This is a genomic window from Streptomyces sp. NPDC001027, from assembly GCF_040299045.1.
Taxonomy (GTDB): domain Bacteria; phylum Actinomycetota; class Actinomycetes; order Streptomycetales; family Streptomycetaceae; genus Streptomyces.
Genome location: NZ_JBEPBI010000027.1, coordinates 1 through 57,671 on the forward strand (window position 1 = coordinate 1; position 57,671 = coordinate 57,671).

The 57,671-nt window shown below is 72.1% G+C and carries 43 protein-coding genes, 8 tRNA genes and 1 riboswitch; of the genes, 24 read left to right on the plus strand and 27 right to left on the minus strand.

What is annotated here, in order from left to right; translation table 11 throughout:
• Positions 1-468: 468 nt before the first annotated feature.
• A complete protein-coding gene (locus ABT300_RS11045) occupies positions 469-1,035 on the minus strand; it encodes a MarR family winged helix-turn-helix transcriptional regulator (RefSeq protein WP_351673995.1) in 567 nt (188 codons plus the stop codon).
• A 137-nt stretch (positions 1,036-1,172) separates the two neighbouring features.
• Between ABT300_RS11045 and ABT300_RS11050 the strand changes: the two genes are divergently transcribed.
• Positions 1,173-2,444, plus strand: a complete 1,272-nt coding sequence (locus ABT300_RS11050; protein WP_351674039.1) for an MFS transporter — start codon at positions 1,173-1,175, stop codon at positions 2,442-2,444.
• A 96-nt stretch (positions 2,445-2,540) separates the two neighbouring features.
• Here the strand turns inward: ABT300_RS11050 and ABT300_RS11055 are convergent, their stop codons facing one another.
• The 3 genes from ABT300_RS11055 to ABT300_RS11065 form a co-directional block, all read right to left on the minus strand.
• Positions 2,541-3,338, minus strand: coding sequence for a class I SAM-dependent methyltransferase (locus ABT300_RS11055; protein ID WP_351673996.1), 798 nt, complete (start codon positions 3,336-3,338; stop codon positions 2,541-2,543).
• Between the two features lie 127 nt (positions 3,339-3,465).
• Entirely contained in the window at positions 3,466-5,115 is a 1,650-nt protein-coding gene (locus tag ABT300_RS11060) for an ATP-binding SpoIIE family protein phosphatase (protein ID WP_351673997.1), read from the minus strand.
• A gap of 388 nt (positions 5,116-5,503) precedes the next feature.
• Positions 5,504-6,883: an NAD(P)/FAD-dependent oxidoreductase gene (locus tag ABT300_RS11065; protein WP_351673998.1), complete on the minus strand. Its 1,380-nt coding sequence runs from the start codon at positions 6,881-6,883 to the stop codon at positions 5,504-5,506.
• 381 nt (positions 6,884-7,264) lie between these two features.
• Here ABT300_RS11065 and ABT300_RS11070 point away from each other — a divergent pair, with 381 nt between their 5' ends.
• Both ABT300_RS11070 and ABT300_RS11075 read left to right on the plus strand, forming a co-directional pair.
• A complete protein-coding gene (locus ABT300_RS11070) occupies positions 7,265-8,038 on the plus strand; it encodes a TetR/AcrR family transcriptional regulator (RefSeq protein WP_351673999.1) in 774 nt (257 codons plus the stop codon).
• Positions 8,039-8,311: 273 nt separating this feature from the next.
• Complete coding sequence (locus tag ABT300_RS11075; protein WP_351674000.1) at positions 8,312-10,231, plus strand: sigma-70 family RNA polymerase sigma factor; 1,920 nt, start codon at positions 8,312-8,314, stop codon at positions 10,229-10,231.
• Here the strand turns inward: ABT300_RS11075 and ABT300_RS11080 are convergent.
• Both ABT300_RS11080 and ABT300_RS11085 read right to left on the minus strand, forming a co-directional pair.
• Positions 10,218-14,270 (minus strand): BTAD domain-containing putative transcriptional regulator, encoded by a 4,053-nt coding sequence (locus tag ABT300_RS11080; RefSeq protein ID WP_351674001.1) that lies wholly within the window; start codon positions 14,268-14,270, stop codon positions 10,218-10,220. The two genes, ABT300_RS11075 and ABT300_RS11080, sit on opposite strands and share 14 nt — an antisense overlap.
• Before the next feature lie 334 nt (positions 14,271-14,604).
• Positions 14,605-16,728, minus strand: a complete 2,124-nt coding sequence (locus ABT300_RS11085) for an asparagine synthase-related protein (RefSeq protein ID WP_351674002.1) — start codon at positions 16,726-16,728, stop codon at positions 14,605-14,607.
• A 704-nt stretch (positions 16,729-17,432) separates the two neighbouring features.
• Here ABT300_RS11085 and ABT300_RS11090 point away from each other — a divergent pair.
• From ABT300_RS11090 to ABT300_RS11105, 4 genes are all read left to right on the plus strand, one after another.
• Entirely contained in the window at positions 17,433-18,857 is a 1,425-nt protein-coding gene (locus ABT300_RS11090; protein ID WP_107443239.1) for an NsdA family TPR-like regulatory protein, read from the plus strand.
• Positions 18,858-19,037: 180 nt separating this feature from the next.
• Positions 19,038-20,255 carry an L-2-hydroxyglutarate dehydrogenase gene (gene lhgD / locus ABT300_RS11095; RefSeq protein ID WP_351674041.1) on the plus strand — a complete coding sequence of 406 codons (1,218 nt, stop codon included), beginning with the start codon at positions 19,038-19,040 and terminating at the stop codon, positions 20,253-20,255.
• An 820-nt stretch (positions 20,256-21,075) separates the two neighbouring features.
• Positions 21,076-21,921 carry a tRNA (guanosine(46)-N7)-methyltransferase TrmB gene (gene trmB, locus ABT300_RS11100; RefSeq protein ID WP_502977917.1) on the plus strand — a complete coding sequence of 282 codons (846 nt, stop codon included), beginning with the start codon at positions 21,076-21,078 and terminating at the stop codon, positions 21,919-21,921.
• Positions 21,922-21,970: 49 nt separating this feature from the next.
• Positions 21,971-23,509 (plus strand): PrsW family intramembrane metalloprotease, encoded by a 1,539-nt coding sequence (locus ABT300_RS11105; protein WP_502977918.1) that lies wholly within the window; start codon positions 21,971-21,973, stop codon positions 23,507-23,509.
• Between the two features lie 42 nt (positions 23,510-23,551).
• Here the strand turns inward: ABT300_RS11105 and ABT300_RS11110 are convergent, their stop codons facing one another.
• From ABT300_RS11110 to ABT300_RS11125, 4 genes are all read right to left on the minus strand, one after another.
• A complete protein-coding gene (locus tag ABT300_RS11110; RefSeq protein WP_351674004.1) occupies positions 23,552-24,496 on the minus strand; it encodes an aldo/keto reductase in 945 nt (314 codons plus the stop codon).
• A gap of 162 nt (positions 24,497-24,658) precedes the next feature.
• Positions 24,659-25,699, minus strand: a complete 1,041-nt coding sequence (locus ABT300_RS11115; protein ID WP_351674005.1) for a M23 family metallopeptidase — start codon at positions 25,697-25,699, stop codon at positions 24,659-24,661.
• A gap of 9 nt (positions 25,700-25,708) precedes the next feature.
• Positions 25,709-25,875: riboswitch (cyclic di-AMP (ydaO/yuaA leader) on the minus strand.
• Between the two features lie 306 nt (positions 25,876-26,181).
• Positions 26,182-26,255, minus strand: a tRNA-Met gene (locus ABT300_RS11120).
• Between the two features lie 71 nt (positions 26,256-26,326).
• Positions 26,327-27,454, minus strand: coding sequence for a dihydrofolate reductase family protein (locus ABT300_RS11125; protein WP_351674006.1), 1,128 nt, complete (start codon positions 27,452-27,454; stop codon positions 26,327-26,329).
• An 82-nt stretch (positions 27,455-27,536) separates the two neighbouring features.
• Here ABT300_RS11125 and ABT300_RS11130 point away from each other — a divergent pair, with 82 nt between their 5' ends.
• Both ABT300_RS11130 and ABT300_RS11135 read left to right on the plus strand, forming a co-directional pair.
• Entirely contained in the window at positions 27,537-28,079 is a 543-nt protein-coding gene (locus ABT300_RS11130; protein ID WP_351674007.1) for a MarR family winged helix-turn-helix transcriptional regulator, read from the plus strand.
• Positions 28,080-28,212: 133 nt separating this feature from the next.
• Positions 28,213-28,854, plus strand: a complete 642-nt coding sequence (locus ABT300_RS11135; RefSeq protein ID WP_351674008.1) for a GTP cyclohydrolase II — start codon at positions 28,213-28,215, stop codon at positions 28,852-28,854.
• Here ABT300_RS11135 and ABT300_RS11140 read toward each other — a convergent pair.
• Positions 28,841-29,161 carry a hypothetical protein gene (locus ABT300_RS11140; RefSeq protein ID WP_351674009.1) on the minus strand — a complete coding sequence of 107 codons (321 nt, stop codon included), beginning with the start codon at positions 29,159-29,161 and terminating at the stop codon, positions 28,841-28,843. The genes ABT300_RS11135 and ABT300_RS11140 overlap by 14 nt on opposite strands.
• Positions 29,158-29,505: a hypothetical protein gene (locus ABT300_RS11145; protein ID WP_351674010.1), complete on the minus strand. Its 348-nt coding sequence runs from the start codon at positions 29,503-29,505 to the stop codon at positions 29,158-29,160. Before ABT300_RS11145 ends, ABT300_RS11140 begins: the two co-directional genes overlap by 4 nt.
• Positions 29,506-29,687: 182 nt before the next feature.
• Between ABT300_RS11145 and ABT300_RS11150 the strand changes: the two genes are divergently transcribed.
• A complete protein-coding gene (locus ABT300_RS11150) occupies positions 29,688-29,948 on the plus strand; it encodes a GntR family transcriptional regulator (RefSeq protein WP_351674011.1) in 261 nt (86 codons plus the stop codon).
• A gap of 48 nt (positions 29,949-29,996) precedes the next feature.
• Here the strand turns inward: ABT300_RS11150 and ABT300_RS11155 are convergent, their stop codons facing one another.
• From ABT300_RS11155 to ABT300_RS11180, 6 genes are all read right to left on the minus strand, one after another.
• A complete protein-coding gene (locus ABT300_RS11155; protein ID WP_351674012.1) occupies positions 29,997-30,446 on the minus strand; it encodes an HIT family protein in 450 nt (149 codons plus the stop codon).
• 139 nt (positions 30,447-30,585) lie between these two features.
• Positions 30,586-30,658 (minus strand) — tRNA-Lys (locus ABT300_RS11160).
• Between the two features lie 100 nt (positions 30,659-30,758).
• Positions 30,759-32,312, minus strand: coding sequence for an amino acid permease (locus ABT300_RS11165; RefSeq protein ID WP_351674013.1), 1,554 nt, complete (start codon positions 32,310-32,312; stop codon positions 30,759-30,761).
• A gap of 212 nt (positions 32,313-32,524) precedes the next feature.
• A complete protein-coding gene (locus tag ABT300_RS11170) occupies positions 32,525-34,786 on the minus strand; it encodes a DEAD/DEAH box helicase (RefSeq protein ID WP_351674014.1) in 2,262 nt (753 codons plus the stop codon).
• 324 nt (positions 34,787-35,110) lie between these two features.
• Positions 35,111-35,650, minus strand: coding sequence for a hypothetical protein (locus tag ABT300_RS11175; RefSeq protein WP_351674015.1), 540 nt, complete (start codon positions 35,648-35,650; stop codon positions 35,111-35,113).
• 96 nt (positions 35,651-35,746) lie between these two features.
• Positions 35,747-36,097 carry a metallopeptidase family protein gene (locus ABT300_RS11180; RefSeq protein ID WP_180292518.1) on the minus strand — a complete coding sequence of 117 codons (351 nt, stop codon included), beginning with the start codon at positions 36,095-36,097 and terminating at the stop codon, positions 35,747-35,749.
• Positions 36,098-36,181: 84 nt separating this feature from the next.
• Here ABT300_RS11180 and ABT300_RS11185 point away from each other — a divergent pair, with 84 nt between their 5' ends.
• From ABT300_RS11185 to ABT300_RS11215, 7 genes are all read left to right on the plus strand, one after another.
• Positions 36,182-37,789, plus strand: a complete 1,608-nt coding sequence (locus tag ABT300_RS11185) for a metallophosphoesterase family protein (protein ID WP_351674016.1) — start codon at positions 36,182-36,184, stop codon at positions 37,787-37,789.
• 80 nt (positions 37,790-37,869) lie between these two features.
• Positions 37,870-37,942: transfer RNA gene (locus tag ABT300_RS11190), tRNA-Glu, on the plus strand.
• A gap of 38 nt (positions 37,943-37,980) precedes the next feature.
• Positions 37,981-38,055, plus strand: a tRNA-Asp gene (locus ABT300_RS11195).
• A 23-nt stretch (positions 38,056-38,078) separates the two neighbouring features.
• Positions 38,079-38,155 (plus strand) — tRNA-Phe (locus tag ABT300_RS11200).
• A 135-nt stretch (positions 38,156-38,290) separates the two neighbouring features.
• Positions 38,291-42,301 (plus strand): ATP-dependent RNA helicase HrpA, encoded by a 4,011-nt coding sequence (hrpA, locus tag ABT300_RS11205; RefSeq protein WP_351674017.1) that lies wholly within the window; start codon positions 38,291-38,293, stop codon positions 42,299-42,301.
• Positions 42,302-42,396: 95 nt separating this feature from the next.
• Positions 42,397-42,471 (plus strand) — tRNA-Asp (locus tag ABT300_RS11210).
• Positions 42,472-42,638: 167 nt separating this feature from the next.
• Positions 42,639-42,926, plus strand: a complete 288-nt coding sequence (locus ABT300_RS11215) for a DUF6274 family protein (protein WP_351674018.1) — start codon at positions 42,639-42,641, stop codon at positions 42,924-42,926.
• A 459-nt stretch (positions 42,927-43,385) separates the two neighbouring features.
• Here the strand turns inward: ABT300_RS11215 and bldC are convergent, their stop codons facing one another.
• A complete protein-coding gene (gene bldC / locus ABT300_RS11220) occupies positions 43,386-43,592 on the minus strand; it encodes a developmental transcriptional regulator BldC (RefSeq protein WP_003949541.1) in 207 nt (68 codons plus the stop codon).
• 581 nt (positions 43,593-44,173) lie between these two features.
• Positions 44,174-45,016 carry a DUF8083 family protein gene (locus tag ABT300_RS11225; protein WP_351674019.1) on the minus strand — a complete coding sequence of 281 codons (843 nt, stop codon included), beginning with the start codon at positions 45,014-45,016 and terminating at the stop codon, positions 44,174-44,176.
• 189 nt (positions 45,017-45,205) lie between these two features.
• Here ABT300_RS11225 and ABT300_RS11230 point away from each other — a divergent pair, with 189 nt between their 5' ends.
• Together ABT300_RS11230 and ABT300_RS11235 are read left to right on the plus strand one after the other, a co-directional pair.
• Positions 45,206-46,309, plus strand: a complete 1,104-nt coding sequence (locus ABT300_RS11230; protein WP_319281326.1) for a Leu/Phe/Val dehydrogenase — start codon at positions 45,206-45,208, stop codon at positions 46,307-46,309.
• Positions 46,310-46,619: 310 nt separating this feature from the next.
• Positions 46,620-46,874, plus strand: a complete 255-nt coding sequence (locus tag ABT300_RS11235) for a DUF3073 domain-containing protein (protein ID WP_057576334.1) — start codon at positions 46,620-46,622, stop codon at positions 46,872-46,874.
• Between the two features lie 87 nt (positions 46,875-46,961).
• On the opposite strand, the gene purM is transcribed toward ABT300_RS11235, so the two are convergent.
• The 4 genes from purM to ABT300_RS11255 all read right to left on the minus strand — a co-directional run bounded on the left by purM (position 46,962) and on the right by ABT300_RS11255 (position 51,253).
• Positions 46,962-48,029, minus strand: a complete 1,068-nt coding sequence (gene purM, locus ABT300_RS11240; RefSeq protein ID WP_351674020.1) for a phosphoribosylformylglycinamidine cyclo-ligase — start codon at positions 48,027-48,029, stop codon at positions 46,962-46,964.
• 53 nt (positions 48,030-48,082) lie between these two features.
• A complete protein-coding gene (gene purF, locus ABT300_RS11245; protein ID WP_351674022.1) occupies positions 48,083-49,609 on the minus strand; it encodes an amidophosphoribosyltransferase in 1,527 nt (508 codons plus the stop codon).
• A 254-nt stretch (positions 49,610-49,863) separates the two neighbouring features.
• Complete coding sequence (locus ABT300_RS11250; RefSeq protein ID WP_351674024.1) at positions 49,864-50,412, minus strand: META domain-containing protein; 549 nt, start codon at positions 50,410-50,412, stop codon at positions 49,864-49,866.
• A 43-nt stretch (positions 50,413-50,455) separates the two neighbouring features.
• On the minus strand, positions 50,456-51,253 hold the full coding sequence (locus tag ABT300_RS11255; protein WP_351674025.1) for a maleylpyruvate isomerase family mycothiol-dependent enzyme: 798 nt from the start codon (positions 51,251-51,253) through the stop codon (positions 50,456-50,458).
• 159 nt (positions 51,254-51,412) lie between these two features.
• On the opposite strand from ABT300_RS11255, the gene ABT300_RS11260 reads away from it, so the two are divergent.
• The gene (locus ABT300_RS11260; protein ID WP_351674027.1) at positions 51,413-51,997 is read left to right on the plus strand and encodes a Uma2 family endonuclease; all 585 of its coding nucleotides are present in this window, start codon (positions 51,413-51,415) and stop codon (positions 51,995-51,997) included.
• Positions 51,998-52,069: 72 nt separating this feature from the next.
• Here ABT300_RS11260 and purL read toward each other — a convergent pair whose 3' ends face one another.
• From purL to purS, 3 genes are read right to left on the minus strand one after another with little or no spacing between them, the layout of a single operon-like run.
• Positions 52,070-54,328 carry a phosphoribosylformylglycinamidine synthase subunit PurL gene (purL, locus tag ABT300_RS11265; protein WP_351674028.1) on the minus strand — a complete coding sequence of 753 codons (2,259 nt, stop codon included), beginning with the start codon at positions 54,326-54,328 and terminating at the stop codon, positions 52,070-52,072.
• Positions 54,325-55,005 (minus strand): phosphoribosylformylglycinamidine synthase subunit PurQ, encoded by a 681-nt coding sequence (purQ, locus tag ABT300_RS11270; RefSeq protein ID WP_351674030.1) that lies wholly within the window; start codon positions 55,003-55,005, stop codon positions 54,325-54,327. The genes purL and purQ overlap by 4 nt, the downstream gene beginning before the upstream one ends.
• Entirely contained in the window at positions 55,002-55,274 is a 273-nt protein-coding gene (gene purS / locus ABT300_RS11275; protein ID WP_057576348.1) for a phosphoribosylformylglycinamidine synthase subunit PurS, read from the minus strand. Before purS ends, purQ begins: the two co-directional genes overlap by 4 nt.
• Before the next feature lie 363 nt (positions 55,275-55,637).
• Here purS and ABT300_RS11280 point away from each other — a divergent pair, with 363 nt between their 5' ends.
• From ABT300_RS11280 to ABT300_RS11295, 4 genes are all read left to right on the plus strand, one after another.
• The gene (locus ABT300_RS11280) at positions 55,638-55,955 is read left to right on the plus strand and encodes a histone-like nucleoid-structuring protein Lsr2 (RefSeq protein ID WP_057576350.1); all 318 of its coding nucleotides are present in this window, start codon (positions 55,638-55,640) and stop codon (positions 55,953-55,955) included.
• Positions 55,956-56,091: 136 nt separating this feature from the next.
• A tRNA-Gly gene (locus tag ABT300_RS11285) sits at positions 56,092-56,163 on the plus strand.
• A gap of 80 nt (positions 56,164-56,243) precedes the next feature.
• Positions 56,244-56,319, plus strand: a tRNA-Gly gene (locus ABT300_RS11290).
• A gap of 274 nt (positions 56,320-56,593) precedes the next feature.
• A complete protein-coding gene (locus ABT300_RS11295) occupies positions 56,594-57,628 on the plus strand; it encodes an ABC transporter ATP-binding protein (RefSeq protein ID WP_351674032.1) in 1,035 nt (344 codons plus the stop codon).
• The last annotated feature ends 43 nt before the right edge of the window (positions 57,629-57,671 follow it).

A 57,671-nucleotide genomic window follows, 5' to 3' on the forward strand; every position in this document is an offset into this window, starting at 1 on the left:
TTCGTACTCACCCTCTCGGGCTTTCCTCCGGGCAGTTTCCCTTCGGTCTTGCGTTTCCGACTCTATCAGACCGTTTCCCGATCCGATTTCCTCGGCGCTTTCCAGGTCCCCCGCTTATCTCGCGGTTTCCCTTTCCGGCGGTTCCGACTCTACCAGACCCTTTCGGCTCTGATTCCCAGTCAGCGGGAGCCGTCTTCCCGGCTGTTGGGCCGTTCCGACGTCTCAAACCTTAGCGGATCCGTTCGGCAGTTGCTAATCGAGCTGCCGGCCCCCAGTCGAATTGAATTCGGGCGCGCCGAATTCAACCCCGGGGGAGATCGTGCTGGTGGTTTGTGTGCCGCTACTGCGGCGGAGGCGCTGCCGGAGAACCGTTACGGCTCCGTGGCAACCCGAAGAACTCTACGGATCCCCAGTGGGGCTGTCAACCGTCCCTGTCAAGATCTTTTAGGCCGAACGGGCGCGGGCCGTTCAGTCGAGGTCGCTGAGCCGACCGCCCGCGTCCGGCTGGGCGTGCTCCACCCGGCGCAGGAGCCTGGTCAGGACGTCGCCGAGGGTGGTGCGCTCCGCCGCGGAGAGGTCCTGGAGGAGGTCCTCCTCGAAGACCATCGCCATGCGCATGGCCCTCAGCCACTTCTCCCGGCCCTCGGGTGTCAGCTCCACGATCACCCGGACCCGGTTGGTCTCGTCCCGCTCACGGGTCACCAGGCCCTCGGCGACCATGCGGTCGATCCGGTGCGTCATCGCGGCCGGCGTCAGGCCGAGCCGCTTCGCCAGGTCGCTCGGCCCCAGGCGATAGGGGGCGCCGGAGAGGACGAGGGCCTTGAGGACCTCCCACTCGGCGTTGCTGATGCCGAGGTCGGCGGTCTGGCGGCCATAGGCGACGTTCATCCGGCGGTGCAGGCGGGAGAGCGCCGAGACGATCTTCTCGACCTGCGGATCGAGATCCTGGAACTCGCGCTGATAGGCGGCGATCTGCTCTTCGAGGGTCGGCTCGCTGCCGAGGCCGGTGTCGACCGTGCCGGGGTTGTCGCCCATGGAAATAAGTATCGCACGAGGCGCGTTCGTGTTGAAGTCCTTCGATGTGTACAGTTTAGCTTCGAACTTTAGCTTCTAAGTCTTCGGTGCTAAGCACTGACGACTCCTACCTGATTGAGGTGAACGTGACCAGGGCGATGGGCGCAGCGATGCGCCGGATCCACGTGGGCAATGCACTCAGCGCGTTCGGGCTCGGCTTCACCGTCCCCTACCTGTACGTCTATGTGGCGCAGGTGCGGGGGCTGGGGGCCATGACGGCGGGGCTGGTGCTCGCCGTCTTCGCCGTCGCCGCGCTGATCGTGCTGCCGTTCGCCGGACGGGCGATCGTGCGGCGCGGTCCACTGCCGGTCCTGCTCGCCGCCCTGGTGACCGCTGCGCTCGGCGCACTGGGCCTCGGGCTGGCCGGCACCTCCTCCGCCGTACTCGCCGCCGCTGCCGCGCTCGGGGCCGGGCAGGCCGTGATGCAGCCCGCGCTGGCGACGATGATCGTGGACAGCTCGACCGCGGAGACGCGTTCGCGGGCGTTCGCGACGCAGTTCTTCCTGCAGAACCTCGGGCTCGGCGTGGGCGGTCTGATCGGCGGGCACCTCGTCGACACGACGCGGGTCTCGTCCTTCACCGTGCTGTTCGCCATCGAGGCGGCGATGTTCCTGCTGCTGGCCGTGGTGATGGCGACGGTGCGGCTGCCTCGGGCTCCTCGCGTGGAGGGCGCTCCGCAGTCCGCGCGGGGCAGCTGGAAGCAGCTGCTCGGCAACCGGGCCATGGTGCAGCTGTGCGTGCTGGGCTTCGTGCTGTTCTTCGCCTGTTACGGGCAGTTCGAGTCCGGGCTGAGCGCGTACGGGGTCGAGGCCGTGGGCATCTCGACGTCCGCGCTGGGGACGGCGCTGGCCGCCAACACGGCGATGATCGTGGTGGCGCAGTTCGCCGTGCTGAAGTTCGTGGAGCGGCAGAAGCGGTCGCGGGTGATCGCGGCGGTGGGGCTGCTCTGGGCCGTGGCGTGGGCCGTGGCGGGGTACGCCGGGCTCGGGCACGGGAGCCGGGAGATGGCGACGGCCGTGTTCGTGTCGACGTACGCGCTGTTCGGGCTGGGCGAGGCGATGCTGTCGCCGACGCTCGCGCCGCTGGTGGCCGATCTGGCTCCGGCCGGGATGGCCGGGCAGTACAACTCCGCGTTCGCCCTGGTGAAGCAGCTCGCGCTGGCCGTGGGGCCGGCGGTGGGCGGGCCGATGGGGGCTTCGCTGCACGCGCCGTACATCGTGACGTTCCTGCTGTTCTCGCTGGGGATCACCTACCTCGCGCTGCGGTTGGGGCGGCAGCTGACCGCCGTCCAGGACCAGCCGTGGTTGGTGCGCAAGCGGGTGGTGGCCCGGGGTGGGGCCGCCGTGCAGCCGGTGGCCGCGGAGGCCTGAGGCACTGCGGGCGGATCGCGTGTTCCGCACGGGAGAGGGGCCGTCGTTCTCGGGACGACGGCCCCTCTCCTTTCTCCTTCTCTCCTTCCCGTGGGTTCAGCGGACTGCGGTCACCAGGGTCGCCGTGAAGGGGAAGGTGGTCGTGGATGCGGGGAGCCGGGCGCGGATGGTCTCGGCGGCCCGGGTGAGGGCCTCGTCGCCCGCGGTGTCGACGAGGTTCTGGCCCCAGGGGATCGAGGAGAGGTGGCCGGCGATGTAGTCGTCCAGTGGGGGCAGGTCGATGGCGAAGGTGAGGTCGCGGCGGGCCGTGGAGCGGAAGCCGGCGCGGTCGAGGGCGGCGGTCACGCGGTCCGCTGCGTCGAAGGCGGACCGGAAGCCCGCGGCGGCTTCGGGGCCGTCGTACTGCTCGAGCGTCCGGTACTGGGCCACGAAGTACGGGGAGTCGTCCAGCCGGGCCCAGAGCGTGGCGGCGAAGCGGCCTCCGGGGCGGGTGACCCGGGCTGTCTCCGTCAGGGCGGCGTCGAGGTCGGGGAAGAACTGGGCTCCCTGCTGGCAGAGGACGGCGTCGAAGGCCGCGTCGGGGTAGGGCAGGTCGTCGGCGGGGGCGGCGGTGAAATCGATGTCCGGGTAGAGGCGCGGGTGGCACGCCTGGGCGATCTTGAGCATGGCCTCGTTGAGGTCCGCGCCGGCGACCCGGCCGGTGGGGCCGGCCTGTGCGGCGGCGGCGCGGGCCGCGAAACCGGTGCCGCAGGCGAGGTCGAGGACGGATGCGCCGGGGAAGAGGTCCGCGGCGTCCACGAGTGCGGTGACGAAGGGCGCCATGAGGGGCGCGACGTAGTGTTCGTAGCGCTCGGGGGCGCTTCCCTTGAGGTGAAAGCCCGTTGCGTCTGCCATGCAGAGCTAGTAGCACCAGGGGGCGTGCTCGCCTAGGCGCCGCGCGCGCGGGAATGCGTGTTCGGCTTGTTTCCGCGCGCTGTCATCGGCGTCATCCACGCGTGACCGTGCCGCGCCCCGCGCGTGGTCATTCCGTCTGTTTCGGCAGGACGAACTCGCACCAGACCGCTTTTCCGCCGCCCGGGGTGCGTCTGCTGCCCCAGTGGGAGGCGATGGTGGCGACGATCGCGATGCCGCGGCCGGACTCGTCGCCCGGTTCCGCGCGGCGGCGGCGCGGCAGGTGGTCGTCGCCGTCGGTGACCTCGATGATCAGGCGGCGGTCGGTGCGGCGCAGCCGTAGCCGCATGGGCGGGATGCCGTGCTGGAGCGAGTTGGCGACCAGTTCGCTGGTGGCGAGGACGCCGAGGTCGTGCAGGTCGGCGGGGAAGCGCCAGCTGGTGAGGACGCCCGAGGCGAAGGCACGCGCGCGTGGGGCCGCTTCGACTCCGCCGAGGAGCTCCAGGGCCGCGTTGCGGAACAGTTCTCCGTCCGGGCCGGTGCGGGCGGGGTGCTGGAGGACGAGAACGGCGACGTCGTCGTCGTGGTCGGCGGTGACGCCGGCCGAGCGGACGAGGCGGTCGCAGACGACCTGGGGCGTGCCGGTGGCGCCGGCCAGGGCGCGCTCCAGGGCGGCGATGCCTTCGTCCAGGTCCTCGTTGCGACGCTCCACCAGGCCGTCGGTGTAGAGGACGGCCGTGGAGCCGGGGCCGAGCGGGATCGAGCCGGAGGCGTGCATCCAGCCGCCGGTGCCGAGGGGCGGGCCGGTGGGCTCGTCGGCGCGCAGCACGGTGCCGCTGTCGTCGCGGACGAGGATGGGCAGGTGGCCCGCGGAGGCGTACACCAGCCGGCCCTCGTTGGGGTCGTGGATGGCGTAGACGCAGGTGGCGATCTGGTTGGCGTCGATCTCCATGGCGAGGCCGTCGAGGAGCTGGAGCACCTCGTGCGGGGGCAGGTCGAGTCGGGCGTACGCCCGGACGGCCGTCCGGAGCTGGCCCATGACGGCGGCAGCGCGGACGCCGCGGCCCATGACGTCGCCGATGACGAGGGCGGTGCGGCCGCCGCCGAGGGTGATGACGTCGTACCAGTCGCCGCCGACCGCGGCCTCGGTGCCGCCGGGCTGGTAGGTGGCGGCGATGCGCAGGTCGTCGGGCTCTTCGAGCTCCTGGGGGAGGAGGGAGCGCTGGAGCGTGACGGCGGTCTCGCGCTGGCGGCGCTCGCTGGTCCTGAGGCGCTCGGCGGCCTCCGCGTGGTCGGTGACGTCGGTCGCGAAGATCAGGACCGCTCCTTCGCCGTTGTGCTCGGCGGCGGGGGTGCAGGTGAAGGTGTAGTGGCGGCCGTCGGGGGCCTTGCGCGACTTCAGGGTGCGGGGCTTGCCGCTGCGCAGGGCCTGGTCCAGCAGGGGCATCAGGCCGAGGTCGCGGAGCTCGGGCAGGGCCTCGGCGGCCGGTTCGCCGCAGGGGCGTGCGCCGAAGGCCGCCGTGTAGGCGTCGTTGACGTAGGCGAGGCGGTGGCTCGGGCCGTGGACGAGGGCCACGAGGGCCGGGACGCGGTCCAGGACCTCACGCACCGGGAGTTCGTCGACCGCGGGCACGGGGGGCGCGTCGGTGAGCTGTTCGGCGCGGGCCGCGGGCACGGAGCCCTCGCTGCGCCGGTCCGTGGTGGTGACCGGGTGCTCGGCCCGCGCGGCGGCGCGGCGCTGTGTTCCGGGGAGCCGGGCGCTCCAGCGCGTGAAGTTCACGAATCCTTGCCTCGTGTAGTCGTCGTCGGCCGGCTCCGGGCCCGGCCTGCTCCGGGGGCGCACGGCGGTGGCCGCACATTGTCGCAGCACCCGGGGTGTGGCGCTGGTGGGGACGGCCTGGCGGGTTCGGCGGGAGCCTGCGCCGGCCCGCCGGGGCTCTGGAAGGGGTGGGGAACGTGCTCGGAAGGACTCGGAAGGAATCGGAGGGACTCGGTCAGCGGGGATACGACAGGGATGGGGAGGGGGGTGCGGAAGGGGGTCGGGGCGGTTCGGGAGCGGCTCGGGCGCTCGGCGTCGGGCTATGAGCAGGGAGCAGTCTGGCAGTGTGGCCGCCGTCCGGGCCGACATTCGTCAGACGTGGGGGCGGCCGGTGGAGTTCCTGTTTCGGTCAGGACGACCCCTTCGGGTCGCCGGAAGACTCGTCAGAAGGCTTTCCACCGGCAGCGAGTTCGAACTCCGCGCGAGGATGTTCGAGTGATCCGAGCGAGACGATCTCCCGTTTGAAGAGTCCGGAGAGGGTCCATTCGGCGAGGACGCGCATCTTGCGGTTGACGGTGGGAACGCGGCTGAGGTGGTACGCGCGGTGCATGAACCAGGCCGGGTACCCCTTGAGCTTGCGTCCGTAGACGTGGGCGACGCCCTTGTGGAGCCCCAGTGAGGCGACCGAGCCGACGTACGCGTGCGCGTACGTCTGCAGGGGTTCGCCGCGCAGGGAGCGCACGATGTTGTCGGCGAGGACCTTGGCCTGACGGACGGCGTGCTGGGCGTTGGGCGCGGTCTCTTTGCCGGGCTCGTCGACGGTGACGTCGGGGACGGCCGCGGTGTCTCCGGCCGCCCACGCGTGCGTGACGCCGTCGACGGTCAGCTCGGGGGTGCACCTGAGCCGGCCCCGTTCGTTGAGCGGGAGGTCGGTGGCGGCGAGGAGCGGGTGGGGTTTGACGCCGGCGGTCCACACGACCGTGCGGGTGGGGAAGCGGGCGCCGTCGCTGAGGACGGCGACGCGGTCGGCGCAGGAGTCCAGGCGGGTGTTCAGGCGTACGTCGATGTTGCGGCGGCGCAGCTCACTGACCGTGTAGCGGCCGAGGTCCGCGCCGACCTCGGGCAGGATGCGGTCGGACGCCTCGACCAGGATCCACTTCATGTCCTCGGGCTGGACGTTGTGGTAGTAGCGCGTCGTGTAGCGGGCCATGTCCTCCAGCTCGCCGAGCGCCTCCACGCCCGCGTAGCCGCCGCCGACGAAGACGAAGGTGAGGGCCGCGTCACGGATGGCGGGGTCGCGGGTGGAGGAGGCGATGTCCATCTGTTCGATCACGTGGTTGCGCAGCCCGATGGCCTCTTCGACGGTCTTGAAGCCGATGGCGTAGTCGGCGAGCCCGGGGATGGGCAGGGTGCGGGAGACGGAGCCGGGCGCGAGGACGAGTTCGTCGTACGTCAGCTGCTGGGGGCCGGCGCCCTCCTCCTCGGTGGCGAGGGTGGTGAGGGTGGCGGTGCGCTTGGCGTGGTCGACGGCGGTGACCTCGCCGACCACGATCCGGCAGTGGGGCAGGACGCGACGCAGCGGCACGACGACGTGCCGGGGGGAGATGGACCCGGCGGCCGCCTCGGGAAGGAAGGGCTGGTAGGTCATGTACGGGTCGGGCGTGACGACCGTGATCTCGGCCTCGCCGCGGCCCAGTTCCTGTTTCAGCCTCCGCTGGAGCCGCAGGGCCGTGTACATCCCGACGTAGCCGCCGCCGACAACGAGAATGCGCGCACGTTCCTTCACCATCCCATGACGCACCCGGCGCTTGCGTTTGTCCACAGCCTCGACAAATTGTGTGACCGCGAGTCGGGTGGCCGAGGGGTTGGCCGAAACACCTGAGCACCGGGCGTAAGCGCAGGTCAGATGGCATGTACCGGGGTGCGGGAGGGGGCGCAATCGGGACGAATGCCGCCCGTACTCCGATCGGGGGTCGCTCCGTGCGGAACGTGCCCCTTCTGAATTGACTCTCTCTCAACTATGTTCGTGTGACGACGGGGTGTCAGGGGGAAGCGCTCTGCGGGTCTGCGACGGGCGGGCCCGGGGCGGCCGTCCCCTGTGTTCCACGCCCCGGCTTTTCGATGGCGGGGAAAGTCTCCGGGGGGAGACGTCATTACCGGGGGATTATTCATGCACATGCAGAGTTCGCATTGGTCGTCGACGGCGTCCGCGTCGGCCCTCGCGCCGGGCGGCGCGGTCGGGACGGCACTGGGCGGCGGACGTGCAGAGGGCGCGCGGACAGCGCCGCTGCGCGTGGATGCACAGCGCAATCTGGAACACGTACTGCGTGCGGCACGTGAGGTGTTCGGCGAGCTGGGCTACGGCGCGCCGATGGAGGACGTGGCGCGGCGCGCGCGGGTCGGCGTCGGCACGGTGTACCGGCGCTTCCCCAGCAAGGACGTGCTGGTCCGGCGGATAGCCGAGGAGGAGACCTCCCGGCTGACGGACCAGGCGCGTGCGGCGCTCGGGCAGGAGGACGAACCGTGGTCGGCGCTGTCGCGCTTCCTGCGGACGTCCGTGGCGTCCGGCGCGGGGCGGCTGCTGCCGCCGCGGGTGCTGCGGGTCGGCGTCGCGGAGGACGAGGCGGAGGGCGTGCCGGTCGAGGCGGCGCGGGTGCCGCAGCAGCGGACCCAGCCGGGCTCCGGTGAGCTGCGGCTCGTCCCGGAGGACGGCACGACGGCGGCTGTCGACGACAACGGGGCGACGGCGCTGCTGGAGGTCGTGGGCCGGCTCGTGGATCGGGCGCGGGAGGCGGGCGAACTGCGCGCCGACGTGTCCGTGTCGGACGTGCTGCTGGTCATCGCGACGGCGGCGCCCTCGCTGCCGGATCCGGCGCAGCAGGCGGCGGCCTCGGCGCGACTGCTGGACATCCTGCTGGAGGGTCTGCGCTCGCGGCCTTCCTGACTCGTGCGGGTGACGGTGGGCGGGGGTCCCGAGCGGCCCCCGCACCCCGTCCCCCACGGCCGGCAGCCCGGGCGCGGCGGACGGCCGCCATAACTCCCGCCCACGGCCCGGAAGTTGTGCCGCTCCCCGAAAAGGGTGAGGCCCGGTGACGGATTGCGACAGTTCCCCACGGACGAGTGGAAGGACCGTCCGAGGGGGTCCTGACCGAAAGCCAATATGGCACTCTGACCCGGTGGTCGGGACGGGTGGGGCAGGCGGCGGGAGTCTTCCGCGATGAACGTTGACGGTCGGGACGAACAGGTGCCGAGCCAGGGCGGGCGCGCGAGCGGGCCGTCGGGCGGCCCGGCCGGCGAGCCCGCGGCGTCCCCGCGCGGCCACGCTCTCGAGGGCACGGTCCCGGCCCAGCGGGAATGGCGGGCCGACGGCGGCGTCCTGCCGCCGCCGCGGGATCTGCCGCCCGCCGACACCGACCTGATCGGCCGGATGCGCTCGGGCGACGACACGGCCTATGAGGAGCTCTACCGGCGTCACGCCGACGCGGTGCGCCGCTACGCCCGCACCTGCTGCCGGGACGCGCACACCGCCGACGATCTCACCGCCGAGGTGTTCGCCCGCATGCTCCAGGCGGTGCGCGGCGGCTCCGGGCCCGAGTACGCCGTCCGCGCCTACCTCCTCACCTCCGTACGGCGGGTGGCCGCGGACTGGACGCGGTCGGCGAAGCGGGAACAACTCGTCGACGACTTCGCGGTGTTCGCCGCGCGGTCCGCCCGTGCCGCGGAGATGTCCGACGACGACGCACTCGACCTGGGCGCCGACGTCCGCGCGATGCACGAGGCCGAGCAGTCCATGGCGATGCGGGCCTTCCGCTCCCTTCCCGAGCGCTGGCAGGCCGTGCTGTGGCACACCGAGGTCGAGGACGAGTCGCCGAGCGAGGTCGCCATGCTCTTCGGCCTCGACGCCAACGGCACCCGGGTGCTCGCCAGCCGCGCCCGGGAGGGCCTCAAGCAGGCCTACCTCCAAGCCCACGTCAGCGCCACGCTCACCAGCGACGAGGAGTGCGCCGGCTACGCCGACCAGCTCGGCACCTACGCCCGTCGCCGGCTGCGCACCCGCGCCGAACGAGGGCTGCGCAAGCACCTGGAGGAGTGCTCCCGGTGCCGGCTGGCGGCGCTGCAGATCGAGGAAGTGGCCGGCAGCATCCCCGCCGTGGTGCCGGTCGCGGTCATCGGCTGGTTCGGCGCGGCCGGCTACGCCAAGGCCCTCGCGCTCCTCGGCGGCGCCGGAGCGGGGGCGGCGGGCGCGGCCGCGGGCGTCACGGGCGCCGCGGGCGGCTCCTCGGGCGGAGCGGGCGCCGGGAGCGCCGGCGGGGGTGCGCTGGCCTCGGAGGGGCTGGGCGCGCCGGTGAAGGCCGGTGTCGCGGCAGGCGTGGTCGCGGTGGCGGCCGCCGCGGTGGCTCTCGCGCTCGTCGGCCATGACGCCCCCGCCCGGCAGCCCGAGGCACGGCCTCCGGCCTCCGCCCCCGCGCCGGTCGCGCGGCCGGAGCAGCCGACGCCTGCACCGACGCGTGTGCGGCGGCCCGAGCCGCGACCGGCGGTGATCGTGCCCGCGACCGCCCCGACGCCGACGTCCGCCTCCGCGGCTCCGGCCTCCCCGGCCCCCGCGCCCACGCCCAGCCCGGCTCCCCCGACCGCCCCGCGGACCAGCCCGCCGCCTGCTCCGACGCCCACCCCGACGCCCCCGCCCGCTCCTCCGCCCGCCCCGACCGTCTATCCGCTGGGCGAGCTGCCCTTCGACGTGGCCGGCGACGGGACCGGGCCCGAGATCCGGCTCCGCGGCAGCAGTTGGGTGTGGCAGCGGTCCGCGCTGTACGTCGCGGAGCGGCGGTACGCGGGCGGGGTGACCGTGCACGGCGGCTCCTCCGTCACCGTCGATCTCCACCGCGCGTGCACCGCGTACGACGCGCTGGTCGGCCTCGACGACCTGACGCTCAGGCTCGGCCGGGTCGCCTTCTCCGTCTACGGCGACGGGACCCGGCTCTGGTCCTCCGGGATGGTCAGGGGCGGCGATCCGGCCGTCCCCGTCCATGTGGACCTCAGCGGCCTGACGACCGTGCGCCTGGTCGTCGAGCCGCGCGACGCCCTCGGCTCGGTGGCCCTCGCGGACTGGGCCGAGTCCCGCTTCACCTGCTCGTAGGCCCCTGGGCCCGGCCGCTGTCATCACCGGCATCCACCGGATCACCGGGCACGTCGGCAGCCGGGTCGGCGGACGGGGCGCCGGATGCGTCGGCGGACCGGGTCTCCGGCGAGGCGGCGGGCACATCGACGTACGGGGCGTCCAGCACGTCAGCAGACGGATCGGCGGCCCGAGGGGCCGGCGAGGCGGCGGACGGGGAGGCGGCGAGGGCGTCCGGTGGCGCGGCAGACGGGGTGCAGGGCACGTCGGCGGACCGGGTCTCCGGCGGAGCGGCGGGCACATCGACGTACGGGGCGTCCGGCACGTCAGCAGACGGATCGGCGGCCCGAGGGGCCGGCGAGGCGGCGGACGGGGTGGCGGGTGCGTCGGCGGGCGGGGTGTCTGGGGAGGCAGCCGGGGGGATCGGGTGGTCCTGGGCGGCTGCGGTGATCTCGTGCAGGGCGTCTTCGGACGTCATGTGCGACGCGCGGGCGCGCTCGGCCGCATGGCGCTCGGCGCCCAGGGCCTCACGGATCCCGGCCTCGGCGCGCTCGACGCGGGCGTCCTGCGGCGTGGGCCGCGGATGAGGGTGGCGCAGACCGTCGGCGGCCGCCAGGAGCCGCACTGCACGCGGGAAGTCGCCGAGTCGGACCAGCAGGACCGCCGCGTCGTCCACGATCGACGCCGTGACCGTCTCGGCGCACTGGTCGGCCATCGCCTGCCGCAGCGTGTCGGCGAGCATCGGCAGGGCGTAGCGCGGCCCGGACTCGACGGCCGTGAGTTCCGCGACGAGCATGTTCAGCGCCGCCGCGAACTGGGGCGGCGGCGTCCCCGCGCCGGCCGCGGCCCTCCCCTCGGTCAGGAGCACGCGCGCGTGGGCCGCGTCGCCTTCCACGTACAACGCGATGTGGGCGCGCAGCAGCAGGACGAACGCACGGACGTCCGGCACGCCGTAACGGTCGGCGGCGCTGTTCGCCTCGTCCAGGGTGGCCAGCGCGCCTTCCGCGTCCCCCGACCGGTAGGAGATCTCCGCGAGCCGGGCGATGAGGAACGGGGTCTCGGCGTACGCCCCCACCTCGTAGGCGAGCCGCAGCGCCTCGCGGTACTCCTGCTCCGCCTCCGGGAAGCGGCTGCGCGCCATCTCCGCCTCGGCGGCCGCGCCGCACACCTGGGCCCGCATCCAGCGGTCGCCGACGCGCAGGCTCAGCACGCGCAGCTCCGCCAGGTCGTCGTCGACGCCGTGCAGCCCGCCGGGCGAGTCGACGACCATGTGCGTGCGGAACATCAGGGCGCAGCCGAGCTCCCAGTCGCCGCCGTACCGACGGCAGTTGTCGACCGCCCGGTCGAGGATTCCGCGGACGTCCACCGTGTCCCGGATCTGGAAGGCCGTGACGGGCCAGATGAGGCCGGGCATGCGCGCCGCCTGCGGGCCGCCCGGCTCGTAGCGGGCGCGCAGACGGGCCAGGTACTCCGGGTAGCGCGGGTCCTTCGAGGTGTCGGTCGGCTCGGATTCGGACAGCAGGAACAGGTGCAGCATCCGCAGGTTCGTCCGCTGCTCCGACTGCGGGTGGGCGCCGCTGCCGGCGTCGGCACCACTCCCGCCCCCGCCCCCGCTCCCGGTCTCGGGCTCAGCGAGGAAGATCCCGACGGGGTCGGCGGCGGCCATCCGGGCCGCAAGGTCGGCGGGCAGGCCCGGGGCGACGGCCGAGGCTTCCTGAGCGGCGGGGGCCTCCGTCCGGGGCGGCGGCCGGAGGGAGTCCAGGACCGCGCCGAGACGCAGGGTGCGGTCGGTCCACTCCGCGCCCTCGTGGCGGTAGTTGCGCAGCCACCAGAACCAGCCCGCGGCGAGGCAGACGGCGCCGGCCTCCTCCTCGTCGCCCGCCGTGAGCGAACGCTCGAGGCCCACACGGATGTTGTCGAGCTCGGTCTCCAGACGGGCGATCCAGGAGAGCTGTTCGGCGGAACGGAGCAACGGGTCGGCGCGCTCGACCAGCGCACGCACCCACGCGCGGTGGCGTCGCTCCGTCGCGGCGCGGGAGCGCGGCTGCTGGGCCGCGCGCTCCAGGGCGTACTCGTGGATCGTCTCCAGCATCCGGTAGCGCATGCCGCTGTCTGCCCCCACGGCGTGCGGGGCGGCCACGACCAGGGACTTGTCCACGAGGGATCCGACGAGCTCCGCGACCGGGCCGGTGCACACGGCCTCGGCGGCCTCCAGGTCCCAGCCGCCCGCGAACACGGACAGTTCGCGCAGCAGGGTGCGCTCGGGTTCGTCGAGCAGGTCCCAGGACCAGTCGACGACCGCCCGCAGGGTCTGCTGGCGGGGCAGGACCGTGCGGCTGCCGGAGGTGAGCAGCCTGAAGCGGTCGTCGAGGCGGTCGGCGATCTGTCGCGGGGTGAGCAACCGCAGGCGGGCGGCGGCCAGTTCGATGGCGAGCGGCAGGCCGTCCAGCCGTCGGCAGATCTCGGTGATCGCCGCCTCGTCGCGCAGGGCGGTCGCCGCGTCCGGGCGGACGGCGGCCGCGCGCTCGGTGAAGAGGCGGTGCGCGTGGTCGGGGAGCAGGGGCTCGACCGGGCGGACCGACTCGCCGGGCACTCCCAGAGGTTCACGGCTGGTGGCGAGGATCGTGAGCCCGGGGCAGCGGGTGAGGAGGGTCTCGGCGAGGTCGGCGGCCGCGCCGATGACGTGCTCGCAGTTGTCAAGGATCAGGAGCTGGCTGCGCGGGGCGCAGTACTCGACGAGCAGGGCGACCGGGTCGTCCTGCGCCGGCGCCAGGTCGGTGGTCATCAGCACGGTCTCGCGCAGGCCGAGTGCGCTGACCACCGCGCCCGGCACCGCCTCCGGCCGGTCGAGCGGCGCCAGCTCGGCCAGCCACGCCTGCGGAAGCCCGGCGGCGGCTTCTTCGGCGAGACGGGTCTTTCCAGAGCCGCCCGGTCCGGTGAGCGTCACGAGACGGGCCCTGTGCAATTCGGAACGGATGGCGGCGATCTCGGGTTCCCGGCCCACGAAAGAGGTAAGCCGCGGACGGATGTTGCCGGTGCGTTCGGGAAGTCCGGGCGGGAGCGGGGAAGGGGGCGCTTGCGGCCGGCCTCGCCCGACACCGACGGCACCGGCACCGGCACCGGCACCGGCACCGGATCCCGGGGCTCCCTCAGGGTGCCCGGGAAGCGAGGACCGAGAGGGCTGTGGGGGCTGCGGGGGCTGTGAAAAGGACGCTGGTCCTGTGCGGGAGGCGCGGGGCGCCGGTTGCCGCCCGTGGCTCGGCTCCGGATCCCGCCCGGGCTCCGGACCGCGACCGTGCTCCGCTCCGCCGCCCGGCTTCGGGCCGTGGGCGCGCTCCCGGTCGTCCAGGTTCAGGAGTTCGGCGTGCAGGGCGCGCAGTTGGGGTCCGGGGTCGGCGCCGAGGCCGTCGGCGAGAGTACGGCGGGCGATCTCGTACGCGGCGAGGGCGTCGGCGGCGCGGCCGGAGTCGCGCAGGGCCCGGATGAGGAGCGCGTGCAGCGGTTCGTCGTAGGGGTGCGCGGCGGTCAGTTCCGTCAGGCGGGGCACGGCCTCGCGGGCGCGGCCGAGGAGCAGGTCCGCTTCGAGGCGGGCGCGGGAGGCTTCCCGGCGGAGTGCTTCCGGACGGGCGGCGGGCGTGCGGTCGGGCAGGTCGGCGAGCGCGCGCCCGCGCCACAGGGCGAGGGCGTCGTCGAGCGAGCGGGCGGCGGCGCAGGCGTCGCCCTGCCGCAGGGCTTCGACGCCGTGCTGGAAGAGTCGCTCGAAGACGAAGAGGTCGACGTCGTCCTCCGTCGCGGCGAGCCGGTATCCGCCCGGAGCGGAGGTCACGGCGTCCCTGCCGACCGCGCGGCGCAGCCGGCCGATCAGGGCTTGGAGCGCCGCGGAGGCGTCCTGGGGCGGCGCCTCGGGCCAGACCTCGTCGATCAGGGTCTCCGGGGCGGTGAGCCGGCCGGGGCGGAGGGCCAGGGCGGTGAGGAGGGCGCGGAGGCGGGCCCCGGGCACGGGTACGGCGACGCCCTGGTCGTCCTCGGTCTGGGTGACGCCCAGGATTCTGTACCGCACCGGGTCATTGTCGTCCGGGGCGAGGCGTGCGGCACGCGATTTCGCGACCCGAGGACGAGGACCGGCCCGCTCCTCACGGCTCCGCCCCAGGCGAGGGCCCCGACGACCAGCGGGAGCCGACGGCGGTCGTCATCCCCCCGACAGAACCGTCCCCCGGCAGAACCCGCCCATCACCCCCGAGGAGACCACCCTCCGCCCGCCCTATAGAGGAGCCCGTCCGTCACCCCCGAAGAGACCGCCCGCCCTTTGGAGGAGCTCGCCCGTCATCCCGAAGAGACCGCCCGCCGCGCCCCGAGGAGACCACCCTCAGCCACTGAGGGAAGGGAGTCACCCCTCAACCCCCGGAGGAGACCGCCCGTCTCTGGGGTGCGATGCCCGCGGGGACCGCACGCGCGCGTGCCGGGGTGCCGGTCCAGCAGGTGCCCCGGCGGGAGAGCAGGCGGCGGAGCCAGATCTCCAGGGAGATCAGGTCGGCGAGGCCGTCCAGGGGAAGGGGCTCGCCCGCCGCCGCCGCGCGCAGGGCCCTGCGGACGACCCGGGCCTCGATCAGCCCCGCTTCCGCGAGCAGCGGGGCCTCGAAGAGGCTGAGGAGAGGGTCGATGGCCATGCGCAGGCCCGCCCGGGCGGCGGCGGAGGCGGAGGCCTGCGAGGGCGCGCCCCAGCCTGGCGGCAGGTCGGTGACGCCCGCGCCCTTCAGGACGGAGCGCAGGATCGCGGCACGCGCCCCGGGCTGCACGCGCAGGGTCTCCGGGAGCGCCCGGCAGGCCCGTACGACCTGGTTGTCGAGGAACGGCGCGTGCAGTCGCTGGGAGCGGATCTCCGCGGCCTGTTCCAGGACGCGCAGGTCCATGGCGTGCCGGGTGAGGGCCGCACGCGCGCGGTAGTCGCCCGGACGCTGACCCGGTCCCACGCCGGTGCGGTGCGCGGCGCTCTGCAGGCGAACCGATACTTCAGCGAGCGCCTCACCGGTCAGCCAGCGTGCGGCGGGGCCTGCTCCGCCCCACGTCAGGGCGGCCAGGGACGCCTCCAGGGCGCCCCCGGAGGCGTCTGATGGGAACCTGCGGTGCAGCAGCCGTTCGGCGAGACCCTCGACGCCCGCGCGGTACGGCGTGCGGGCCAGTCGGCGGGCCGCGCCGTACACGCGCGCGGGGACGAGCACGGACCCGTCGGCCTTGGTGAGCGCGGCCATGGGCCGCACGAGGTGCCGGCGTTTGCGGTCCATCAGCAGGTCCGCCAGGCGGGCCGGGTGGGCGTCCAGGACCTGGCGGGCGCCGTAGCCCGTGAAGTGGTCCGCGCTGCCGGCCGCGAGCCGTGCGCGGTGCCGGGCGACCGTGACCAGGCTCGGGCCGGGTTCGTCCGTCAGCGGGCCGTCCATGTCGGCGTACGGCAGGGTCTCCTCGGCGCCCGCCGCCACGACGTGGTGCAGGCGGGGGCCGGCCGCGAGGGCGCCGGCCCGCTGCAGTTCGTCCTCGCCTCCACCGACGGCCAGGTCGTTGAAGGTGACGGCCAGCAGCCGCTCGCCCGCGCCCGTGCCGTGACCGAGCAGGGTGCCCGGCATGCCGGGCAGACCCGCCGCGAGGAGCGCCAGCGTGCCGGAGGCCGGTCCGCCGGAGAGGTCGGCGCCGATGCCGGGCATCGGCATCCCGCGCGCGGCACGCCGTTCGGCGGGGCCCATGCCGGGCACCGGGCCGGGGTCGATGTCGGGGACGTGCCGGGGCGCGGACAGACGCGCGCGTACCGCTTCGACGAGCGCGTCGCGCACGGCGTCGACCGCGCTGTCGGGGTCGGCGGGCGGCGCCGCCACGGCGAGCGAGGCCACCGGCTCGTACCCGGCGATCTCGCGTGCCCCGGCGCGCAGGATCAGCGCGTGCCCCGGCGGCACGCGGCGCACGCCGTCGTACGGAGTGGAGTCGTGCAGGGCCGCCGGCACGTCGGGAGCGGCGAGCAGGGCCGCGAGGTGGCCGAAGTCGAGGTTGGCCTCGACGAGGTCGGCCAGCGGCAGCGCGGCGGTGGCGTACGCGGTGCCGCCTTCCCAGGGGGTGTGGAACACCGGGCGCGCGCCCGCCAGATCGCCGCAGACGGTGAGCCGGCGGCCGACCCGCACGACCGCCGTGTAGCTGCCCGGCCAGGCCGTCAGATGGCGAAGTGCCCCTCCGCGCGCGGCGGACAGCCCGACGCGCAACTGCTCGTCGGTCGCACCGCACGTGCCGAGCACGGCGATCCGGTTCTGCGCGTCGACCGACACCACCCGCACCTCGTCGGGGCGCCAGTCGCCGACCGCCCACAGCGGATCCGGGTCGCCCCACAGGAGATGGGAGCCGACCGGCTGCAACGTCTCGCCCTCGTAGCCGACTTGACCCCCGTAGGCCGCCGCGTCGACGTCGTGCCGACCGTCGTAGCCGACGGACCCGCCCGACGCGCCCGCGGCGGTGCTGCTCCATCCCACCAACCACCGCATCGACGCCTCCACAGGCTGTGGACAACCGAGTGCACCGTAAGAACGGTTCACATGCTGCCACGAAGAACGCGCCACGGACGGGGGCGACGCCGCTCGCGATCCGTGGAATGCGCCAGTGTGAAGACGTCGGCGCCGACGGGCGCCGTGATGGGCGCCCCGATGCCTGCGACGTGAATGCGCCCCCGGTACGCTCCCCCAGAACGCCTTGCGCGCCCTCGATTTCCGTGGTGAGAGGCGTTGTCCCGCACGGAACACAGGGTCGATTTTCGGCCAAATCCGGCGGGCGCGCCCGGCGTTGAAGCCGTTCCGCGCAGGCTCCCGCAACGCTCCGTGCACGCGCGTGCCCTTGCAAACCCGCGCCGGCCCGGGAGACGGAAGGCGCCTCCCGGACCGCTCCGCCGCCCGCGGGGATGAAGGCGGCGGTGTCCCCCAGCCCACTGGATCCAGTACAGCGGGCCGACCCACGCACGACCCATGGAACCGCTCCCCCGATGGCCGGAGAAGAGCGCACGGCCGGGCGCACGGCCACACGGGCGGGAGCACGCCGCGACGGTCCGTACCTGCCCCCGCACTTCCGTACGGACCACAATCCCGCCAACCGGAAGAATGCCCCTTAACGCTTGGGATGCGGCGAACTACGCTGGGTTTACGAATGCCGCATGGTTATGCCAGCGCGGCAGCCGTCTGTGTCGAGGGGTGGCGCAATGTCCAGGGAGCAACGCGGGCCGAACGAAAAACTCGGCGCCGTTCTCGCCCTCGCGGGAATCAGCAACGCAGGACTCGCGCGACGCGTCAACGACCTTGGCGCCCAACGCGGGTTGACTCTTCGCTACGACAAGACGTCCGTGGCGCGCTGGGTGTCGAAGGGCATGGTGCCCCAGGGCGCCGCACCGCACCTCATCGCGGCCGCCATCGGGCAGAAGCTCGGCCGTCCGGTGCCGCTCCACGAGATCGGCCTGGCGGACGCGGATCCCGCTCCCGAGGTGGGCCTCGCCTTCCCCAGGGACGTCGGCCAGGCCGTGCGCTCGGCCACCGACCTCTACCGCCTGGATCTCGCGGGGCGCCGGGCCGGCTCGGGAGGCATCTGGCAGTCGCTGGCCGGATCGTTCGCAGTAAGCGCGTACGCAACGCCTGCCTCACGATGGCTGATAACCCCGGCCGACAGTTCGGTCGCCCGCGACGTACACCTGCTGGAAGGGTCGGGCGCACCGCTCAAAGTCGGCCACAGCGACGTGCAGAAGCTGCGGGAGGCCGCCGAGGACGCCAGACGCTGGGACTCCAAGTACGGCGGCGGCGACTGGCGTTCGTCGATGGTCCCGGAGTGCCTGCGGGTGGAGGCGGCGCCGCTGCTGCTCGGCTCGTACTCCGACGAGGTCGGCCGGGCGCTGTTCGGCGCGAGCGCCGAACTGACCCGGCTGGCGGGCTGGATGGCCTTCGACACCGGTCAGCAGGAGGCCGCGCAGCGGTACTACATCCAGGCTCTGCGGCTGGCCCGCGCGGCGGCCGACGTACCCCTCGGGGGCTACGTCCTGGCCTCCATGTCCCTCCAGGCGACCTACCGCGGTTTCGGCGACGAGGGCGTCGACCTCGCGCAGGCGGCCCTGGAGCGCAACCGGGGGCTGGCCACGGCCCGCACCATGAGCTTCTTCCGGCTCGTGGAGGCACGCGCGCACGCACGCGCGGGGGACGCGCATGCCGCCGGAGCGGCGCTGAAGGCGTCCGAGGGCTGGCTGGAGCGGTCCCGCGACGGCGACCACGATCCGTCCTGGCTCGGTTTCTACTCCTACGACCGGTTCGCCGCCGACGCCGCCGAGTGCTACCGCGACCTGAAGGCGCCGCGCCAGGTGCGCCGGTTCACCGAGCAGGCGCTGTCGCAGCCGACGGAGGAGTTCGTGCGCTCGCACGGACTGCGGCTCGTCGTCTCGGCGGTCGCCGAGCTGGAGTCGGGCAACCTCGACGCGGCCTGCGAGCAGGGCGTGCGGGCGGTGGAGGTGGCCGGCCGCATCTCGTCCGCCCGCACCACGGAGTACGTCAAGGACCTGCTGCACCGGCTGGAGCCCTACGGCGACGAGCCGCGGGTGGTGGAGCTGCGGGAGAGGGCGCGGCCGTTACTCATGACCCCCGCGTGAGCGCTCCGCGCGGACTCCGATTCCGGCTTGCCGTTTCCGTCTTTTCCACCGTTTCGTACGATGTTGCGGAGGTTGACGCGACGGGTCCGGCCGCGCGGGTTCGGGCTCTGCGGAGGAGTGCCGTGCCGAGTCGGGTTTGAAGAGATTGTCAGTGGCGCAGTGCACTATCGAAGCCGGGAGGTGGTGCACGTGCCGAAGATCGCTTACGACTGTGACGTGCTCGTGGTGGGCGGCGGCATCGTGGGTCTGGCCACGGCGTATGCGATCACGCGGGCCGCGCCGGGCACGCGGGTCACGGTGCTGGAGAAGGAGCCGGGGGCAGCCCGCCATCAGACCGGCCGCAACAGCGGGGTCATCCACAGCGGGATCTACTACCGGCCGGGCACCCTGAAGGCGCGGTACGCGGTGCGCGGCGCCGCCGAGATGACGAAGTTCTGCGCGGAGTACGGCATCGCCCACGCCGTCACCGGCAAGCTGATCGTCGCCACGGAGCGGTCCGAGCTGCCCCGGCTGCACGGCCTGGTCCAGCGCGGCCGGGAGAACGGCATCACGGTGCGGGAGCTGGGCGCCGCCCAGATCGCGGAGTACGAGCCCGAGGTGGAGGGGCTCGCCGCCATACACGTGCGGACGACCGGCGTCTGCGACTACACGGCCGTCGCCCAGCGGTTGGGCGAGGCGTCCGGGGCGGAGATCCGTTACGGCGCGCGCGTGGTGCGGATCGACCGGCGGCCGGAGCGCGGGGTGGCCGTGCTCACCGCCCGGGGTGACGTCGTCCGGGCACGGGTGCTGGTGAACTGCGCCGGGCTGTACTGCGACGAGATCGCCCGGCTGACCGGCGACGAGCCGGAGGTGCGGATCGTCCCGTTCCGCGGCGAGTACTACGAGCTGGCGCGGCCGGAGCTGGTGCGCGGGCTGGTCTATCCCGTGCCCGATCCCGCCTTCCCGTTCCTCGGCGTGCATCTGACCCGGGGCATCGACGGAGGCGTGCACGTCGGCCCCAACGCGGTGCCGGCGCTGGCCCGGGAGGGGTATGGCTGGGGCGTCGTGAATCCCCGGGAGGCGGCGGCGACGGCGGCATGGCCGGGCGTGTGGCGGATGGGCCGCCGGCACTGGCGCTACGGCCTCGGCGAACTGCGGCGGTCGGTCTCGAAGGGCGCCTTCGTGGACGCCGTGCGCAGAATGCTTCCGGCGGTGGAGGAGAGCGACCTGGTGCCGACGGCGGCCGGCGTCCGCGCGCAGGCGGTCCTGCGGGACGGCGGCCTGGTGGACGACTTCCTGATCCGGGAGGGCCCCCGGACGGTCCACGTCCTGAACGCGCCCTCACCGGCGGCGACGGCCTCTCTGCCGATCGGCCGTGAGGTGGCCCGCAGAGCCTTGGGCGCACTGGCCGACGCATGAGCGAGCCGCACCTCGTGCGGAACGGCAGCCGGGACACCCACCCGACCGGGGACACCCACCCGACCGCGGGCGACGGGCCGACCCCGGGTGCCGGGCCGACCGCGGGTGACCGGAACCGGCGGACCGGACGCAACCGGCCGGGAGCGACGGACGGGCCCGGGTTGATCGGCCGGGGGCGACCGGTGCCGGGAGCCACGGGCCGAAGGTGATCGACCCGCCGGCGGCGACGGGCCGACCGGCGGTGACCAGTCGGGAACCGGCAGACCGGGCGCAACCGGCCGGAAGCGACGGGCGGGCCCGGGGCGACCGGGCGGCGGCGACGGGCCGACCGGGGGGCGAGGGCCGACCGGCAGTGACCGGCAGACCGGGCGCAACCGGCCGGGAGCCACGGACGGGCCCGGGGCGACCGGGCGGCGGCGACGGGCCGGCCGGGGGGCGACGGCCGACCGGGGGTGACCAGTCGGCAACCAGCAGACCGGACGCAACCGGCCGGCGGCGACGGGCCGACCGGCGGTGACCGGGCGGGCCCGGGGCGACCGGGCGGCGGCGACCGGCCGGCGGCGACGGGCCGACCGGGGGGCGACGGCAGACCGGCAGTGACCGGCAGACCGGGCGCAACCGGCCGGAAGCCACGGGCGGGCCCGGGGCGACCGGTCGGCGGCGACCGGGCGGGAGCCACGGGCCGAAGGTGATCGACCGGCCGGCGGCGACGGGCCGACCGGCGGTGACCGGTCGGGAACCTGCGGGGGCGTCCGTGGGGAGCGGGGTGGGTCACACAGGCCCCGTGCGCCCGCGCGGGCCCCGTAAAATCGACCCCACTGTGTCTGATTCCGTGAGTGTTCCCGATGTCCCCCCGTCCTCCCCGCGTGGTGAGCACCACCCGGGGGAGCCCGTTCGGCATACCCGGGCCAAAGGGGAGCCGCGGTTCCCCGACGGGCCGCAGGCCGATCCCGCCGGTTCGCACTTCGAGCGGCGGATCCGCAGCTTCCAGCCCCGCCGCAGCAGAGTGACGGCCGGGCAGGCGGACGCACTGCAGCGGCTGTGGGCCAAGTGGGGGCTGGACATCGACGGGCGTCGGGTGGACCTCGCCGAGCTGTTCGGCGCGGCAGACCGCCCCGTCGTGCTGGAGATCGGTTTCGGCATGGGCGAGGCGACCGCGCAGATGGCCGCCGCCGACCCCGGCACCGACATCCTCGCGGTGGACGTGCACACGCCGGGCCAGGGCAATCTGCTCGGCCTCGCCGACCGCAACGCGCTGAGCAACGTCCGGGTCGCCAACGGCGACGCGATCATCCTGTTGCGCGAGATGCTGCCGGCGGACTCGCTCGACGGGCTGCGCGTCTACTTCCCCGACCCCTGGCCCAAGAAGCGCCACCACAAGCGGCGGCTGATCCAGCCGGAGTTCCTCGACCTGGCCGCGACACGGCTGAAGCCGGGCGCGCTCGTGCACTGCGCGACCGACTGGGAGCCGTACGCGGAGCAGATGCTCGAGGTGCTGACCGCGCACCCCGACTTCGAGAACACCCAGGCCGACGGCGGGTACGCCCCCCGTCCCGACTTCCGGCCGCTGACCCGTTTCGAGGGCCAGGGGCTGGACAAGGGTCACGTGGTGAACGATCTGCTCTTCCGGCGCGTACAGCATCGCGTCCAGCCCGGGGATCACTGACCGAACAATTCCGTCCACCACAGTCCCCTCCCTCGTTAGGGTCGATGCCGTGGCCATCAGTCCCCCGTCTCCGCCCGTTCCGCCGCAGCCGCCACACCCCGGCGGCGGGCCCGAGGGCGGTGTGCTCCGGCACGCTCACTGGTGGCAGCACAGGTGGGTCCGGTACGGCGCGCTGGTCACCCTGCTCGCCCTGTCCGGGCTGGTCATCCTCGCCCTGGTCCGCGAACAGACCGGCACCGAGGGCCTCCTCGTGGGGCTCGGGCTCGCCGTGCTGCCCGTGCCGCTGCTCGTCGCCGCCTTCCGGTGGCTCGACCGGGTCGAGCCCGGCCCGTGGCGGAACCTGCTCTTCGCCTTCGCCTGGGGCGCGTGCGCGGCGGCGCTGATCGCCATCATCGCCAACAGTTTCGCGACCCGCTGGATAGCCACCGCGACCGCGGACCCGTCCGGCGCGGACACCCTGGGCGCGACCGTCATAGCGCCGGTCGTCGAGGAGTCCGCCAAGGCCGCGGCCGTCCTGCTCGTCTTCCTCTTCCGCCGACGGGACTTCACCGGGATCGTCGACGGCGTGGTCATAGCCGGGATCACCGCCACCGGCTTCGCGTTCACCGAGAACATCCTCTACCTCGGCACCGCCTTCGGCACCGACCAGCTCACCGGCGACAGCGGCATCGCCTCCGTCACCGCCGCGACCTTCTTCGTGCGCGTCGTCATGTCGCCGTTCGCGCACCCCCTGTTCACCGTCCTGACCGGCATAGGCTTCGGCGTCGCCGCGCTCTCCGGGGAGCGCCAGCACGTGCGGCGCGTGCTGCTTCCGCTGTCCGGGCTGCTCCTCGCGATGGGCATGCACGCCCTGTGGAACGGCTCCTCGTCGTTCGGCGAGCTCGGGTTCTTCGCGGTGTACGCGGCGATCATGGTGCCCGCGTTCGGGCTGCTGACCTGGCTGGTGGTGTGGACGCGCCAGCGCGAGCTGCGCACGGTCCGCGAGGAGCTGCCCGCCTATGTGGCCGCCGGCTGGCTCACCCCGGCCGAACCGTTCGCGCTGGGCTCGATGCGGGCCCGGCGGCTGGCCCGGGTGCACGCCGGGCGTCACCTCGGCAGGCCTGCGGCCCGTGCGGTGGCCCAGTACGAGGCGTACGCGACATCGCTCGCGTTCCTGCGCCACCGCGGCCGGCAGGGACGGGCCGGCGCCGATTTCCTCGTCCGCGAACGGGAGTTGCTGAACGAGCTGTGGCGACGCAAGGACGTCGCCCGTCCCGCGCTGGACCACGCGGCCCGCATGACGGCACCACCGGTACGGATGCCCCCGCCACCCTGGCCTGCGTACGGGACGCACGGGACGTACGGGACGCACGGGTACGGCCAGGGCCAGGGGTACGGAGCCCCGGGTCAGGCGTACAGCCCGGCGCCGGGATACGGGCAGGGCCCGGCGTACGGCCAGAGCCCGGCGTACGGTGGTCGGCCCCACTCCCCCGGAACCGACCACCGGAACGGCCACACCCCCTCGTACGGGTACGGCTACGGGTATCCACCGGGCCCCGGCCCCGGTCCCGGTCCGGGCACCCGCCCCGCGGCCGACCCCCGCCAGTAGAGCCGTAGCGCCGTAGAGCCGTGGCACCGCGAGTCGATCAGGTCACGCCGACGCCTGGGTCAGGCGGGCGACCTCCGCTTCCGTGAGTTCCAGGTCCGCCACCCCGAGCAGCGCCGGGAGCTGCTCGACCGTGCGGGCCGAGGCGATGGGCGCGGCCACCGTCGGCTGCGCGGCGAGCCAGGCCAGGGCGACGGTGGCGACCTGGGTGTCGTGGGCGCGGGCGATCTCGTCCAGCGCGGTGAGGACGCTGCGGCCCCGCGTCGTGTCGAGGTGTTTGGCGGCGCCGCCGGCGCGGGCGCTCTCGACGGTCGTGCCGGGCCGGTACTTGCCGGTGAGGAAACCGGCGGCGAGCGCGAAGTACGGGACGGCGGCGAGGCCGAAGCGGGCGGCGAGGTTCTGGAGGCCGCCCTCGTAGGTGTCGCGGGAGACCAGGTTGTAGTGCGGCTGCAGTGCGACGTACCGGGCGAGGCCCTCGCGGTCGGAGAACTCCAGGGACTCCTGGAGGCGTTCGGGCGAGATGTTGGAGGCGGCGATGTGCCGCACCTTGCCCGCCTTCACCAACTCGTCGAGGGCGCCGACGATCTCCTCCACGGGCACCTCGGGCTTGTCGAAGTGCGTGTAGTAGAGGTCGATGTGATCGGTGTCCAGGCGGCGGAGCGAGGCGTCGGCGGCGGCCTTGATGTTGTCGGCGGACAGACCGGGGAAGTCGGGGTGCTGGCTGACCTTGGTGGCGATCACGACGTCCTCCCGGTTGCCGCGGGCCTTCAGCCACCTGCCGACGATGGTCTCGGACTCACCGCCGCTGTTGCCGTCGACCCACGCCGAATAGGAGTCGGCGGTGTCGACGAAGTTGCCGCCCGCGGCCGCGTAGGCGTCGAGGACGGCGAAGGAGGCCGCCTCGTCCGCGGTCCAGCCGAAGACGTTGCCGCCGAGGGCGAGCGGGAAGACCTCGAGGTCGGAGGAGCCGATGGTGCGCAGAGAAGTCATGCTTCGTCTCAACGGACGCGGCAGTCACGCCATTCCGCTCGGGACACGAAGAACAGGTGAACAAGCGGCAGCCCTGACGTCGGGGGTGGCCGTCAGGGCTGCCGTTGCTCGATGGTCCTGAAAGCTCCTCGAGAGACGACTCAGGCGTCCTCGAGGGAGGGCTCAGGGGTTGAGGCCCTTGCTGCGCAGCCAGGCCGCCGGGTCGATGCCGTCGGCGTTGCCGTCCGGGTGGACCTCGAGGTGCAGGTGCGCCCCGGTGACGTTCCCGGTGGCGCCCACGCGGCCGATCACGTCACCGGTGGCGACCTTCTGGCCGACGCTGACGCTGATCGACGACTGGTGGCAGAACCAGATCTCGGTGCCGTCGTCCAGGGTCATGATGGTGCGGTAGCCGTAGGCGCCGGCCCAGCCCGCCTCGGTGATGGTCCCGGTGTGGATGGCCTTGATGAGCGTGCCGGTGGGCGCGGCGAAGTCGAGTCCGGTGTGGTAGCCGGAGGACCACAGGGAGCCGGCCTGACCGAACGTCGAGGTGATGGTGTACGAGGAGGTGGGCAGCGTGTACTGCTTGGCCAGCTCGGCCAGGCGCGCGGCCTCGACCTTGGCGGCGGCCTCCTCGGCGGCCTTCTTCTTCGCGGCGTCGGCCTTGGCCTGCGCCTCCTTCTCGGCCTTGACGACGGCGTCGACCTTCGCCTTGGCGGCCGCGGCGGCGGCCTTGACCTCGACCTGGGTCTTCTGCGACTCGGCCTGGGCCATGATCCGGCTGCGCAGGGCCTCGCCGGCGTCGGCGACGCTCTGGGCGGCGTCGGCGTCGGCGTCCGTGTCGACGGCGGCCTCGGAGCCGAAGCTGGCCAGGGCGGACGCGGCTTCCGGGGCGGGCTCGTCCTCGGAGATCAGCGAGCCCACGCCGGGCAGGTCCGGCATGGAGATGGAGACGGGGGCCTTGCCGGTGTTGGCGCTGGCCATCCCGCCCGCGCTGACGGCGGCTATGACGCCGACGCCGAGGACCGTGGAGCTGCGGGCGAATCCGCCGCCGCGCTGCTTGGCGACGCGGTGCTTGCCGCGTACCGGGCGAATGGACTCCGCGGTGGGGTTCCACTCCTCCCAGGGGCCCTCGTCGGTGCGGTAGCCGCCGTAGCCGAAGGTCTCGGCGGAGGGCCGGACCGGCGCGTACGGGGCCTCGGGGGCAGGCGGGTTGGACGCCACGCGGGCGCACTCCTTTCCTTCCGTCGCCTACCGGGTTAGCTGACGGGTTCGGAGTCGGAAGGTCTCCTACGCGCGTATACCGGCCGTGGACTCTGCGAGTTCACGGAGGCTTCCGCGTGATTCACCCCAAGGTGGTGGTTCCCCGGTTCCCTCGCGGGATTCGGCGCGTGCGCGCGCGGAGTCGGCTCTGGTGCCGGCTGGGACGGCCGCGCTGCGTTATCGAACGTTAATAGACCCGGGGGTGCGTTTCCAAGCTCTTCTGCTTGATCAATAACATTTCTGGCCTGGACTTTCGGGCCAGCAGCGGTGAAAAACGGGCGAGTTGCCCCTCGTCCGAAGTGCATCACCAGCCACATGCGTCGCGACGCCGATCCGGGCCCGGCGCTCAGGGCGGCCGCCCGGTCACAATGGGTGATGGCGCACCTCGAGGGCGAACGCACAGAGGGCCGGAACCCTTTCGGATTCCGGCCCTCGGCCTTCAGTAGCGGGGACAGGATTTGAACCTGCGACCTCTGGGTTATGAGCCCAGCGAGCTACCGAGCTGCTCCACCCCGCGTCGTTGTGTCTCAAGTGTACGTCATCCGGGGGACGCCGAGCACCAGGGTTTGTCGCGGCCCGGCCGCGGCCTCACAGCAGGTGCCGGTTCGGGGCCTTCGCCCGCTCCTCGTGCTCCGGCAGTACGAGGACGTCGACGCCCGCGGCGGCCAGCAGGCCGGTCCCGTCCGCCGCCGTGACGAAGGTGTCCGGCTCGCGCCACGCCGTGACCACCCGGCGCACGCCGGCGTCCAGGATGAGGCGGGCGCACGGGGCGGGACGCGAGGAGCGGCGGGCGCACGGCTCCAGGCTGGAGTAGACGGTGGCGGCGGCCAGCCGGGGGTCGGCCGGGTCGAGCTTGGCGAGCGCCGCCTCCTCGGCGTGCACGACCGGGTCGCCGGCTTCGCGGGAGTGCCCGCGCGCCAGCTCTGTGCCGTCGGCGGCGACGATCACCGCGCCGACGCTGAACGCGGTGTCCGAGGGCGGGCACTGGGCGGCCAGCTCGCAGGCGAGGGCCAGCCAGTGCCGGTCGGCCGCGGCGGCGAGCCCTCCGGCGCCGGGGGCGGTGGGCTCGTAGCGGTGCAGGACGACGTCCTCGATGCGCCGCGTCTCCACCAGCCGCAGCCGTCCGCCCTGGTAGGCGCCCGGCCCGAAGAGGCGGGGCGCGTCCGGGTCGCCCACGAACAGCGGGGCGAGGACGAGCTGGAGTTCGTCGGCGAGCCCCTGCTGGAGCAGCTGGGTGTGGACGGTTCCGCCGCCCTCGACCATGAGGCGACGGATGCCGAGCTCGTCGTGGAGGTGCGTGAGGAGGCGGCGCCAGTCCAGCTCGGGGCCGAGCGGGACGATGTCCGCGGCGATGCCCAGCGCGCGGGCCCGTTCGGCGCCCTTCTGGGTCGTGTACACGGCCTTCTCGCCGCCCGTGTGCCAGAAGTTCGCCGCGGGGTCGAGGTCGCCGGAGCCGCTGACGGTGACCTTGAGCGGATAGGCGGGCCGGCCGGCGGCGACCCGGACGGCGCGCCGCTCGGGGGAGTTCACCAGGAGCCGGGGGTTGTCGGCGCGGATGGTGCCGGCGCCGATGAGGATGGCGTCCACGGACGCCCTTACCGCGTCGACGCGGTCGAAGTCGGCGGGACCGGAGAGCAGCAGGCGTTCGGGCGTGGTGTCGTCCAGGTAGCCGTCGAGGGAGACGGCGGCGGACAGCAGGACGTACGGGTACGGCATCGACGTGCTCCCGGGCTCGGTCCGACGGCGGTCTTGACGTGGAACGTCTTGGTTCAAGTTTGAAACAACCTACACTGGGTGCATGACGACTCGCTGGCTCTCCCCCGAGGAGCAACGCGCCTGGCGCGCCTACGTCGCGGGCTACCTCCTGCTGGAGGACGCGATCGACCGGCAGCTCCAGCAGGAGGCCGGCCTGCCCCACCTGTACTACTCCATCCTGGCCAACCTCTCGGAGACCCCGGAGCGGCGGCTGCGGATGACCGAGCTCGCCGAGCAGCTGAAGATCACCCGGAGCAGGCTGACCTACGCGGTGTCCCGGCTGGAGAAGGACGGGCTGGTGCGGCGCGAGGAGTGCCGCTGGGACAAGCGCGGCACCGTCGCGGTCCTGACGGACGAGGGCATGGCGATCCTGGAGAACCTCGCGCCCGGCCATGTCGAGACGGTCCGCGCCGGCCTGTTCGACCGGCTCACCCCAGAGCAGGTGGGACAGCTGGAGGAGATCTTCACGCAGGTCGTCCAGGGTTTCCAGGAGGACGCGGGCGGCGAGACCGGACCCGAGGAGCTCCCGTGGCGGCGGCGTTCGTCGCCCTGCTCCGGGACGCCGGGGGCCTCCGGCGCCTCGTGAGGCGTGCCACAAACCAGTTGCTTCAAATTTAAAGCATGGGGTAGGGTCTCGTTTCGTCGGACTTGCTTCAAATCTGAAGCAACATTCGGCCCAGCGTCACCCTGTCAACGCCCTCCGGACCCGGGAGCCCCTCATGCCCGACACCCCTGCCGCCACCCAGCGCGCCCGCGTCCGGGTCCCGCTCCGCTTCCACGACGGCTACTCCGTCGACGCGGAGCTGGTCACCTTCCACGGCCTCGTCGACGGCCAGGAGCACGTCGCCATCGTCCTCGGCGAGCCGGCCGCGGGCTCGGTCCCGCTGGTCCGGCTGCACTCCGAGTGCCTGACCGGCGACGCGTTCGGCTCCGCCCGCTGCGACTGCGGCCCCCAACTGCGCGAGGCCGTCGAGCGGATAGCGACGACGGGCGGCGTCCTGCTCTACCTCCGCCAGGAGGGCCGCGGCATCGGCCTCTACAACAAGCTCGACGCGTACGCCCTCCAGGACCAGGGCCTCGACACCTACGAGGCGAACGCCGCGCTCGGCCTGCCCGAGGACGACCGGGACTACACGGCGGCCGCCCAGATGCTGCGCGCCCTCGGCATCACGTCCCTGGACCTGCTGTCCAACAACCCCGACAAGGCGGAGCAGTTGCGGAGCCTGGACATCGACGTGCAGGACCGCGTGCCGACCGGCGTCTTCACCACCCCGCACAACGTCCGCTACCTGCGCGCGAAGGTTCTGCAGACCCAGCACACGCTGCCGCTGGCCTCCCTCACCGGCCTCAGCGCGGTCTGACGCCTGCGGCGTCCGGTGCGGGCAGGCGCATGCCCCGGGACTCGGCCACGCGCAGGGCGTCCCGCAGGCACTCGGCGAGCCGGATGCCCGCGTAACGCACCTCGGTGTACGGCGACACGGGGTCGTCCAGCAGCGGGCGGGCGAGGCCGAGCACGTCGACGGCCAGGGCGAGCTGCTCGGCCTCCAACTCGTCGGCGAGACGCGAGAGACGGCTGCCCCGGTCGTCCGTCACCAGGTAACAGGGCTTGCCGTCCGGGGACGACCAGGGCAGCAGCCGAGGGGGCGAGGAGAACGCCGGCTGCCTCACGCGGCCACCTCCCGCGCGCCGATCAGGCGCCCGTCCAGATCGATCCCGAAGTCGGCGGCCAGGACGAGGGCGAGCCGACGACGCTGCTGGAGCGCGGCCTCCCGATCGTGCGCGGCGAGGTAGGGGCGCACGAGAACGGACTCCGCGCCGTCCAGTGAGCCGACGAGCCCGTACGGGGAACGGTGGAGGGGGAGGCGCGGCCCCACGGGTGCGGGGTCGTGCCGTACGGCGGTGAAGTGCAGGCACAGCCGGGGCCGTTGGCGGTGAGTGCGACGGCGTTTCCCGGTGCCGGGCGCGAGGAGAAGACGCACCCGGTCGAGGGTGCGACGGATAAAGTCATGCATGTCGGCGCTCCTATTTAGCGTTGGCCACGCCCCGGGAGGTCTGCTCACCTCGCCGGGGTTCTGTCATTTCGACCATACCGGTAACCGCGTCCCCCTGCACCCCTCTGCCAAATACTGCGTCCCACCGCGTTGGGACGCGTTCCACCCCTGCAATGTGCGTTGGGCTGCGGCACGGTGGGAGAATGAGTGAGCTTCCGCGCTACGAGTACGTGAAACTCGCCGACGCCATCGCGGCGGACATCGCAGTCGGCAAGCTGCCGCAGGGGGCGGCCCTGCCGGGCGAGCGGGCCATGACGGACCTGTACCGCGTGAGCATCGGCACCGTGCGTCGCGCCATCGTCGAACTTCGCAAGCGTGGGCTGGTCGCGACACTGCCCGCGAAGGGGACGTACGTCATCGGCACGCCCGAAACGGAGAACGAAGAGGACGCACCCGACGCCTGACGACCGATCCGGCGGCCGGGAACGGCGTCCCGCGCACGCGGTCGGCCTTCACCGAAGTGCAGCCCGGAGCAGAAGCGCGGTCCGGTCTGCCCGGTCGGGCGTCACCCACTCCTCCTCGGGCCGCCGGAGCAGCTCGAAGACGCCTGGCCCCCGGTGCTCCGGCCGCAGGTCGGCCATGCGCGGCACGATGTGGAAGTGCACGTGCGCGAAGCCTTCGGCCTCGGCGAACTGGACGACGTAGGTCTTCGCGCAACCCGTCACCCTCCGAAGGGCCCGGGAGAGCCTGACCTGCCACATCCCGAGGGCGGACGCCTCGGCGTCGGTGAGGTCGTGGACGGCGGTCACGTGCCGCCGGGGCACCAGCACCAGCCAGCCGGGCACCGCCGTGTTGAAGGCGTGGGCCGCCCGCCAGTGCTCGTCGTGCACGACGCGCTCGCGTGGCGGAAGGCCGTCGAACTGTTCTTCCTGGTCGCAGGTGTAGCAGTCGGGAGTCGTCATGGACCGAGATCGTAGAACCCGTCCGTGCGAGGTCTTTCGGGTTTGCCCACAGCGCGAAAAGCCGCAGCGCCCGACCCGGCCGGAGCCGGATCGGGCGCTGCGCAGCAGGTCAGAGGGGGCGAACCCTCTCCCGCACCGGTAGGCCCTGTGGGACTCGAACCCACAACCAATGGATTAAAAGTCCACTGCTCTGCCAATTGAGCTAAGGGCCCCGGTGATGTTGCCTCCCCGAGCATAGCGGGAGGCGGCCGTGTCTCCGATCGGGTATCGGGGACACGGCCGCGTCGCAGGACGGGAAGCGGCGGGGATCCGTCACGGGTTGGGCAGTTTGCCGGGCGTGCCCGCCCGTGCCGCCTCTCTGGCGAGGGTCTTCTCGTGCTCGGGGTTGAGGAACCAGTTGCGTGCCGAGAGCTGCCACCACCCGCCCGCGAAGCCCAGGACGACGAGGACGGCGATCGGGGCGTAGTTGAACGTCTCCCAGGTGACCGGGGAGACCTGGGGCAGCATGAACAGGACGGTGATGACGGCCACCCAGGCCACCGACACCACGCCGATCGCCTTCGACCAGCGGCCCAGGTGCCACGGGCCGCGCGCGAAGGCGTCGCCCTTGCGGACGCGCAGCAGCGTCGGGATGACGTACGCGATGTAGAGGCCGATGACGGCGATGGAGGTCACGGCCGCGTACGCGGTCACGTTGATCAGGTAGGGCAGGCCCAGCACCAGCGCGCCGCCGGCCGCCAGCCAGACCGCCGCGACGGGCGTGCGGGTGCGCGGGCTGACCGTGTGCCAGACGTGGGAGAAGGGCAGCGCCCCGTCACGCGAGAAGGCGTAGATCATGCGGCTGTTGGCGGTCACCGACGCCATCCCGCAGAACAGCTGGGCGCCGATGACGACGAGCAGCAGCAGCTTGCCGGCGGTCGCGCCGAGCGCGTCGAGCAGGATCTGCGCGGGCGGCGCGCCGGTCGGCGAGGCGAGGGCGGCGTCGTAGGACTGGATGGCGTACGTGAAGCCGAGCAGCAGGACGAAGCCGGCGATCCACGAGGTCCAGATGGACTGCACGATGCCCTTGGGACCGGCCGTCGAGGCGTCGTGCGTCTCCTCCGTCATGTGGGCGGAGGCGTCGTAGCCGGTGAAGGTGTACTGGGCCATGAGCAGGCCGAGCAGGACGACGTACACCCCGCTGCCCCAGCCCGTGTTGTTGACGAACTCGCCGAACACGAAGGACGTCGACTGGTGCTTGTCGGGGACGAAGGCCAGCGCGCCCACGATGACGCCCACGCCGAGCACGTGCCACCACACGCTCACGCTGTTGAGGATGGCGACGATGCGGACCCCGAAGGTGTTCAGCAGGCCGTGCAGCAGCAGGATCGCGGCGAAGAGCAGGACCGTCCGGCCGGGCGTCACCTCGAAGTCGAACTGGAGGTTCAGGTACGCGCCGAGGAAGGAGGCGGCGCCGAAGTCGATGCCGGCGGTCACCGCGACCTGCCCGAGGACGTTGAACCAGCCCGTGAACCAGGCCCAGGCCGCGGCCGAGCGCGGGGGCGCCAGCCGGTGCGCCCAGAAGTAGAGGCCGGCCGACGTCGGGTACGCCGAGCAGATCTCGGCCATCGACAGGCCCACGAACAGCGTCATGAGGCCGACGGCCACCCAGCCCCAGGTGATCACCGCCGGGCCGCCGGTGTTCATGCCGAACAGGTACAGCGTCAGGCAGCCCGACAGGACCGAGATGATCGTGAAGGAGACCGCGTAGTTGGAGAACGCCGACATGCGGCGGGCGAGAACCTGGGTGTAGCCGAGCTGGGCCAGCCGCTCCTCGTCCGAGAGGTTCTCGGAGGAGCCGCCGCCCACTGCGCCTTCATCTGTCATGCCCCCAGCAATTCCCACACCGGGGGCGTGACACACGTCACAACTTGGCTAGAAAATGCCCTTGTAGGCCTGCCTGGCCGACGCCGATCTTTCCGTCGTCGACCGGATGCGATCGTTCTTGCTCCGAGTTCCACAGAAAACGCCGTGGCCCCCACCGGTCGGTCGGTGGGGGCCACGGCGTTCAGTCGGACGAGCCGGCGACTGCCTCGGCGTCAGCCGTTGCGCTTCCAGCGCGGCTTGTCGTCGCGGCGGCCGGCGCCGGGCGCGGTGCCGCGGTGGTCGTCACGACGGCCGTACGGACGCTCGTGGCCACCGGAGCGGAAGCCCGGGCGGTCGCCCTGGCGGTCGCGGTTGAACGGACGGTCGCTGCCACGGTGCGTGGACGGACGGTCGTCGCGGCGGTCGCGGTTGAAGCCGCTGCCCGAGGGACGGTCGTCGCGACGGAAGCCGCCGGAGGGACGCTCGTCACGACGGTCGCGGTTGAAGCCGCTGCCCGAGGGACGGTCGTCACGGCGGAAGCCGCCGGAGGGACGCTCGTCACGACGGTCGTCGCGGCGGAAACCGCCCGAGGGACGCTCGTCACGACGGTCGAAGGAACGGCCGCCGCGGTCATCGCGGTTGAAGCCGCCACGGTCGCCGCGGTCGCCGCGGTAGTTGTCACGGTCACGGTCGCGGTTGAAGCCGCCGCGGTCGTCACGGCGTTCGAAGGAACGGCCACCGCGGTCGTCACGACGGTCGTCACGACGGTCGAAGGAACGGCCGCCGCGGTCGTCGCGGTTGAAGCCACCGCGGTCGCCGCGGTTGAAGCCGCCGCGGTCGTGGTCGCGACGCTCGAAGGAGCGGCCGCCACGGTCGTCACGACGGTCGTCACGGCGCTCGTAGTTGCCCCGCTCGTCACGGCGCTGACGCGGCTGCTCGTACGCGGGACGCTCGGCGGGCTGCTCGGCGACCGCGGCCACCCCGGCCTCGGCCGGCGTCTCCACCGCGGCGTCCTGCTCCACGACCGCCTCGGCCGCCGCGACGACGGCCGCCTCCGGGTCCTCGCCGCGCTCACGCGCGACACGGGCCACCAGACGGTCGGCCTCCTCGCGCAGCTCGGTCGCCCGGCGCTGCGCGCGCTCCAGCTCCTTGGTGAGCTCGGAGACCTCGCGCTCGGCCTGCTGCGCCGCGTTGCCCGCGGACTCGGCCTGGACCTCCGTCATCGAACGGGCGCCGGTGATCTCGGCGACCGCCGGGTCGAAGGCGGAGCCGCCCTGGATGATGTGACGCCCGGCGTCGACGCCCGCGTCCTCCATCAGACGGAAGATCTGACGGCGCTGGTGCGGCAGGGAGAGCGAGACGACCGTGCCGGTGCGACCGGCGCGCGCCGTGCGGCCCGCGCGGTGCAGGTAGTCCTTGTGGTCGCCGGCCGGGTCCACGTTCAGGACCAGGTCGATGCCGTCGACGTGGATGCCGCGGGCGGCGACGTCGGTCGCGACGAGCGCGTTGACGTAACCGTCCTTGAAGTCGGCCAGCGTGCGGGTGCGCGCGCCCTGGGTCATGCCGCCGTGCAGCGCGTCCGCCTTCACCCCGGCGTCGCGCAGCTGCTCCGCGATGCGGTCGGCGCCGAGCTGGGTGCGGACGAAGATGATGGTGCGGCCCTTGCGCGAGGCGATCGCGGAGGTGACCGGCGCCTTGTCCTTGGGCTTCACGATCAGGATGTGGTGCGACATCGTCGTGACGTTGCCCTGGGCGCTGTCGACCTCGTGCGTGACCGGGTCGCTCAGGTAGCGCTTGACCAGCGTGGAGATCTCGTTCTCCATCGTGGCGGAGAACAGCATGCGCTGACCGCCGGCCGGCACCTGGTCGAGCAGTTCGGTGACCTCGGGCAGGAAGCCCAGGTCCGACATCTGGTCGGCCTCGTCGAGGACGGCGATCTGCACGTTCTCGAGGGAGCAGGCGCCGCGGTTGATGATGTCGCGCAGCCGGCCCGGGGTGGCGACGAGGATGTCGACGCCGCGCTCCAGGGCGTAGATCTGGTTGCTCATCGACGTGCCGCCGCAGACGACCTTCATCTTCAGGCCGAGCACGTCGCCGTAGGGCTGCAGCGCGTCCGCGACCTGCATCGCCAGCTCACGCGTCGGCGTGAGGATGACGGCGCGCGGCTTGCGCTTGTCGGTGTGCCCGCCGGCCAGCGTGGCCAGGGTCGGCAGACCGAAGGAGAGGGTCTTGCCGGAGCCGGTGCGGCCACGGCCGAGGATGTCCTTGCCGGCCAGGGCGTCCGGGATGGTCGCGGCCTGGATCGGGAAGGGGGTTGTCACGCCGTTCTGCGCGAGCTTGCGCACGACGCCCTCGGGGAGACCGAGGTCGGCGAAGGTGATCTCGGGGGTCTCGACGGAGGCCTCGGCGGCCTCGGTGACCTCGATCGCCGCTTCGTCGATCGACCCGCCGTCGTTCTCGGGCATGACGGCGTGATCAGTACTGGAAATGGACATGCGAATGCGAAACCTTCCGGAGTCTCTTCGGCACGCGCCCGTCAACTCCGTGTTCGCATTGCAAGGACCGCCTCTATGCGGTCAGCCACGGCAAGGGAGAGTACGCGCCACACGGCGCGCTCTGCAGTGGCGCCGGGCAAATGGGATCAAACGATCTACTACCATACGCACCGCGGCCACGGAAGGCAAACCGAGGCCATCGTCGCAGCTCAGCCGCCCGGCCGAGGCGGACCGCGATCAGCGGGACGGCGGCCGGACCGGCACCGGAAACCCCGCGAGCGCCGAGAGCCCCGCGCGCGGACGACCCCCTTGCCGGTCGCCGCGTCAGACCGGCGCACCGGCCTCCGGCGCCGGCTCCCGGTCCAGCAGCTGGGGCGCCGTCCCGCCTCCGTCCTCGTGCGCCGACGCCGACGGCTCGGCGACCGTCGGCTCCGGCGTGGGCGACGGCGGCTCCGGCGTCGGCACGGGCGGCGCCGGGTCCGGCGACCGGGTGGGCGCGGGCGGCTGCACGCCGCTCGGCGTCGCCGCCCCCGGACCAGCGCTCCCTCCGGGCCGGACCGCCCCGGGCAGGGCCGCGGGGCTCCCGCCCGCCGACGGCGAGGCCCCCGCCGACGCCGGAGCGCTCGCCCGCCCCCCGGCGCCCTTCCCGTGCCCGTGCCTGCCGTCGCCGCCCGCCGCGCCCACGCCGAACCCGCCGCCCGCGCCCCGCGAGTCGCCGCCCCCCGCCTCACCGCCCCGCGGGCCGGCCGAGTGCGAGGGCTTCGCCCGGCCGCCGTCGTCGTCCCCCACGCTCATACAGCCGGCGGCCGCGGCGACGGCCATGACCGTCACAGCCAGACGGACGGGAAGGTACAAGGGGCGCACGGGGCCACCTCCGGGGCAGGCGTAAGAAGTCACGGTGCCCAACTCCCGCCGCCCGCAAGAGGACACGCCCGGGCCGCGCGCCCCTGCGCCGGACGGTCAGCCGTACCCGAGGGCGTGCAGCCGGGCGTCGTCGATGCCGAAGTGGTGGGCGATCTCGTGCACCACCGTCACCTCGGTCTCCGCGACCACGTCCGCCCGGGACTCGCACATCCGCAGCGTCGGACCCCGGTAGATCGTGATCCGGTCCGGCAGGACCCCGGCGTACCACTCGCCGCGATCGGTCAGCGGAGTCCCCTCGTACAGCCCGAGGAGCTCGGGATCGTCCGCAGGCGGCTCGTCCTCGACGAACACCGCGACGTTGTCCATCAGCCGCGTCAGTTCCGGCGGGATCCGGTCCAGCGCCTCGGCCACCAGTTCCTCGAACTCCTCGCGCGTCATCTCCAGCACAGGCCCATTGTCGGGCACACGGCCTCCGGGGGGAGCGTGCGAACGGCCCGCATATCCGCGCCCGGACCGGGGCATACGCCACCAATGGTCCGCGTCCGCCTCCCCGCCGCAGCCCTGCGACGCCTCAAGCCCGCCCGGCGCAGGGACACCGTCCCCGAACTCGCCGCCGCCCCGCGGCCCTGGCTGCGCGCCCTCGGCATGACCGCCGTCGTCCTCGTCGGCGCCTGGCTCGGGCTGCTGGTCGTCGGGAACGTCCGCGTCCCCGTCGGCCCCATGGACACCACGATGACCCTGCGCCCCTCCTTCACCGGCGGGACGAAGATCAACGTCTCTCCGCTGGGCGCGCTCAGCCTGGACAGCCACCTCGCGCCGGTCCGCCTCGACGTGAACGTCGACCAGCTCGACCCCGCCCGCTCCCAGGCCCTGGTCGACCACCCCGAACGCCTCTCCGGACTCCAGGACGAGGTCGCCCGGGACGTCGAGCACGGCACCATGGACCTGGCGCTGCGCTCCTGCGTCGCCGTCGTCTCGGGCGCCGCCGCGCTCGGCCTCGCGGTCTACCGCCGGCCGCGCCGCGCCCTCGCCGCCGGCGGCCTGGCCCTCGCCCTGCTGGCCGCCTCGGGCGCCACCGCCTACGCCACCTGGAACCCCAAGTCGGTGCTGGAGCCCCGCTTCTCGGGTCTGCTCTCCTCCGCGCCGTCGCTCGTCGGCAACGCGCGCAGCATCGTCACCGAGTTCGACGTCTACCAGCAGGAGCTCGCCCGCCTGGTCACCAACGTCACCAAGCTCTACGACGTGACCTCGACGCTGCCCGCCTACTCGCCGGACCCGACCACCGTGCGCGTGCTGCACGTCTCCGACATCCATCTCAACCCCGCGAGCTGGAAGATCATCTCGTCGCTGGTGGAGCAGTACAAGGTCGACGTCATCGTCGACTCCGGCGACACCATGGACCACGGCAGCGCGGCCGAGAACGGTTTCCTGGACCCCATCGCCACCCTGGGCGCGCCGTACGTGTGGGTCAGGGGCAACCACGACTCCCTCGTCACCCAGCGCTATCTGCAGGGCATGAAGAACGTGCACGTCCTCGACGGCGGCCGCGCGGTCAGCGTCGCCGGCCTGCGCTTCGCCGGCATCGGGGACCCGCAGTTCACCCCCGACCGCTCCACCGCGCCGGGCGCCGCCCAGTCCGAGGAGGCGGCGGGCGCGCGCCTTGCCGGGGCGCTGCGCGCGCAGCGGGCGGCCGGCGCGCCCGTCGACGTGGCCGTCGTCCACGAGCCCTCCGCCGCCCGCGGCACCGACGGCGAGGTGCCCCTCGTCCTGTCCGGTCACCTCCACCACGAGGGGATGGAGGTCATGAAGAAGGGCACCCGGCTGCGCGTCGAGGGGTCGACCGGCGGCAGCGGCCTGCGCGCCGTGGAGGGCAAGTACCCAGACCCCATCGAGGCCTCGATCCTCTACTTCGACCGCGGCACGCGCCGCCTCCAGGCCTGGGACGAGATCAAGCTCGGCGGTCTGGGCCTGACGACGGCCGAGGTCAGCCGTCACCTCCCGAAGGAGAACCAGCCGGGCTCCGCCCCGTCCCCCACCTCGCCCACCGCCCCGGCCCCCACCCCTTCCCCGAACCCCTCCGCCCCGTCCCCGAGCCCGTCCGCCGCCCCCTCGGCGACCGCCTCGCGAAAGGCCCCGTAAACCGTTTTGGCGATACCCCCCGGCATCCCATATGCTCATGACGTCCCCGACGCGCTGAGAAGCGCCCAGGCGGGCCGATAGCCCTCATCGTCTAGCGGCCTAGGACGCCGCCCTTTCAAGGCGGTAGCACGGGTTCGAATCCCGTTGGGGGCACGCAACACCGTGTGCGACACTGTCGTACACAACAGCTTGGTCCTGTGGAGCAGTTTGGAGTGCTCGCCACCCTGTCAAGGTGGAGGCCGCGGGTTCAAATCCCGTCAGGACCGCTGAGGTTTCTCTGAAGCCTCGTGGCTGGGTAGCTCAGTTGGTACGAGCGATCGCCTGAAAAGCGATAGGTCGCCGGTTCGACCCCGGCCCCAGCCACCACAGCGAAACCCCCTCCGGGCTCCGGAGGGGGTTTCGTCATGTCGGGCCGGGCAGCCGGGCCGGGCAGCCGGGCCGGGCGGGCACGCCCAAAAGCACTCGCCCCTTCTTCGGCCGGGATGCGATCCTGGACCGCGTATGTCTACGCACCCCGCCCCCGGCGCCTCCTCTCCGGGCACTCCCGCCGCCGACGGCTTCGGCGGCCTCGCCTCCCGTCTGGCCGAGCTGTCCCTGCGCGACGCGCACCGCCTCGGGCGCAGGCTCGACGGCGCGCGCCGGATCCGCAAGCCGGAGGCCCGTGCCGCCGTCCTCGCCGAGATCGCGGCGGAGGTCGCGCGGTTCGAGGAGCGGGCGGCCCTGCGACGCGACCGCGTGCCGGCCGTGTCCTACCCCGAACAGCTTCCGGTCAGCCAGAAGAAGGACGAGATCGCGGCCGCCATCCGTGATCACCAGGTGGTCATCGTCGCCGGTGAGACCGGCTCCGGCAAGACCACCCAGATCCCCAAGATCTGCCTCGAGCTCGGGCGCGGCGTCCGCGGCATGATCGGGCACACCCAGCCCCGCCGTATCGCCGCCCGCACCGTGGCCGAGCGCGTCGCGGAGGAGCTGCGGACCCCGCTCGGCGAGGCCGTCGGCTGGAAGGTGCGGTTCACCGACCAGGTGAACCCGGACGCCACCTTCGTGAAGCTGATGACGGACGGCATCCTGCTCGCGGAGATCCAGACCGACCGCGAGCTGCGCGCCTACGACACGATCATCATCGACGAGGCCCACGAGCGGTCCCTCAACATCGACTTCCTGCTGGGCTACCTCGCCCAGCTGCTGCCGCGGCGGCCGGACCTCAAGGTCGTCATCACCTCCGCGACCATCGACCCCGAGCGCTTCTCGCGGCACTTCGGCGACGCCCCGATCGTCGAGGTCAGCGGACGCACCTACCCGGTCGAGGTCCGCTACCGGCCGCTCCTCGAGGAGGACGCCGAGGACGCCGACCGCGACCAGATCACCGCGATCACCGACGCCGTCGAGGAGCTGATGGGCGAGGGGCAGGGCGACATCCTCGTCTTCCTCTCCGGCGAGCGGGAGATCCGCGACACGGCGGACGCGCTGGAGAAGAAGAAGTTCCGGTTCACCGAGGTCCTGCCGCTCTACGCCCGGCTCTCGCACGCCGAGCAGCACCGGGTCTTCCAGCAGCACACGGGCCGCAGGATCGTCCTGGCGACGAACGTGGCCGAGACGTCCCTGACGGTGCCCGGCATCAAGTACGTCATCGACCCCGGCTTCGCCCGGATCAGCCGCTACAGCCACCGCACCAAGGTCCAGCGCCTGCCCATCGAGGCGATCTCGCAGGCCAGCGCCAACCAGCGCAAGGGCCGCTGCGGCCGCACCAGCGACGGCATCTGCATCAGGCTGTACGACGAGGACGACTTCCTCGCCCGGCCCGAGTTCACGGACGCGGAGATCCTGCGCACCAACCTGGCGAGCGTCATCCTGCAGATGACCGCGGCCGGCCTCGGCGACATCGAGAAGTTCCCGTTCATCGACCCGCCGGACCACCGCAACATCCGCGACGGCGTCCAGCTGCTCCAGGAGCTGAACGCACTGGACCCGGCCGAGAAGGACCCCCGCAAGCGGCTCACCCAGACCGGCCGCAAGCTCGCCCAGCTGCCGGTCGACCCGCGTCTGGCCCGCATGGTCCTGGAGGCCGACAGGAACGGCTGTGTGCGCGAGGTCATGGTGATAGCCGCCGCGCTGTCGATCCAGGACCCGCGCGAGCGCCCAGCCGACAAGCAGACGCAGGCCGACCAGCAGCACGCCCGCTTCCGGGACGAGACGAGCGACTTCCTCGCCTATCTCAACCTGTGGCGGTACGTCCGCGAGCAGCAGAGGGAGCGGGGCTCGTCCTCCTTCCGGCGTATGTGCAAGCAGGAGTACCTGAACTTCCTGCGCATCCGTGAGTGGCAGGACATCTACACGCAGCTGCGCACGGTCGCCAAGCAGATGGGCATCCACCTGAACGAGGAGGACGCGCCCGAGCAGAGCGTCCACGTCTCCCTCCTCGCCGGGCTGCTGTCGCACATCGGCATGAAGGACGTGAAGACCGCCGGGGGGGAGGGTGGGAGGAACACGGCCAAGAACGAGTATCTGGGCGCGCGCAGTGCCAAGTTCGCGATCTTCCCGGGCTCGGCCCTGTTCAAGAAGCAGCCGCGGTTCGTGATGTCCGCCGAGCTGGTGGAGACCTCCCGGCTCTGGGCCCGCGTCAACGCGAAGATCGAGCCGGAGTGGGTCGAGCCGCTGGCCGGGCACCTCCTGAAGCGCACGTACAGCGAGCCGCGCTGGGAGAAGGACCAGGCGGCCGTGATGGCGGACGAGAAGGTCACGCTGTACGGCGTCCCGATCATCGCCCAGCGCAAGGTCAACTACGGCCGGATCGACCCGGAGACCTCCCGCGACCTGTTCATCCGCAACGCGCTCGTCGAGGGCGACTGGCGTACGCACCACAAGTTCTTCTCGGACAACCGCCGGCTCCTCAGCGAGGTCGAGGAGCTGGAGCACCGCGCGCGGCGCCGGGACATCGTGGTCGACGACGAGACGCTGTTCGACTTCTACGACCAGCGGGTGCCGGAACACGTCGTGTCGGGGGCGCACTTCGACTCCTGGTGGAAGCACGAGCGGCACCAGCAGCCCGACCTGCTCGACTTCGAGCGGGAGATGCTCATCCGGGAGTCGGCGGAGGCGGTCACGAAGGCCGACTACCCGGACTCCTGGCGGCAGGGCCCCCTGAAGTTCCGCGTCACGTACCAGTTCGAGCCGGGCGCGGACGCGGACGGCGTGACCGTCCACGTCCCCCTCCAGGTCCTCAACCAGGTCACGGACGAGGGCTTCGACTGGCAGATCCCCGGGCTGCGGGAGGAGGTCGTCACGGAGCTGATCCGTTCCCTCCCCAAGCCCATCCGGCGCAACTACGTGCCGGCGCCGAACTTCGCGAAGCGTTTCCTGGACCAGGCGGTCCCCCTGCAGGAGCCCCTGACGACGGCCATGGCCCGGGAGCTCAGGCGGATGGTCGGCGTCCCCTTCGAGGCCGACGACTTCGACTGGTCGCGACTCCCCGACCATCTGAGGATCACGTTCCGGATCGTCGACGAGCGGCGCCGCAAGCTGGCCGAGGACAAGGACCTGGAGTCGCTGAAGCTCCGGCTGAAGCCCAAGGCCAGGCAGGCCCTCTCCCAGGCGGCCGCGGCCACCGCCGAACGGCAGGGCGGCGAGTCCCTGGAGCGCTCGGGCCTGACGGACTGGACGATCGGCAACCTCACCCGCGTCTTCGAGACCCGCCGCGCCGGCCAGCCGGTGAAGGCGTACCCGGCGCTCGTCGACGACGGGCCGACGGCGAACACCGTCTCCGTGCGCCTCTTCGACACGGAGGCGGAACAGGCCGAGGCGATGTGGAAGGGCACCCGCCGGCTGATCCTGCGCACCATCCCGGTCAACCCGGCAAAGTTCGCATCCGAGAAGTTGACGAACGTTCAAAAGCTGGCGCTGTCCGCGAATCCGCACGGCTCCGTCCAGGCGCTGTTCGACGACTGCGCGATGGCGGCGGCGGACCGGCTCATCGCCGACTTCGGCGGGCCGGTCTGGGACGAGGAGTCGTACCGCAAGCTGTACGAGAAGGTGCGCGCGGAGATCGTCGACACGACCGTGCAGGCGGTGGGCCAGGTGCAGCAGGTCCTCGCGGCCTGGCAGGCCTGCGAGCGCCGCCTGAAGGGCGTGCGCAGCCCCGTGCTGCTCGCGAACCTGACGGACGTGCGGGGGCAGCTGGACGCCCTCGTGAAGCCCGGCTTCGTGACCTGGGCGGGGCTGCGCCGGCTGCCCGACCTCATGCGCTACCTGGTGGCCGCGGACCGGCGGCTGCAGCAGATGCCGACCGGCGTGCAGCGCGACACCGCACGCATGGAGAAGGTCCACGAGATGCAGGACGAGTACGCGTGGCTGCTGGAGCAGCTGCCCGCGGGCCGGCCGGTTCCCCAGCAGGTCCTGGACATCCGCTGGATGATCGAGGAGCTCCGGGTCAGCTATTTCGCCCACGCACTGGGCACGGCGTACCCGGTCTCCGACAAGCGGATCGTGAAGGCGATCGACGCGGCGGCGCCGTGACGGGCCCTGCACGGAGAGTGAGTTCGACCACCGGGCTCACCCTCCTGTACAGTCCTTCTCGCAGCACAGCGCAGCATCAAGTGCCGCAAAAGCAAGGTCCTGTGGAGCAGTTTGGAGTGCTCGCCACCCTGTCAAGGTGGAGGCCGCGGGTTCAAATCCCGTCAGGACCGCAGTGAACGAAACGAGGCCCGCTCCCCGGCAAGGGGTGCGGGCCTCACTCGTGTGCGCTGCCGGGCGCCGCGGGGCTCGCGCCCGACGACGCCCTTGACGGCGTCACATTCGGCCGGTACCCCAGAACCCAGGGCCCGTTCCCGCGGCGCCCGCATGGAGGTGGGGCATGGCGGCATCGGTCAGGCACGAAACGCGGGCCCTGCTCCGCGCGCATCTGTCGGCCGCGTCGTCCTACCGCCACCTGACCCGCCACTGCCCGATCTGCCACCGCTTGCTGAAACTGGCGATGGACGGGGCGTCCCGGGGCCCCCAGGCCCCCGAGCGGGCCCCCGAGCGGCCCACCGAGGGCGAGAGCCCCGCCCCCCGCGACACGGACACGACCGGCGCCGCCGCCCGGGCCGGCTCCACGCGGGAGGCCGACCCGGCGGGCGTCGCCGATTCCCTCCAGGCGTGACGCGATGGCCCGCGGACCGTACCCACAGCCGGGCTCCTGTGGCACAGTGAAGTTCAATCGTCTACTAGCGCACGTGACTCACCGGTAACAAGACCTTTGATGTGTGACGGGTGTCACTGCATGAGTTTTGAAAACCCGGGTTCTTACCGGTCTCATACAACTGGTCAATTTAATATGTGCAATTGCACCACTCAGGAGGATGCCCCCCGGAACCCTCCCAGAGCCTCCCCAGACTCCGACAAGGTCGCGCACAGAGTCACCTGATACCACTCGCGGAGTGAGCCATAGCGCGCTCGAGCGCACAAAAAAGATCGCGCCGGACTCGGCGGAGTCCGGCGCGATCGACGACGTTTCCCTAGGGATGCGGGGCCTGTTGGGGCAGGACCCACGTCGCTTGATGCCAGGTTTCGGGCGTGCGCTCAGGTGGGGGAACCTGACGGATTGCCCGATATGCGGTTGTCAGGCCTCGCTGCGCTGCTGCGGGATGCCCGCGAGCAGTGCGCGGACCTCAGCCTCGCGATAACGGCGATGCCCGCCGAGCGTGCGGATCGACGTGAGCTTGCCGGCCTTCGCCCACCGCGTGACCGTCTTGGGGTCGACGCGGAACATCGTGGCGACCTCAGCCGGGGTCAGCAGCGGCTCAGCATCAGGGGTGCGAGCGGTCATGAGCGGCCTCCTCGGGAGAACCGATCGTTCTCGGTTCTTTCCTCTAAATTCTGCACCTTGACCCGCGTTGCCCGAAATGGCGGATGCGGGTCGAGTCGGTTATAGGACGAACGGCTTGTCCTCGGCACTACAACTACACCATCCGTCCAGCCGCGTCGGCCAAACCGATGGAATTGCCCCCCAGGTGTTCATCGGCGACGGAAGCCGATGGACCATGCCATAGCGGACAGTCACGCTGCTGTGACGATCAGTCACAGAGCGATCGCGAGCCGCCAGACCCCGCAAAGCGTGCAATGCTGAGATTTCCCCCCACGATGGAGCATAAGTAGGCGGACGGAGCCCTCCCCGGACTCCTTGTCCTATTTTGGCACGAGGAGGGGCAACCGGCGCAAGGGCCGTGTACGTGCGGTCCGTCACCCTTGCGACAAAAGCCCGGATCGGGACCTACGCCCCGTCAGTTCCGTGAAGTGCGCCGACCGTACGCTGTTCGACCGCTTCCCGGCCGTGACGCAGGTCACGAATGAAAGCGCTGTCATATCTGTCACACCGTCAGTTCACAGCTCCGCCAGGGGGCTGCGCGATCAGTTCGCCGACCGCCGGTCCCGCACCGACCGCCACCGCTCCACGAGCCGCGCGTACGCCTCGCCGGCCGCCGCGCCGTCCCCGGTCCGCAGCGCCTCGATGCCCTCGGCCACGTCCCTCGCCGAGTGATCGTCCTCGAGATCGCCGGCCGGCAGCACGTGCACCAGGCCGCCGTAATCCAGTTCCACCAGCGAACGCGGATGGAACTCCTCCAGCCAGCGGCCCACGTCCAGCAGGCCCTCGACGAGCGGCCCCTCGTCCGTGGAGTCCTTCAGCGTGCGCAGCGAGCGGGCCACCCGGCGGCGCGCCTGCACCATCGGCGTGCGGTAGCGCAGGCTCGGGGCGGCCTCCCCGGTCCCCTTCTCGTACGCGCGCTCCTCGTCAGAGACCAGCACGAACCAGTGGAGCGGCACCTGCCAGACCGCCGTGCGGATCCACGGGCGGGCGTCGGGGTTGCTCTCCAGCCAGCGTTCGTGGTCCTGGGCCGCCTGCCGGCGCACCACCTCGGGGAGCGCCGCCTCCAGAACCGGCCGGGGCAGCTCCTCGCCGACGTCCGCCAGCGCCAGCCAGCCGCGCAGCCGGGTGCGCCAGGGGCAGACGCAGAGCACGCCGTCCACCTCGGTCACGAACGCGTCGCCGCTCTCGTGCACCGGCGCCGCGACCGGCGGGGTGGGCAGCAGCCCGGCCAGCGAGCGGCGCAGTTCGTCCTGGTAGGAGGGCAGATCGGGGCGGCGGGCGTAGCGGGCCCAGTGGGTGCGCTCCGGCTCGGGGAAAGCGGCCAGCGGCTCGTACACGCGCAGATAGACCGCGTAGGGAACGATCACCGAGGACACCTTGGGCACGCCTGCTCCCTCCCCTTTCGGCCGACGGGGAAACCCCTGCGAATCGTCGCACGGCGCCACTCCGGGAGAAGGTGATCCCCCGCACCGCGAGATCGGCGGGCCGTGCAGGCTCTACGCTCAGAGCACGGGCCCCGCCACCCTTACGGCGCCCGTGTCCCGACCGCCGCTAGTTACCCGGGAGTCACCACCGTGACCGACGTATCCGGCGCACCTGCTGATGTACTGCGCACCCTGTTCCACTCGGACCAGGGTGGTCATGAGCAAGTCGTGCTCTGCCAGGACCGTGCGAGCGGCCTCAAGGCCGTCATCGCCCTGCACTCCACCGCTCTGGGCCCCGCCCTCGGCGGCACCCGCTTCTATCCCTACGCGACCGAGGCGGAGGCCGTCGCCGACGCGCTGAACCTCGCGCGCGGGATGTCGTACAAGAACGCCATGGCCGGGCTGGACCACGGCGGCGGCAAGGCCGTGATCATCGGTGATCCCGACACGATCAAGTCCGAGGCTCTGCTGCTCGCGTACGGCCGCTTCGTGGCCTCCCTCGGCGGTCGCTATGTGACGGCCTGCGACGTCGGGACCTATGTCGCCGACATGGACGTCGTGGCGCGCGAGTGCCGCTGGACGACCGGGCGCTCACCGGAGAACGGCGGCGCGGGAGACTCCTCCGTGCTGACGGCCTTCGGCGTCTACCAGGGCATGCGGGCCTCCGCACAGCACCTGTGGGGCGATCCGTCGCTGCGCGACCGCACCGTCGGCATCGCGGGCGTCGGCAAGGTCGGCCACCACCTCGTGCAGCATCTGCGCGAGGAGGGCGCCCGGGTCGTGATCACGGACGTCCGTGAGGACGCGGTGCGCAGGATCCTCGAGCGGCACCCGGAAGGCGTGACGGCCGTCGCCGACACCGACGCGCTGATCCGCGTCGAGGGTCTCGACGTCTACGCCCCCTGCGCGCTCGGCGGGGCGCTCGACGACGACTCGGTGCCGGTGCTGACGGCGAGGATCGTCTGCGGGGCGGCCAACAACCAGCTCGCCCACCCGGGCGTGGAGAAGGACCTCGCCGACCGCGGGATCCTCTACGCGCCGGACTACGTGGTGAACGCCGGCGGGGTCATCCAGGTCGCCGACGAGCTGCACGGCTTCGACTTCGACCGGTGCAGGGCGAAGGCGGCGAAGATCTTCGACACCACGCTCGGGATCTTCGCACGTGCGAAGGAAGACGGAATTCCGCCGGCCGCCGCGGCCGACCGGATCGCCGAGCAGCGGATGCACGAGGCGGCTCGGGCGCGCGGCTGGTGATCTTCCGGCGGGGCCCCAGGGCGTCCCGTCCGAGGGTTTCGGCGGTACCGGCCGGTGGAAAGTTAGAGAGAACTCTCACTCCTCCCGGCGGGTCGCCCGCCGATAAGTGGTTAAAATCGCCACTGACCAGCGAGGACGGGGCGCTCGACGGGTGCTGCGCACACGCGCGTGGTACGGGCGACGTACCGTACGGGCGTGGGCTCAGGTACCGTGGGAGCCCTACGACGGGCTCTCCATGGAGAGGCCGTCCTGGATCATGAACGCGTGTCAACCTGGGGCCGTCGAGCCCCGTCGTTGAGGGGGTCGAGCCATGGGGCGCGGCCGGGCCAAGGCCAAGCAAGCGAAGGTCGCCCGCCAGCTGAAGTACAACAGCGGCGGGACAGATCTCTCGCGTCTGGCCGAAGAGCTGGGCGCATCGCCATCGAACATTCCGCCGAACGGTCAACCGTTCGAGGATGATGACGATGAGCAAGACGACGACCCGTACGCCCGGTACGCCGAGCTGTACGGGGACGACGACGAGGATGACGGCGAGGACTCCTCGCAACACCGTCGCGGCGCTTGACCTTGTACTGAGCACTCACCCGGTCGGTGACTTCGGTCACCGACCGGGTCTTGTGCTGCCTGTGCGGTCGCCCGCTCTGCGGCGGTTCTACACGGCGTAGTCCCCGACCAGCTCCGCGCCGGTCGGGTGTTCGCCGCGCTCGGTGATCTCGCCGGCGACCCAGGCCTCGACGCCGCGGTCGGCCAGCGTCGCGAGCGCGACGTCCGCCGACTCCTCGGGCACGATCGCCATCATGCCGACGCCCATGTTGAGCGTCTTCTCCAGCTCCAGGCGCTCGACCGAACCGGTCCTGCCGACCAGGTCGAAGATCGGGGCCGGGGTCCACGTGGTGCGGTCCACGACGGCGTGCAGCCCGTCGGGGATCACACGGGCCAGGTTGGCCGCCAGACCGCCTCCGGTGATGTGCGAGAAGGCGTGCACGTCCGTGGTGCGGGTGAGGGCCAGGCAGTCCAGCGAGTAGATCTTGGTGGGCTCCAGGAGCTCCTCGCCGAGCGTGCGGCCGAGCTCGTCGACCCGTGCGTCCAGGGACAGGCCCGCCTGGTTCAGCAGGACGTGCCGGACCAGCGAGTACCCGTTCGAGTGAAGGCCGGAGGCCGCCATGGCGATCACCGCGTCACCCGTGCGGATGCGATCCGGGCCGAGCAGCCGGTCGGCCTCCACGACGCCCGTGCCGGCGCCGGCGACGTCGAAGTCGTCCTCGCCGAGCAGGCCCGGGTGCTCGGCCGTCTCACCGCCGACCAGGGCGCAGCCGGCGAGCACACAGCCCTCGGCGATGCCCTTGACGATGGCCGCGACCCGCTCGGGGTGGACCTTGCCGACGCAGATGTAGTCGGTCATGAACAGCGGCTCGGCGCCGCACACCACGATGTCGTCCATGACCATGGCGACCAGGTCGTGGCCGATGGTGTCGTACACGCCCAGTCGGCGGGCGATGTCGACCTTCGTGCCGACGCCGTCGGTCGCGGAGGCGAGCAGGGGACGCTCGTAGCGCTTGAGGGCGGAGGCGTCGAAGAGGCCGGCGAAGCCGCCGAGGCCGCCGAGGACCTCGGGGCGCTGCGTCTTCTTCACCCACTCCTTCATGAGCTCCACGGCGCGGTCGCCCGCTTCGATGTCGACGCCCGCAGCTGCGTAGCTGGCACCAGTTGTCTCAGACATGACGGTGAGAACTTTCGTGTCGTACGGCAGGTGTGACGGATGTGTCGGAGCGTCTACGGACGGCGGATCGCGTCGGCCGCGGCCGTGGCGGCCGGACCGGCGGCCAGCTCCGTCTCCAGGAGCTGCTTGCCGAGCAGCTCGGGATCGGGGAGCTCCATCGGGTATTCGCCGTCGAAGCAGGCGCGGCAGAGGTTCGGCTTGGCGATGGTGGTCGCCTCGATCATGCCTTCGATGGAGATGTACGAGAGCGAGTCGGCGCCCAGGGAGGTGCCGATCTCGTCGATGGTCATGCCGTTGGCGATCAGCTCCGCGCGCGTGGCGAAGTCGATGCCGAAGAAGCAGGGCCACTTCACGGGCGGCGAGGAGATGCGGATGTGCACCTCGGCCGCGCCCGCCTCGCGGAGCATGCGGACCAGGGCCCGCTGGGTGTTGCCGCGCACGATCGAGTCGTCGACGACGACCAGGCGCTTGCCCTTGATGACTTCCTTGAGGGGGTTCAGCTTCAGCCGGATGCCCAGCTGGCGGATCGTCTGCGAGGGCTGGATGAACGTCCGGCCGACGTAGGCGTTCTTCACGAGGCCCGCGCCGAACGGGATGCCCGACGCCTCCGCGTAACCGATGGCGGCGGGAGTGCCGGACTCCGGTGTCGCTATGACGAGATCGGCCTCGACCGGCGCTTCCTTGGCGAGCTTGCGGCCCATCTCCACCCGGGAGAGGTACACGTTCCGCCCGGCGATGTCGGTGTCGGGGCGGGCCAGGTACACGTACTCGAAGACGCAGCCCTTGGGCTTCGCTTCCGCGAACCGGGAGGTCCGCAGGCCGTTCTCGTCGATGGCGACGAACTCGCCCGGCTCGATCTCGCGGACGTAGCTCGCACCGCAGATGTCGAGCGCGGCGGACTCCGAGGCGACCACCCAGCCGCGCTCGAGCCGGCCGAGGACCAGCGGGCGGATGCCCTGGGGGTCGCGGCCCGCGTAGAGCGTGTGCTCGTCCATGAACACGAGCGAGAAGGCGCCCTTGACCTGGGGGAGGACCTGGTGGGCGGCCTCCTCGATGGTCAGCGGCTTGCCCTCCTCGTCGACCTGGGCCGCGAGGAGCGCGGTGAGCAGGTCGGTGTCGTTGGTCGCCGCGACGCGAGGGGTGCGGCCCTCCTGCTTGGGCAGGTCGGCGACCATCTCGGCGAGCTGGGCGGTGTTGACGAGGTTCCCGTTGTGACCGAGCGCGATCGAACCGTGCGCGGTGGCGCGGAACGTCGGCTGGGCGTTCTCCCACACGGAGGCGCCGGTGGTCGAGTAGCGGGCGTGACCGACCGCGATATGACCCTGGAGCGAACCGAGTGAGGTCTCGTCGAAGACCTGGGACACCAGGCCCATGTCCTTGAAGACGAGGATCTGCGAGCCGTTGCTGACCGCGATCCCCGCGGATTCCTGACCTCGATGCTGTAGGGCGTAGAGCCCGAAGTAAGTGAGCTTGGCGACCTCTTCACCGGGAGCCCAGACACCGAAGACGCCGCATGCGTCCTGGGGGCCCTTCTCACCGGGGAGCAGATCATGACTGAGTCGACCGTCACCACGTGGCACGCCACCGAGTGTAGGCGAGATCGACCACTGGTCCGAATTGGGGATACCCGTCGGTAACTGGATCACCGGTCGGCCTGGGCGTCCATGATCCCCGCGTATGCGCAGGTCAGGAACCGGGTTCGATGATCCACTCCGGGATCCGGCGGGCCCCTGGGGCGACCGGGCGGGTGGCCGCTGTACGGGCATGAGTGAGCTGTCGCACACCGATAGGGGCGCTCAGGGGCGCTGGACGCCGACCGGGTCTCACTTCCTGGTCAGTCGGACGCGGTCGTCCTGGTCAGTCGGACCTGGTCGCCGTCGGCCGTGCCGAGGGTCAGCGTGGCGCCGTCGACCTCGGCGGTGAGGGTCCCGTCGGCGAGCGTGGCGGCCAGCGTGCGCTCGAACGCCATGGGCTGCTTCCCGCAGGCCATCCTGGTCGACCGCGCGTCGCTGAACCGGACGCGGTCGCCCTGGACGGCGGCCTTCGCGGTGAAGTGGTTGCAGCCGTAGTCGCCCGTCGCCCTGCCGTCCTCGACCTCGACGTACGCGCCTGCAGGGGCCTCCTGGACGGCTCCGCCCACGGTCACGCTCTCGACGTTCCACCGGACGCCGGTGACGGGCTGCTCCACGCGCACCTCTGCGCTGCCGGGCCGCTCGCCGCCCGCCTTCCCGCCACCGCAGGCCGCGGCGAGGGGGAGGAGCAGAACGGCGGCGGTCAACGCCGTGCGGCGCCGGTACGGGTGCCGACGCGTGTCCCCGTGCGGGTGCGTGTCCCCGTGCAGGTGAGGGTGCGGGTCCGTGGGGGCGTGGCTCTGCCTGGACATGTCGGTTCGACGAGCCGACGGACCGGTCGGTTCCGTCGTGCGCTCAGGCCATCAGGGGGAGCAGCGCCGCGAGGTCCGCCCGCTCGCCGCTCGCGCCGACCTTCGCCTGCTCCACGGCGTCCTGCCAGGTGACCCGGCCGGTGGCCAGCCGGATCCAGGTCAGCGGGTCGGTCTCGACGACGTTGGGCGGAGTCCCCCGGGTGTGCCGGGGGCCCTCGACGCACTGCACGACGGCGTACGGCGGGATCCGCACCTCGGTCGCACCGCCGGGCGCCCTGGCGGCGAGGGCGTCGGCGAGGAGCCGGGTGGCCGCGGCCAGCGCCTGGCGGTCGTACGGGACGTCCAGACCGGGGACGGCCGCGTTCAGGTCGTCGGTGTGCACGACCAGCTCGACGGTGCGGGTGACGAGGTAGTCGGCCAGGCTCATGGCGCCCGTGCGCGTGGCGAGCAACCGGTCGCCGGGGACGGCGGCGAGGGCGGCGGCGAAACGCTCCTCGGTGCGGGCGTAGAGGACGTCCAGGTCGGGGTCGGCCGCGGCGATCTCCCGGGTGCGCTCGCCGATGTCGGCGGCGCGGACGGCCGTGGCGAACGGCCACTGCAGGAGCGTGAGATCGGCCTTCGCCGGTTCGTCCCGGTCGATGTTGCGGCTGACGGTCTCCACCGCCATGGTCATGTGCGCGGCCAGCTCCCGCACGGTCCATCCAGGCAGCCGCGTGGGCAGCACGAGCTGCTCGGCCGTGAGACCGGCCACGGCCCGCCGCACGTTCCCGAACTGGGCCGTCACCGCGGCACGGGTCCTGGCGGGGTCGTAGGCGCGGGCGCGCTTCTTGGCGGGGGACATGACGGCGAGCCTATGCCTTGTGACGCAAGGCCTGCATCGGACGGACGCCCACGGACCAGAAGGCCCGGGTCAGTCACCCGTGAGCGTGATGGACGGCGAAAGCCGCCCCGCACCGCTGGGCCCGGACAACACTGGCCTTCGCCTGGAAGGGGGTGCAGCATGACGGTTATGGCCGAGCGCACGTCTCAGATGTCGGTGGAGGAGTTCGAAACGATCGCCTCCGCCGCTCCCGAGACCGTCACGTTGGAATTCATCAACGGACGGATCGGAGTCAAGAAGGTGACGGACGGGGATCACAGCACCATCGTGTCCTGGCTCGCCCGGCACTGTATGCAGCACAGGCCGGACCTGGACCTCTACCAGAGCCAAGGGCTCCGGGTCGATGCGTATCGGGAAGGCAGGGCGAAACCGGACGCGGTACTCGCGCCCGAGGCCCACTTCGCGGGGCACGGTGAGTGGGCCGACCCGGACGGCGCGTTCATGGTCGTCGAAGTCACCTCGTACGACTCGGACACCGACCGACGGGACAGGCACGAGAAGCCGACCGCGTACGGGCAGGCCGGGATTCCCCTGTACCTCCTCATCGACCGGGACTCCTGCACGGTCACGGTGCACAGCAACCCGGACCGCCAGGTCGGCGGCTACCGCACCGTCGAGACCGCGAAGTTCGGCGAGAAGGTGTGCCTCCCCGGTCCGATGAACATCGAGCTCGACACGGAGATCCTCAAGAACTACGTCCGCTGAATGCCCGACAAGCAGAGAAGGCCCCGCCCGGCGACATGAATCCGGGTGGGGCCTTCACCGTCATGCGACCGTCTACGCGAGCAGCGCCGGGATGGTGTCCTCGTGGGCCTTGCGCAGCTCCTCCAGCGACAGCGCGAACTCGCCCTGCAGCTCGACCGTGTCGCCGTCCACGACGCCGATGCGCGTGACGGGCAGGCCGCGCGCCCCGCACATGTCGTTGAAGCGGAGTTCCTCGGACCGCGGGACCGCCACCACGGCACGTCCCGCCGACTCGGAGAACAGGAGGGTGAAGGCGTCGAGCCCGTCCGGGACGACCAGCCGCGCGCCCTTGCCGCCGAGCAGCGCCGACTCGACGACCGCCTGGATCAGACCGCCGTCCGACAGGTCGTGCGCGGAGTCGATCATGCCGTCGCGGGAGGCGGAGATCAGGATCTCGGCGAGCAGCCGCTCCCGCTCCAGGTCGACCTTCGGGGGCAGGCCGCCGAGGTGGTCGTGGACGACCTGGGACCAGGCCGAGCCGCCGAACTCCTCACGCGTGTCGCCGAGGAGGTAGAGCAGCTGGCCCTCCTCCTGGAAGGCGACCGGCGTGCGCCGCGCCACGTCGTCGATGACGCCCAGCACCGCGACCACCGGGGTCGGGTGGATGGCCGCCTCGCCGGTCTGGTTGTAGAGCGAGACGTTGCCGCCGGTCACCGGGGTGCCCAGCTGCTGGCAGGCGTCGGCGAGGCCGCGGATGGCCTCCGCGAACTGCCACATCACCGCCGGGTCCTCGGGCGAGCCGAAGTTCAGGCAGTCGGAGACGGCGAGCGGCTTGGCGCCGGTCGTCGCCACGTTGCGGTACGCCTCGGAGAGGGCCAGCTGCGCGCCCGCGTACGGGTCGAGCTTGGCGTAGCGGCCGTTGCCGTCGGTCGCGATGGCGACGCCGAGGCCGGTCTCCTCGTCGATGCGGATCATGCCGGAGTCCTCGGGCTGGGCGAGGACGGTGTTGCCCTGCACGAAGTGGTCGTACTGCGAGGTGATCCACTTCTTGGAGGCCTGGTTCGGGGAGGACACCAGCTTCAGGACCTGGTCCTTCAGCTCCTCGCCCGTGGTCGGCCTCGGCAGCCGGTTCGCGTCGTCCGCCTGGAGGGCGTCCTGCCAGTCCGGGCGGGCGTAGGGGCGCTCGTAGACCGGGCCGTCGTGGGCGACCGTGCGCGGGTCGACGTCGACGATCTTGCCGCCGTGCCAGAAGATCTCGAGGCGGTCGCCGTCGGTGACCTCGCCGATGACGGTCGCGATGACGTCCCACTTGTCGCAGATCTCCAGGAACCGGTCGACCTTCGCCGGCTCCACGACCGCGCACATGCGTTCCTGCGACTCGCTCATGAGGATCTCCTCGGGCGAGAGCGTGGAGTCGCGCAGCGGAACGTCGTCCAGCGTCACGCGCATGCCGCCGGAGCCGTTGGAGGCGAGCTCGGACGTGGCGCAGGACAGCCCGGCCGCGCCGAGGTCCTGGATGCCGACGACCAGCTTCTCCTTGAAGGCCTCCAGGGTGCACTCGATGAGGAGCTTCTCCTGGAAGGGGTCGCCGACCTGCACGGCCGGCCGCTTCGACGGCTTGGCGTCGTCGAAGGTCTCGGAGGCGAGGATCGACGCGCCGCCGATGCCGTCGCCGCCGGTCCGGGCCCCGTAGAGGATGACCTTGTTGCCCGCGCCGGACGCCTTCGCGAGGTGGATGTCCTCGTGCCGCATGACGCCGATGGCTCCGGCGTTGACCAGCGGGTTGCCCTGGTAGCAGGCGTCGAAGACGACCTCGCCGCCGATGTTCGGCAGGCCCAGGCAGTTGCCGTAGCCGCCGATGCCGGCGACGACGCCCGGCAGGACGCGCTTGGTGTCGGGGTGGTCGGCCGCGCCGAAGCGCAGCGGGTCCACGACCGCGACCGGCCGCGCGCCCATCGCGATGATGTCGCGCACGATGCCGCCGACGCCCGTGGCCGCGCCCTGGTAGGGCTCGACGTAGGAGGGGTGGTTGTGCGACTCGACCTTGAAGGTGACGGCGTAGCCCTGGCCGACGTCGACGACGCCCGCGTTCTCGCCGATGCCGACGAGAAGGGCGTCCGACTGGGGGGCCTTCTCGCCGAACTGGCGCAGGTGCACCTTGGAGGACTTGTACGAGCAGTGCTCGGACCACATGACGGAGTACATGGCGAGCTCGGCGCCGGTCGGGCGGCGGCCGAGGATCTCCACGACCCGCTCGTACTCGTCCTTCTTGAGGCCGAGTTCGGCCCAGGGCAGCTCGACGTCGGGGGTCTCGGTCGCGTGCTCGACCGTGTCCAGAGGCGTCCGGCTCATGCGTTGACCAGCTTCTTGAGGATCGAGGTGAAGAACGGGAGGCCGTCGGTGCGCCCCGAGCCGATGAGCGGCTCCACGGCGTGCTCCGGGTGCGGCATGAGGCCCACGACGTTGCCGGCCTCGTTGGTGATGCCGGCGATGTCACGGAGGCTGCCGTTGGGGTTGACGTCCAGGTAGCGGAAGGCGACCCGGCCCTCCGCCTCCAGCTCGTCGAGCGTGCGCTCGTCGGCGACGTACCGGCCGTCCATGTTCTTCAGCGGGATGTGGATCTCCTGGCCGGCCGAGTAGTCGGTCGTCCAGGACGTGTCCGCGTTCTCCACCCGCAGCTTCTGGTCGCGGCAGATGAAGTGGAGGTGGTCGTTGCCGAGCATCGCGCCGGGCAGCAGGTGGGCCTCGGTGAGGATCTGGAAGCCGTTGCAGATGCCGAGGACCGGCAGACCGGCCTTCGCCTGCTCGATGAGGGGCTCCATCACCGGGGAGAAACGGGCGATCGCGCCCGCCCGCAGATAGTCGCCGTACGAGAAACCTCCGCACAGCACCACGGCGTCGACCTGGTGGAGGTTCTTGTCCTTGTGCCACAGGGCGACGGGCTCCGCGCCCGCGAGGCGGATCGCGCGCTGGGTGTCCCGGTCGTCGAGGCTGCCGGGAAAAGTGACGACGCCAATACGAGCGGTCACTTCGCGGCCCCCGCGACGGCTTCTTCCGACTCGACCCGGACGGTGAAGTCCTCGATCACGGTGTTGGCGAGGAAGGATTCCGCAAGATCGTGGATGCGGGCGAGGGCGGCCTCGTCGACCGGTCCGTCAACTTCCAGTTCGAATCGCTTTCCCTGACGTACGTCGGAGATGCCTTCGAAACCCAGCCGCGGCAGTGCGCGCTGCACCGCCTGGCCCTGGGGGTCGAGGATCTCCGGCTTGAGCATGACGTCGACTACGACGCGTGCCACTGGCACTCCCGGTGGTGTGGTGCTGAGCAGGCTCCTGAAGGTGTCTCCAACAGGTGTCTTCAGACTACCCGTACAAAATTTCTACGCGGGTAGAGTTGTAGGAAACTACGTGAGCGCCATCACGATCAGGTATCGGACCAGTGCCTTCGCGGAAATTTCAGGGAAAGATCCGGGGTGCGTCCGCGTTCCCTATTGCCCCGGGACACGCGGACAGATTTAGTCGGGCTTCACATTGCAATGCCGGGCACTGTACAAATGAATTGTCAATAGCCGATACTTTGCCCCATAACAGGCGAACAGTCGACATCTCCGTGGCGTCCTGGCACGTCATCGCAGAGCTGTCGCACGAAGGGACCGATATTCGTGGCGCAGAAGGTCGTGGTCACTCTCTTTGACGACATCGACGGCTCGGAAGCGGCGGAAACGATCGCCTTCGGACTGGACGGCAAGTCGTACGAGATCGACCTGAATGAAGGCAATGCCGAGAAACTGCGTAAGGCGCTCGCGCCCTACGTGGACGCCGGCCGCAAGCGGTCGAGGTCCGGCAAGGCGTACAAGCAGACGGAGGTCGCCCCCGACCCCGCCGCCGTCCGCGCCTGGGCCCAGGCCAACAAGATGGACGTGCCGGCCCGCGGCCGCATCCCCAAGAAGGTCTACGAGGCGTTCGCCGACGCTCAGTGAGCTCCGCCCGAGTGCTGGGCCGACGGCCGGTCAGCCGCCCTCGGCGGGAACCGACTTGCGCTGCACCCCTCCCGGTCAGCTAGAGTCTGGAGCACGCCGCCGGGCAAGGCCGAAAGGCCCAGCTCACGGAGTACACGCGGGTGTAGTTCAGTAGTAGAACATCCCCCTTCCAGGGGGAAGGCGCAGTGTGCAATTCCTGTCACCCGCTCTGCATCGCCGATCCGACCACTCTTGTGGATCAGGTAGGCTGGTGCTCGCGCCGATCGGTGAAAGCCGGTCGGAGGCAATGCGGACGTAGCTCAGTTGGTAGAGCGCAACCTTGCCAAGGTTGAGGTCGCGAGTTCGAGCCTCGTCGTCCGCTCCATCGAAAAAGACCCCGGTCCACTGGATCGGGGTCTTTTCGTGTGCCCGGGCGTCGCGTGCCCGGGCGCATGGCCGCTCACCGTCCGCCCTCCGTCTGTCCTCCGTCTGTCCGCGGGTTCCGGGTTCCGGCCGCCCGGAGTGCCGTGGGCGCGGCAGGCTCCGGCCGCCCGGACTGCCGTGGGCGGCGGGGGAGTCGTCCGTCGTCTGACATTTGTCATACGCACCGGTGACACCTCGCACTGCCGGGCCCTCCCCTCCGCCGGGAGGCTCGAGACATGGACGCACATGAGCACGTGATCGAGGTCACCGGCCTCCGGCGGGTGTACGCGGGCGAGTTCGAAGCGGTCCGTGGAATCTCCTTCCACGTGCGCCGCGGTGAGGTCTTCGCGCTGCTGGGCACCAACGGGGCCGGGAAGACGTCGACCGTCGAACTGCTGGAGGGGCTCGCGCCTGCGGACGGCGGCCGGGTCAGGGTCCTCGGGCACGACCCCTACACCGAACGGGCCGCCGTACGGCCGCGCACCGGGGTGATGCTCCAGGAGGGCGGCTTCCCCTCCGAACTGACCGTCGCAGAGACCGCGCGGATGTGGGCCGGCTGCGTGAGCGGCGCCCGTCCGCCCGTGGAGGCGCTGGCGCTCGTCGGACTCGCCGAACGGGCGGACGTCCGGGTCAAGCAGTTGTCCGGGGGCGAGCGGCGGCGCCTCGACCTGGCGCTCGCGGTGCTCGGCGACCCCGAGGTCCTCTTCCTCGACGAGCCGACGACCGGCCTGGACGCCGAGGGCCGCCGCGACACCTGGGACCTGGTGCGCGCCCTGCGCGACTCCGGCGCGACCGTCCTGCTCACCACGCACTACCTGGAGGAGGCGGAGCACCTCGCCGACCGGCTGGCCATCCTGCACCGGGGCCGCATCGCCGTCTCCGGAACGCCCGCGGAGGTGACCGGCGCCCAGCCCTCCCGGATCGTCTTCGAGCTGCCCGAGGGGTACTTCGTGGGCGACCTGCCGCCGCTGGGGGAACTCGGGGTGTGCGGCCACGACGTCGACGGTCGCGTCGTACGGCTGCACACACGGGAGTTGCAGCGGGCGGCGACCGGACTGCTGGTGTGGGCCGACCGGGCCGGAGTGCGACTGCACGGGCTGGACGTGCGGTCGGCCTCGCTGGAGGAGGCCTTCCTCGGCATCGCCCGGCAGGCGTCGGACGACGCCGAGGGCGACCGGGGTGATCGAAGCCGGCGGGGCGGCCGGGGTGACCGGGGCGGTCGCGGCGCGGAGGCTGCGGAGGCCGCGGCACGAGGGGGGCGAACGGCATGAGCGGGACGCGCGGGATCGGCGGGACGAGTCATGGGAGCGGGGC

Excerpts from the sequence above, each read along its gene's own strand:
- ABT300_RS11295 (WP_351674032.1), top strand. The coding sequence starts at position 56,594 with ATGGACGCACATGAGCACGTGATCGAGGTCACCGGCCTCCGGCGGGTG.
- ABT300_RS11075 (WP_351674000.1), top strand. The coding sequence starts at position 8,312 with ATGAACGTTGACGGTCGGGACGAACAGGTGCCGAGCCAGGGCGGGCGC.
- ABT300_RS11185 (WP_351674016.1), top strand. The coding sequence starts at position 36,182 with ATGGTCCGCGTCCGCCTCCCCGCCGCAGCCCTGCGACGCCTCAAGCCC.
- ABT300_RS11125 (WP_351674006.1), bottom strand. The coding sequence starts at position 27,454 with ATGCCGTACCCGTACGTCCTGCTGTCCGCCGCCGTCTCCCTCGACGGC.
- ABT300_RS11255 (WP_351674025.1), bottom strand. The coding sequence starts at position 51,253 with ATGTCCCCCGCCAAGAAGCGCGCCCGCGCCTACGACCCCGCCAGGACC.
- ABT300_RS11235 (WP_057576334.1), top strand. The coding sequence starts at position 46,620 with ATGGGGCGCGGCCGGGCCAAGGCCAAGCAAGCGAAGGTCGCCCGCCAG.
- ABT300_RS11155 (WP_351674012.1), bottom strand. The coding sequence starts at position 30,446 with ATGACGACTCCCGACTGCTACACCTGCGACCAGGAAGAACAGTTCGAC.
- ABT300_RS11090 (WP_107443239.1), top strand. The coding sequence starts at position 17,433 with ATGTCCAGGGAGCAACGCGGGCCGAACGAAAAACTCGGCGCCGTTCTC.
- ABT300_RS11250 (WP_351674024.1), bottom strand. The coding sequence starts at position 50,412 with ATGTCCAGGCAGAGCCACGCCCCCACGGACCCGCACCCTCACCTGCAC.
- purL (WP_351674028.1), bottom strand. The coding sequence starts at position 54,328 with ATGAGCCGGACGCCTCTGGACACGGTCGAGCACGCGACCGAGACCCCC.
- ABT300_RS11130 (WP_351674007.1), top strand. The coding sequence starts at position 27,537 with ATGACGACTCGCTGGCTCTCCCCCGAGGAGCAACGCGCCTGGCGCGCC.
- ABT300_RS11260 (WP_351674027.1), top strand. The coding sequence starts at position 51,413 with ATGACGGTTATGGCCGAGCGCACGTCTCAGATGTCGGTGGAGGAGTTC.
- ABT300_RS11050 (WP_351674039.1), top strand. The coding sequence starts at position 1,173 with ATGGGCGCAGCGATGCGCCGGATCCACGTGGGCAATGCACTCAGCGCG.
- ABT300_RS11170 (WP_351674014.1), bottom strand. The coding sequence starts at position 34,786 with ATGTCCATTTCCAGTACTGATCACGCCGTCATGCCCGAGAACGACGGC.
- ABT300_RS11070 (WP_351673999.1), top strand. The coding sequence starts at position 7,265 with ATGCACATGCAGAGTTCGCATTGGTCGTCGACGGCGTCCGCGTCGGCC.
- bldC (WP_003949541.1), bottom strand. The coding sequence starts at position 43,592 with ATGACCGCTCGCACCCCTGATGCTGAGCCGCTGCTGACCCCGGCTGAG.
- ABT300_RS11045 (WP_351673995.1), bottom strand. The coding sequence starts at position 1,035 with ATGGGCGACAACCCCGGCACGGTCGACACCGGCCTCGGCAGCGAGCCG.
- ABT300_RS11065 (WP_351673998.1), bottom strand. The coding sequence starts at position 6,883 with ATGGTGAAGGAACGTGCGCGCATTCTCGTTGTCGGCGGCGGCTACGTC.
- hrpA (WP_351674017.1), top strand. The coding sequence starts at position 38,291 with ATGTCTACGCACCCCGCCCCCGGCGCCTCCTCTCCGGGCACTCCCGCC.
- ABT300_RS11165 (WP_351674013.1), bottom strand. The coding sequence starts at position 32,312 with ATGACAGATGAAGGCGCAGTGGGCGGCGGCTCCTCCGAGAACCTCTCG.
- ABT300_RS11055 (WP_351673996.1), bottom strand. The coding sequence starts at position 3,338 with ATGGCAGACGCAACGGGCTTTCACCTCAAGGGAAGCGCCCCCGAGCGC.
- purM (WP_351674020.1), bottom strand. The coding sequence starts at position 48,029 with ATGTCTGAGACAACTGGTGCCAGCTACGCAGCTGCGGGCGTCGACATC.
- ABT300_RS11135 (WP_351674008.1), top strand. The coding sequence starts at position 28,213 with ATGCCCGACACCCCTGCCGCCACCCAGCGCGCCCGCGTCCGGGTCCCG.
- ABT300_RS11150 (WP_351674011.1), top strand. The coding sequence starts at position 29,688 with ATGAGTGAGCTTCCGCGCTACGAGTACGTGAAACTCGCCGACGCCATC.
- ABT300_RS11145 (WP_351674010.1), bottom strand. The coding sequence starts at position 29,505 with ATGCATGACTTTATCCGTCGCACCCTCGACCGGGTGCGTCTTCTCCTC.
- ABT300_RS11110 (WP_351674004.1), bottom strand. The coding sequence starts at position 24,496 with ATGACTTCTCTGCGCACCATCGGCTCCTCCGACCTCGAGGTCTTCCCG.
- ABT300_RS11215 (WP_351674018.1), top strand. The coding sequence starts at position 42,639 with ATGGCGGCATCGGTCAGGCACGAAACGCGGGCCCTGCTCCGCGCGCAT.
- ABT300_RS11085 (WP_351674002.1), bottom strand. The coding sequence starts at position 16,728 with ATGCGGTGGTTGGTGGGATGGAGCAGCACCGCCGCGGGCGCGTCGGGC.